This is a genomic window from Microbacterium altimontanum (genome assembly GCF_058349865.2).
The window spans coordinates 113560-170498 of record NZ_JBYRJB020000006.1; the positions used below are offsets into that span (position 1 = coordinate 113560).

Sequence of the window (56939 nt, forward strand, 5' to 3'; positions counted from 1 at the left end):
TCGATCTCGGACTCGTGCTCGGCGTCCTCGATGTACTCGTCGACGATGTCGGTCGGCAGTGTGAACTTCACGGCGAGCCAGTAGATCAGCGCGGTCACTCCCACGTTGATGAGGAATACCCAGAAGAACATCGTCTTGTCGAACTGCTCGCCGAAGATGCCCGAGCTGAACAGGAAGCTCGTCAGGCCGTACAGCACGAACCACGGCAGGATCCAGATCGCGCCGATCTTGAAGAACAGCGGCGGCTGCGTGCCCTTGCGGCCGAACAGCTGGAACAGCCCCATGACGACGTAGCCGATCACGATCGTGACGAGCAGCTTCCAGTTCGTGTCCCACCCGGCCCAGAACATGATCATGTTCGCGCTGTAGAACGCGAGGAACGGGATGATGTCACCGCCGGGCAGCCGGAACGGGCGCTCCCGATCGGGGTACTTCCGCCGCATCACGGCCACCACGAGCGGGCCCGATCCGAACGACATCACCGTGGCGCTCGTGATGAAGCCGACGAGCGACTGCCAGCTCGGGAACGGCAGCAGCAGCACGACGCCGACGCAGAACGTCACGATGAGGCTCCAGTGCGGAACCCCGTGCCGGTTGTTGCTCGCCAGCCACCGCGGGGCGTTCTGGTTGCGGCCCATCGCGTACGAGACGCGCGACGCGATCGCGGTGTAGATGAGCCCGGTGTCGGCTGGCGAGATGATCGCGTCGAAGTAGAGGATGTACGCCAGCCACGCGAGGCCCGCCATCGTTGCGAGCGCGGCGAGCGGCCCGAAGTCGTTCGTGAAGGCGAGCCCCGCCCATCCGCCCGACTTCTGCAGCACCGATTCCGGGACCGCGAGGGTGAACGCGAGCTGCAGCAGGGCGTACAGCACGGCGCAGATCACGACCGAGCCGATGAGCGCCAGCGGGATGTTGCGCTTCGGGTTCGTCGTCTCGCCCGCCAGCTCGATGCCCTGCCGGAAGCCCAGGTACGAGAACGTGATGCCGGCCGTCGCGATGCACACGAACACCGCCGCGAAGCCGCCGGGGGCGAACCCGAACGAGGTGAAGTTGCCGATCGTCCCCATCCGCGCCGTGGCGAACGACGTGATGAGGAACACCGCGATCACGAGCACGATGACCCCGAGCTTCCACCACACCAGCACGTTGTTGATCTGCGCGAACAGCCGCACGCCGTAGTAGTTGAGCACGACGAACAGCGCGAGCAGGATGATCGCCACGACGATGCCGAGCGGGGTCAGCACCTGTGCCGTCGCGCCGGCGTCGGTCGCCTTCACGGTGAACGGCGCGAACTTCGTCGCGTACGTCAGCGCGCCGGTGACCTCGATGGCCGGCACGGCGGCCGAGGCGATCCAGGTGATGAATCCCAGGGAGTAGCTGCCGAACGAGCCCCACACGAGGTGCGGATACCGCACCACGCCGCCCGAGATGGGGAACATCGGGCCGAGCTCGGCGTAGCACAGGCCGATCAGGATGATCATGATGCCGGCGATGAGCCAGGAGAAGATGGCGGCGGGGCCGGCGATGGCCGAGGCGTGGAATGCGCCGAACAGCCACCCCGATCCGATGATCGATCCGACCGCCGCGAACAGCAGTCCCACCGGTCCGATGTGCCGCTTCAGCTTGTGGCCGCCGTGTGCCGCCTGTGTCTTCTCCGTCGTCGACATCGCATCTCCTCCTCGAGCGTCTGGGGTTCGTGGAGGACGTGTACAGCCGCGCGGACCCGTTTTCGCACGTTACGCTCGCGTCGCCGCGCTCGCCACCCCCTTTCCGGCGCGTCAGCGAGACGGATGCGTCGCCGGCCCGGACGCGACGAGCGGCCCTCGTGCGCAGGTGTCAGGACACCCCGCCACCGGGCACCCGGGCCGGCCGTCGCGGGCGTGCTGACGCGTCAGCGGCGCCGACCGGTGCCGAAGATGCCGCGGATGACGCCGTTCAGGATCGTCTGCGTCGCCTTCGAGCCGAGGATCTCTTCGATCGGAGACTTCTCCGCCCGGCGGGAGGTGCGCGTCGTGCCGCCGGTCTTGCGCATGATCCGGTCGTACTCCGCCTGTGCCTTCTTCTCGGCCGCCGCCTGCGCCTTGTCCATCTCGGCCTGCTGCCGGGCGAGCTCGGCGTCGGCTTTCGCCTTCTCGGCGGCGGCTTCCTCGTCGGCCTGCGCCTGTTCGGCGGCGTTGATCTTCGCGGTGAGGATCTCGCGCGCCGATTCCCGATCGATCGCCGTGCCGTACTTCGCGAGCAGCGGCGAGGCCTTCACCGCCGCGACGATCTGGGGGTCCGGTGTCGGCGACATGAGACCCTGCGGTGCGCGCAGCCGCGTCCAGGCGACTGGGGTCGGCGCGCCCTTCTCGCTCATCACCGTGACGACGGCCTCGCCGGTGCCGAGCTCCTGCAGCACGCGCTCGAGGTCGTAGCCCGACCGCGGATAGGTGCCGACGGTCGCCTTCAGCGCCTTCGCGTCGTCCGGCGTGAACGCGCGTAGCGCGTGCTGCACGCGCGAGCCGAGCTGGCCCAGCACGTCGGAGGGCACGTCCTTCGGCGTCTGGGTGACGAAGAACACGCCAACGCCCTTCGAACGGATGAGGCGCACTGTCTGCGTGATCGACGCGAGGAAGTCCTTCGACGCATCCGCGAACAGCAGATGCGCCTCGTCGAAGAAGAACACGAGCTTCGGCTTGTCCGCATCCCCCACCTCCGGGAGCACCTCGAACAGGTCGGCGAGCAGGTACATGAGGAACGTCGAGAACAGTGCCGGCTTGTCGATCACCCCCGGCACCTCGAGCAGGCTGATGATGCCGCGCCCGGAGCCGTCGGTCCGCAGGAAATCGGCGGCGTCGAACTCCGGCTCGCCGAAGAAGACGTCGGCGCCGGCGTCGGCGAACGTGATGAGCTCGCGCAGGATGACGCCGGCCGTCGCCGCCGAGAGGCCGCCGATACCCGTGAGCTCGTCCTTGCCCTCGTCGCTCGTGAGGTAGGTGAGGACGGCCCGCAGGTCGGAGAGGTCGACGAGCGCGAGACCCGCCTGGTCGGCGTAGTGGAAGACCAGCCCGAGGCTCGACTCCTGCGTCTGGTTGAGCCCGAGCACCTTGCTGAGCAGCAGCGGTCCGAAGCCCGACACCGTGGCGCGCACCGGGATGCCTTCGCCGACGCCGCCGAGGGCGAAGTACTCGGTGGGCGACGCCGCGGGCTTCCAGTCCTGCCCGATGCCGCGCGTGCGGGCGAGGAGCTTGTCGCTCGGCACCCCGGGCGTTGCGACGCCGGAGAGGTCGCCCTTGATGTCGGCAGCGAACACCGGCACGCCGTGGGCGGCAAGCTGCTCGGCAAGGCCCTGCAACGTGCGGGTCTTGCCGGTGCCGGTGGCGCCGGCCACGAGACCGTGCCGGTTCAGCATCGCCAGCGGGATGCGGATCTGCGCCGCAGGCACCGGCTCGGTGTTCACGAGCGCACCGAGCTCGAGCGCGGGCGCCTCGAACGTGTATCCCTTGACGATCGCGGCGACCTCGTCGTCGCTGAGCGGGCCGGATGCGTCGGCCGCGGGCGAAGGTCCCGGGCCGGATGCGTCGGCCGGCGCCGGAACTTCAGCTGCCGGCGCCGAGTCCGACACGGGAGCCTCGACGGAAGGGGCGGCGGCAGACGCATCCGTCGGCACGTCGTCCTGACCGGCGCCCTCCGCCGTGCCACCGGCGTGGGCTTTCGCTGCAGCGGCTTCGGCGGCCGCCAGCGCGGCCTTCGCCTGCGCCGCCTTCAGCGCCGCCTCGGCGGCCTCCGCCTCGGCGCGAAGCCGCTCCAGCTCCGCCTGCGCGGCGACGACGGCGGGATCGGTGGGCTCGCTCATGGGCACAGCATAGCCACCGGCTTCTGTGCGCCAGAATGTCGGCATGGGCAGCATCCGCCAGGCGGTGCGCGGGGTCGTCGCACCACTCACCCAGACCGCGCTGTTCCGCCGCGTCGGCCGGCGGGTCATGCCGGTGCTCGAGCGCTGGTTCAGCGTCGTCAGCGGCGGACGGATGCCGATCAGCGGCGTCCTGGTCCCCTCGCTGCGGCTGTTCACGACGGGTGCGAAGAGCGGGCAGACGCGTGTCGTCGAGTTGATGTACACGCCCGACGGCAGCGGGAGCGCGATCGTCGCGGGTACGAACTTCGCCGGTGCGCGGCATCCCGCCTGGACGGCGAACCTCATCGCACATCCCGATGCCGAGATCGTCGTGCGGGGGCGGCGGCTCGCCGTGCACGCCGAGCGGATCACCGGCGGCGCGCGCGACGAGGCGTGGGCGCGCATCGAGGCGCAATGGCCGAACTACCGCTCCTACGAGCGGGAGTCCGGCCGCGCGGTGCGCCTGTTCCGTCTGCGCCCGATCGCCGAGCTCGGGCGCAGCTGACCTATCCCTTCGTCGCGCCGGCCATCAGGCCGCGCACGAAGAACCGCTGCAGCGCGAAGAACACGACCAGCGGCACGATGATCGAGATGAAGGTACCGGCCGACTGCAGATACCACCGATCGCCCCAGGTGCCCGAGAGGGAGTTCAGCGTCTGCGTCAACGGCAGCGAGGAGCCCGGTGCGAAGATCGTCGCGACCAGCAGGTCGTTCCAGACCCAGAGGAACTGGAAGATCGCGAACGACGCGATCGCCGGCATCGCGAGCGGGATGATCATCCGGAAGAAGATCTGGCCGTGCCCGGCGCCGTCCACGCGGGCCGCCTCGATCAGCTCGCCGGGGATCTCGGCGATGAAGTTGTGCAGCAGGAAGATCGCCAGCGGCATCGCGAAGATCGCATGCGCGATCCACACGGTCGCGAAGCTGTGGTCGACGTCGCGCAGCGTGAACCCGGGGAAGACGGTGACGCCCCAGAGGCTGAGCCCGCGGGAGAACAGGCTCAGCAGGGGCACGAGCGCCATCTGGATCGGCACGATCTGCAGCGCGAACACGAAGACGAACAGCGTGCCCCGGCCCTTGAACGGGATCCACGCGAACGCGTACGCCGCCAGGGCCGCGATCGAGATCGGGATGAGCGTGGCCGGGATGGCGATGGCCAGCGAGTTGATGAAGGACTGGCCGAGGGTCAGCGCCGTGCCGCCGGAGTTCAGCGCCTCGAAGTAGTTCTCGAGCGTGAAGGCCGGGTTGACGAACACGGTCCACCATCCGGTGGTGTTCGAGTCGGCGCCAGGTCGGAACGACGTGACGAACAGGCCGAACGTCGGGATCGTCCAGATGATGGCGATGATCGCGGCCGCGATCGTCGCGCCGCGCGAGGTGAGGCGCTTCTGCGCCTGCCGTTCGGCCTTGCGGGAGTCGCGATCGACGGTGCGCGCGGAGCGTGTGTCGGCGGGTTCCTCCACCGTCGCATCGATGGGCACGGTGGCCATCAGCGGACCTCCCTCTGCTTGCGCATCTGGATGACGTTGTACACGATCAGCGGCAGCACGAACAGGAACAGCACGACGGCCAGCGCCGAGGAGTGCCCGTAGCTCTGGAAGCGCTGCTGCTGGTTGACCATCTCGAAGCCGAGCACCGAGCTGTTCGAGCGCCCGCCGGTCATCACCGCGACGATGTCGTACACCTTGAGGGCGGCGATGGTGATCGTGGTGAGGACCACGATGAGGGAACCGCGGATGCCGGGGATCGTGACGTTCAGGAACCGCTGCCAGGCGCTCGCGCCGTCGAGCTGCGCCGCCTCGTGCTGGTCGCTCGGCACGGCCTTGATCGCCGCCGAGAGGATGACCATCGCGAAGCCGGTCTGGCTCCAGATGAACACCGCGAGCAGGCAGAACGTGTTGATCAGCGGCTGCGCGTCGAGCCAGCCGACGGGCTGACCGCCGAACCAGGTGATGATGGCGTTCAGCAGACCCACCTGCTGGCCCTGCCGGTAGTCGTAGACGAACTTCCAGATGATGCCGGCGCCCACGAACGAGATCGCCACGGGCATGAAGACCCAGAGCTTGAGGAACTTCTCGCCCCGGGCGCGGTCGACGAACGCCGCGTACACGAGGCCGATCGCGGTCGCGATGGTCGGGGCGAGCAGCGCCCAGATCACGGTGTTGATGACCGACCAGAACCCGTAGGGGTTCGTGAAGGTCCACACGTAGTTGTCGAACCAGACGAACTCCTTGCCGGTCTTGTCGAAGAACGACTGGACCACGGTCGAGATCGCCGGGTAGACGAGGCCGGTCAGCAGCAGGATCGCCGCCGGGGCCATGAAGATGATGAGCTGGTAGACGTAGCCGGCGCCCTCGCGCGCCCGGTAGTCGGCGAAGAAGAGGATGGCGCCCGCCAGCAGCGCGATCGCGACGACGTAGAGGACCGCGTTCTGATACGGCCGCAGCACCATGAGCGCGAGCACCGGGATGATGAAGCAGGATGCGGCGCGCAGCCAGAAGTATCCGCGGCCGGGGCGCGGCGCGAACTCGATCAGCACGAGGATGATCGCCACCACGACCGCGAACAGCGCGACGACGATCGGAATCTGCACGAGCGGGTTCAGCCCGCCGATCCAGACGAAGAAGCTGTTCAGCGAGAAGCCGAGGCTGGTCGGCGGCGCGTCTTCGACGGGCTGCTGGAACAGGAGTCCGGCGAGCGCCGCGAGCAACAGCAGCGCGGCGACGAGGACGATGACTCCGGTGACCCGGCGCGAGAGCCGTGTGCGTGTTCGCGACACGACCGCGGGATCAGCACTCACCATGGTTCTGCCTTTCTGAGCACGCCGTCGTACTCGCCCTGGGGGTCAGGCTAGCGCGGCCGGGCGGGTCACCGTCGGTGATCCACCCGGCCGCGAGCCGAAACGGACTAGTTCTCGTACCCTGCCTGAATGGCCGAGAGCACCTGGTCGGTCGGCATGCCGTCGATCCAACTGACCATGCCCTTCCAGAACGAGCCCGAGCCGACGGTCGCCGGCATCAGGTCGGAGGCGTCGAAGCGGAAGGTCGTGTTCTTGTCCTGCACGAGCTTCATCGCCTCCTGCAGGAACTGGCTGGACGCGAGCGACGGGTCGGCACCGCTGTTGGCGGAGATGACTCCACCCAGCTTGACCCGCGCGTTGGCGAAGTCCGGCGTCGTCATGAACTCCTGGACCTTCTTGACGGCCGCATCGTCGGAGAACGCGGCGACGAACTCGCCACCGCCCTCGACAGCCGTCTCGCCCTCCTTCAGACCCGGCAGCACGAACGCGTACACATCGCCGTCGGGGGCGACGGTCGGCGTCTTGCCGTCCTTCGTCTTCACGTCGAGGAAGTTCGACGAGAGGAACGATGCCTGGTGGGTCAGGGCGCAGGTGCCGTCGGCGACCTTCGCCGCGACATCCGCGAACGCCGTGGAGTTGATGCTCTTGACGTCGCCGAAGCCGGCGTTGACATAGTTCTTGTCGAGCAGGACCTTGCCGACGGCGTCGAACGCGTCCTTGATCTGCGGGTCGGTGAACTTCACCTTGCCGTCGACCCACTGGTCGTACACGTCGGGGCCCGACTGCCGCAGCACGAGGTCCTCGATCCAGTCGGTGCCCGGCCAGCCCGAGGCGTCACCCGATGCGAAGCCGGCGCACCAGGGGGCCTTTCCGGTCTTCTCCTGGATCGTCTTGGTCAGCGCGAGGAGGTCGTCCCACGTCTTCGGAACCTCGACGCCCCACGACTTGAACTGCGACGGCGAGTACCAGACGTAGCCCTTGACGTTCGCGAGCATCGGCGCCGCGTAGAACGTGCCGTCGGCGCTGCCGTACGACTTCCACGCCTCCGACCAGTACTTGTCGACGTTGCTGCTGACGGTGTCGTCGGCCTTCTTGACCTCACCGGTGGCGATGAGCGACTTGAGCAGACCGGGCTGCGGCACGATCGCGATGTCGGGGGCCGAGCCGCCCTGCACCTTCGTGACGATGTTGCCCTCGAAGCTCTTGTCGCCGGTGTACTCGACCTTGATGCCGGTGTCCTTGGTGAACTGGTCGAACGACTTGTTCAGCAGGTCTGCCTCGGAACCGGTGATGCCGCCGGAGATGTGGACGGTCTTGCCCTTCACATCGTCATTGCCGCCGCCGCCACCGCTGGTCTCGGCACAGCCGGTCAGCACGATTCCCGCAACACCCACAAGGGCCAGCGGGAACATGACGGAACGTCGAATCGACTTGTCCATTTGTCCTCCTCGTCAAGGATGCTGGCAGCACGCCGGAATCTCGGGCGGCGCAAGCGCTTACAGCCGAACGTACAGTCGCACTGACGGCAATTCAACACGACGGCGGTAACGGGTTGATAACTTATGGGAGCGCTCTCACGAGAGTGGGACGAAGCCCCGGCGGACCGTTCGCGTGCCCGGGATCCGGCGGTTCAGGGCGCGAGCTGGGGCACGGTGCGGGGCCGCACGACGAGCCACAGAGAGAGCACTCCGATCACGGCGCATCCGATCATCACGATGGCCATCGTGGTCGGGGTGATGCCGGCCTCGGTCGCGATGAGGCCGACGAGGGGCGAGATGAGTCCCGCGACCGCGTTGTTCGAGAATCCGATGAGGGATGCCGCGGTGCCGGCCGCCTTTCCATGGCGGTCGAGCGAGAGAACCTGCACGCAGGGGAACGTGAACCCGCAGGCCGTCATGAACACGAACAGCGGGATGATCGTGCCCCACAGTCCTGCCCCGAGCAGGTCGCAGACGGCGATGGCCGACGCGGCGACGACCAGCACCGCGGTCGAGAAGGCGAGCACCCACTGGGGGCCGAAGCGCGCAGCGAGCCGTGCCGCGATCTGGTTGCCGATCACGAGGCCGATCGAGTTCGCGGCGAAGAGCAGCCCGTACTGCTGCGCGTTGAAGCCGTACGACTCCTGGAACAGGAACGAGGAGCTGGAGAGGTAGGAGAACAGCCCGCTGAAGGTCATCGCGCCGATGACGAGAACGCCGACGAAGATGCGGTCGCGGAACACGGCGGCGTAGCGCTGGAGCACGGTGGTCGACCCGCGGTCCTGCCGGCGGGCGCGCGGGAGCGTCTCGGGGAGGACGAACAGCGCGCAGGCGAGCATGACGATGCCGTAGCCGGCGAGCACGACGAAGATGCCGCGCCACGGGATCACCGCGAGCAGCGCCGATCCGATGAGGGGTGCGAGCACCGGGGCGGCACCGGTCACGAGGGCGAGGCGGCTCAGCATGACGACGAGCCGCCGGCCGCCGAACAGGTCGCGCACCATCGCCATCGCCACGACCGCACCGGCGGCCGCCCCCATTCCCATGAGGACACGTGCTCCGCCGAGGAGCAGGAGCGTCGGTGCCAGCGCCGCCGCGACGCTCGCGACCACGTGGACGCTGGTCGCGATCAGGAGCGGCACCCGGCGCCCGAGCTTGTCGCTGAGGGGGCCGACGATGAGCTGGCCCAAGCCGAAGCCGATCATGGTGCCGGTGAGGGTGAGCTGCACGGCGGCGGCGGTCGTCTGGAAGTCGGCCTCGAGGATCGGGAACGCCGGAAGGTAGAGATCGACCGTGAACGGACCGAGGGCGGTGAGCGCGCCGAGCAGCACGATGTAAGCCACCCGGCGAGCGGTCGAGATCGCATCGCCCGGGTGCAGCATGATGGGCGCGGTGGCCGGGTCGGATCCCAGCGTGCGGATCGCGGCGGTCGCCGACGGCACGCGGATGGTGCCGGTCGCTGTGCGGATCGAGCCGGTCGTGGTGAGCGACTCGCCGGGGCGGAGCCGGTCGGCCGGCGGCCGGCGGTCGTCGTCAGGGGTGGGGGCAGGCGTGCGGGAGGATGCGGAGGTCACGTGTCGTTTCGGTCGGCGAATGGGACGCAGGGGCTCGGTGACGCGTCGGTCACCGGGAGCGCGGAGGAGGTGGCCGAATCGATTCGGCTCTCGATCAATGCTACTCGTCGGCATCCGTCGCCCCTCATGCGTCCCTCGACGTGACGCCTGGTGGGACGCACGAAGGCCCCGAGCGCAGCGCTCGGGGCCTTCGCGGAACAACGGTGATTACTTGAGCGTAACCGTGGCGCCGGCCTCTTCGAGAGCGGCCTTCGCCTTGTCGGCGGTCTCCTTGTTGGCGCCCTCGAGGACGGCCTTCGGAGCACCGTCGACGACGGCCTTCGCGTCGCCGAGGCCGAGCGAGGTGAGCTCGCGGACGACCTTGATGACCTGGATCTTCTTGTCGCCGACCGACTCGAGGATGACGTCGAACGAGTCCTTCTCCTCGGCCTCCTCGGCGGGGGCACCACCGGCGGGGGCGCCGGCAGCGGCAACCGCGACCGGGGCGGCGGCGGTGACGTCGAAGGTCTCCTCGAAGGCCTTCACGAACTCGCTGAGCTCGATGAGCGTGAGCTCCTTGAAGGCGTCGAGCAGCTCGTCAGTGCTGAGCTTTGCCATGATGATTCTCCTTGATTGGGGTTGTGCTGGCCGGGGCCCGATGTCAGGCCGCGGACTCCTGCTTCTCGCGCAGCGCGTCGACCGTGCGAACGGCCTTCGACGGGAGCGCATTGAAGACGAATGCTGCCTTGGTCATCGAGGCCTTCATCGCGCCGGCGAGCTTCGCCAGCAGGACTTCACGGCTTTCGAGGTCGGCGAGCTTGTTGACCTCTTCGGGGGTCAGGGGGGCACCGTCGAAGTAGCCGCCCTTGATCACCAGAAGAGGGTGTGCCTTGGCGAAGGCGCGCATGCCCTTCGCGACGGCGACCGGGTCACCGTGCACGAAGGCGATGGCCGACGGGCCCTTGAGCTCGTCATCCAGCGCCGAGATCCCGGCCTTGTCGGCCGCGATCTTGGTCAGCGTGTTCTTCACCACGGCGTATTCCGCGTCCTGACGAATGCTGTTGCGGAGCTCCTTGAGCTCGGCAACCGTCAGACCGCGGTACTCGGTGAGCAGAACGGCGGTCGAGTTCTCGAAGTTCTTCGAGAGCTCGGCGACCGCCTGGTCCTTCTGCGCCATGGCCACTCCTTGTCTGTGTTCCACGTCCCGCGGTGGCGGGTCGTGGCCTCGGATCTCCGGCCGCACGGCAAACAAAAACGCTCCGGCGCAAGCGCACGGAGCGGGAGTCCTGGAATCAGGAGAATCGTTCGTGACACCTGCGCGGGCCCCTGCTGTGCAGTGCTTCGGTCTTCGTGTTCGCACACGTCGACGACCGGCGGTCTTCGGCTCCCGTCAGTCTACGCGATGCCGCGGGGTGCTCAAAATCGGCGGCGGACGGTACCGGATGCGTCGCCGCTGCGCCTCCGGAAGCGCCGCCGGGGCACGCGCTCATCGGGTCCTCCCCAACTTCAGTGCGAGACCGGCCATCCCCAGATCGCCGCCCGGAGACCGCGCGCCGGCCGCGGATCGTCCGTCCCCGCTCGTACCGTCAGGGCCATGTTGCGGCGCGTCGATTCTGGAGCGGCCGAGGCCGCGTACCCCGTTCCGTGGCTCGTCGATCGCGACGAGCTCCCGTGGTGCGCGCTGCGCAACATCAGCAGCGAAAGGCTGACGGATGTCTCGACCCAGTTCTTCGGCGACGGGTGGGCGGAGCCGGCAGTCCCCCGAAGGAGCCTGGACCCCGGCGAGGAGCTGCGGTTCGCGTTCTTCGGGGAGCAGGCGATGGCCTCCGGACAGATCACGGTGCACTGGCGTCGCCCGGATGGGCGCGAGTACGCCTGGACGTTCGTATGCTGACCGCACGATGCGAATCCGCCGGTCGGTCGTCGAGGGAGGAGCGCAGCGACCGGGTCGAAACGCCTCCGGTCGTCATTCCCGGGAGGTCGTTGAGCGAGGGAGCGCAGCGACCGAGTCGAAACACGTGGGGAGCAGAGAGCGGGTTCGGCCGGCTTCGCTCGCTCAACGATCGGGGGTCACCCCTTCCCGCGAGTAGCGCGGGCATTGGCAGGGGCTCTGCCCACTCGGCGAACGTGGGAAGTTCAACACTTCCTCCACAAGCGCAACCGTCGGGCGGTTATCCACAGAAATGGCACGTGATCTGGGGATCGCCAAATTCCGATGTCGGAGGTCGGCGACATGATGGGAGTATGAACAAGACACCGGCAGACCTGCTCGAGTCGCTCTCGCGGCTCGACGAACTGCTGGGTGAAGACGTGCGTGACACGCTCACCGATGACATCGCGCAGGCGATGACACAGGAGCAGTTGATCACCTTCGGGCATCTCACTGAATCGGTGGGGCGACGTGCCGATGCTCTGCGGGTCACCGCAGCTGCAGAGATCGACGAACGGTCGCGCCCCGAGCTCGGCGAGGAGCGGCTGTCGGCACGCCACGGCTGCGCGAACGCGGTCGAGATGCTGTGCCGCATCACCCGCGTCTCGTCGGCGACGGCTCGCGCCCGGATGCGGCAGGGCCGCGCGGTCGCCACACGGAGGACACTCACCGGTGAGCCGCTTCCCGCGCTCTTCCCCTCGGTCCGAGAGGCGATGACCGACGGCGCCATCGGCCTCGACAGCATCGCGGCGGTGACCAGCGTGCTCTCGCCCATCGCCGAGCGGTGCGATCCGATGCAATGGGCCGCCGCCGAGTACGAACTGACAGCGGCATCCACTGGTCAGAGCGAAGATGGGGCCACGGCGTGCACCGCCGACGACACCCGCCTGCAGGCGAAAGTCTGGGAACTCGTCCTCGACCCAGACGGGGCGTTGCCTGTGCACGAGCGCGCCGCGCTGAAGCGGGGGATCTCGTTCGGCCCCGAACGCGACGGCATCCGCGCCGTCCGCGGAGGCGTTCTCGCCGAGGTCTATGAACAGTTCCGGCTGATCGCCGACGCGGTGCTCAATCCGCGGGTCGACGACCTTCCCGATGCCTCCGGCAACAGCTTCGCAGATGGCGTCGGCGCCACCAACTCCTCCGCCGGCGACAGCCTCCCAGATGACACCGCCGCCACCGACGCCTCCATCGGCAACGATTCCGCCGGCGACGCGAGCGGCCAAGGCGCCGGCACCGCCGGGGTGCGATTCCGTGAGAGCGCCGAGGGTCCCGACGAACCGGTCGATACCCGCACGCACCCGCAGAAGCTGCATGACGTGCTCGCCATGATCCTCGGTGTGGCCGGCCGCTCCGCTGACATGCCCACCATCGGTGGAGCAGCACCAGCCGTGGTCATCACCATCGACGCCGACGACATCGATCGCGACGACGGTGTCGGATTCATCAACGGCACCGACTGCACCGTCCCCGCCTTCGTCGCCCGGCATGCCGCCTGCAACGCGGGCACCCAGCACATGGTCCTCGCCAGCGACGGCCGCATCATCGAACTCGGTTCCCCGAACCGCACCTTCACGCCGCATCAGCGTCGGGCGATCAACGCGCGCGATGGCGAATGCGTCATCCCCGGCTGCCACGTGCGCGCGCCGTGGTGCGAGGTGCACCATGTCATTCCGCATGCCCAGGGCGGGCCCACCCACGTCGATAACGGAGTCCCGCTCTGCTGGTGGCACCATCGCACGATCGACACCAGCGGGTGGGAGATCCGCATGGTGGACGGGCTCCCCGAGGTCCGCGCGCCCCGCTCGATCGACCCGGATCGGCGATGGAGACCCACCGCAGGATCGCTCCACCGCGCCCGGAACCGACTCCGACGGCGCGTCGGCGGCAGGCGCAGATCACCGAGGGGCGAACCGGTCAGGCGCACGTAGATCGCGGAACGGCGCGGGTCTTCGTTCGGTTCTCCGACTTCCTGTCGCAGATCATCGACGACGGCGTCACCGGACTCGAGAAGCGCTCGCTGTTCCTGCGCCCGCTCCTGCACGAGAATCTGCGGATCGACGATCTGCGGATCGAACGCGAAGAGGCAGCCGTGTCGTGAGCGGGGCGCACCGTTGGAGCCATGCCGGCGCGAGAAGCGGGGTGCGTGTCGCAGACTCAGTCGCCGGCGGCGGGGTCGGCGTCGATGCCGAGCTCGTGCGCCGCGCGCGAGATCGCCGCGGCGAGCTCCGCGTCCTTCTGCGTCACGCCGTTGGCGTCGTGGCTCGTCAGTCGCACCCGCACGGCGGGATACGTGACCTCCACGTCGGGATGGTGATTCGCCGCCTCGGCCAGCTCGGCGATCACCGCGAACAGGCGCGCCCCGGTCGCGAAGTCCCCCGTCCGGAACTGCGTGGTCACGCTGTCGTCGGCCATACGCCACTCGCCGACTCCCTCGGCCGCCCGGAACTGCTCATTCGTCATGACGTCCATGACTCGACCCTGCCACTCTCCGCCGATACCGCAACCCCCGGTTCCCCGCGTCGCGAGCGGGCATCGTCGCATGTGAGGCGTACCCTCGAGGAGTGACCCCGGAACTCGCCGAACGCATCATCGCGGACTCCCGCGATCGCGTCGGCTGGCTCCGCGCCCGATCCCGGGGCATCACGGCCACTGACGTGGCGACACTGACCAGTGAACGGGCGATCGCGCGCGCCGCCGACACCAAGCTCCGCGGCAGCGGATTCACCGGCAACGCCTACACCGACCACGGCCGCCGACGCGAACCCGAGATCGCCGCGTGGGTCGCGGCGACCCACGGCATCCGGCCGTCGTCAGCGCTGTTCCGCGCCGTCGTCGAACCGCGTCACCTCGCGACGCCCGACGGACTGGCGGTGGATGCGGCCGGCCGAGTCATCCTCGCCGAGATCAAGACCACCAACAAGGCGTGGCGTACCATCCCCCGCTCGTACCTGAGGCAGGTGTGGTGGCAGCAGCACGTGATCGGCGCCGAGCGCACCCTCGTCGCCTGGGAGCAGCACGACGGCTTCGTCCCCGTCGACGACGAACCCCGCTGTGCCTGGGTCGAACGCGACGACGCCGAGATCGCGGGGCTCGTCCGGCTCGCCACGGCGCTCATCGACGAATTGCACCGGCGGACGCATCCCGCCCCCGCCCGCCAGGCGTATCGCGCCCTCGCTCTCGCCGACTGACGCGTTGCCCGAAGCGTCGTCGGACGACCGCCCGGGGAATAGTTGACAACGATCAACGATTGATCATATAGTTGACGCTTCTCAACTGTTGACCTGAATCAACTGCTCGCGCCGACGATGTCGCGGTTCACCATTCGATCGCGAAGGGCTCGCATGACAACTCCCTCTTCGGCCGGCATGAAGCCGGCCATGACCCACCGCCAGGTTCTCGAGGCGCTCTCGGGCCTCATCCTCGGCATGTTCGTGTCGATGCTCGCATCGACCGTCGTCTCCAGTTCGCTGCCGGTCATCATCCACGACCTCAAGGGCGACCAGGAAGCCTTCACCTGGGTCATCACCGCGACCCTCCTGACGACAGCGATCTCGACGCCCATCTGGGGCAAGCTCGCCGACCTCGTCAACCGCAAGGTGCTCTACCAGCTCGCGATCGTCATCTTCGTCGTCGCCACCGCCGCCGCAGGCCTCTCGATGAACCCCGAGATGCTCATCGCCTGCCGCGCGGTCCAGGGCATCGGCGCCGGTGGCCTCGCCGCCCTCAGCCAGGTCATCATGGCCGATATCCTGAGCCCCCGCGAGCGCGGCAAGTACATGGGCCTGTTCGGCGCCGTCATGGCCGTCTCCACCGTGGGCGGGCCGCTCCTCGGCGGTGTCATCACCGACGCATGGACCTGGCGCTGGAACTTCTACATCGCCATCCCCGTCGCCGTCCTCGCCCTGATCATCGTCCAGAAGACGCTGCACCTCTCCCCCGTCGCCAAGCGGAAGGTCTCGATCGACTACTTCGGCATCGTGCTGCTCTCGGCCGCCGTCTCGCTGCTGCTCATCTGGGTCAGCAACGCCGGCACCGACACCGCCGGCGACTGGTGGCACGGCAACGACTGGTGGAGCTTCACCACCGTCTGGATGGTCGGCGGCGCGATCCTCGGCACGATCCTGTTCATCATCGTCGAGCTGCGCGCCAAGGAGCCGCTCGTCCCGCTGTCGATGTTCCGCAACCGCACGTTCACGCTCGCCGTGGTCGCGTCGATCTCCACGGGCATCGCGATGTTCGGCGCATCCGTCTTCCTGAGCCAGTACATGCAGCTCGCCCGTGGCGCCACGCCGACCCAGGCCGGCCTCATGACGATCCCGATGATCGCGGGCCTGCTGCTCGCCTCGGTGTTCATCGGCATGCTCATCTCGCGGTACGGCCACTGGAAGCCGTACTTGATCCTCGGCGGCGTGCTGCTGATCGCCGGCTCGTACACGCTGTCGACGATCCACTACGACACGAACTTCGTGCTCGTCTCGCTCTACATGTTCCTGCTCGGCGCGGGCGTCGGCATGACGATGCAGAACCTCGTGCTCGTCGTGCAGAACACCTGCAAACCGAACGAGATCGGCGTCGCGAGCTCGGGCGTCACGTTCTTCCGCAGCCTCGGCGGCACGATCGGCGTCTCGGTCATGGGCGCCGCCCTCGCCGCCAAGGTCGTCGACCTGATGGGCGAGCGCAAGGACGACCTCATCAAGGCCATCATGAGCCTCGGCGACAAGGCGCAGTACTGGCAGACCCAGCTCAGCTCGGGCTCACTGCCGAAGGTGTCAGACATGCCCGACGCGCTGCGTGTCGTGATCGAGGACGTCTACGCCCAGGGCATCTCGCACTCGTTCCTCATCGGCGTGCCGTTCGCGGTGCTGAGCCTGCTCGCGATCATCTTCCTCCCGAACAAGTCGCTGACCCGCATGACGAACAACGAGCGCATGCAGGCCGGCGAGGCGGATCTCGCCACGGTGTCGGTCCCCGAGGGCATGAAGGTGCTCACCGCCACGGGCAGCGTGACCACCGTCGATGGCCCTTCCGAGCGCGCTGAGGGACCGGACAGCCGATGACCAGGACGACGGGTTCCGGGGCGGCAGCCGTGCAGGTCGCCTCCCCGGAGCGCGACGTGCCGGAGCTACGGGATGCTGCGGGGCAGCGCGACGTGCCGGATGCTGCGGGGCAGCGCGAAGTGCCGGATGCTGCGGGGCAGCGCGACGCGTCGGATGCTGCGGTGCAGCGCGAAGTGCCGGATGCTGCGGCGCGAGGCGACGTGTCCGACGAGCGGGACCCCTCCCCGGAGCCGGATGATCGCCGCGAGGCGGTGCGGGGGCTGGAGAGCGCGTTCTCGCTGCTGTTCACCCAGATGCGCCGCGCCTACGCGCAGGCGGCTGCCGGGGTGAGCCCGGGCCTGCTGCCCGGCACGTTCAAGGTCCTCACCGTGATCGACCACATCGGGCCGGTCAGCGCCTCGACGCTCGCCGAGCGCATGGAGCAGGACAAGGGGCTCATCAGCCGCGCGGTCACCGAACTCGAGGCGCTCGATCTCATCGAACGCACCCCCGATCCCGCCGACGGCCGCGTGCGCCTCATCACGCTGTCCGCGCACGGTCGAGAGCGGCTCCAGGCCGTGCGCTTCCCCTTCGTCGACCGCCTGGACGAAGCGCTCGAGGGCTGGCCGAACGATTCCATCACCCGCCTCTCGGGACTGCTGCAGGCCCTCGCCACGAACATCGTGCCGCGCGACTGACGCGCCTCGAGCGGTGACGCCGTCGTTCTCGGCACGAGCAGCCGCATCGTCGACGCCTTACTGCACGAGCACCCGTCGCGCCTCGCCGACGATCTCGTCGGCGATGACGTCGAGCAGAGGCGAGCGCAGATTCCACTGCTGCCAGTACAGCGGCACGTCGACGGCGTCGCCGCCGAGCGGCACGAGGCTGCCTTCGGCGAGTCCTGTGTCGGATTGGAAGCCCGGCAGCAGCCCCCACCCCATCCCCAGCTGCACGGCCCGCGCGAAGTCATGCGAAGCCGGCACATAGTGCCGCGGCGGCGTCTCCGTCGCGCCACGCGAGCGCAGCCAGGCGGTCTGAAGGTCGTCTCGGCGATCGAACTCGACGACCGGGGCCTCGGCGAGCGCCTCCGGCGTCGCTCCGTCGGGCAGCCAGTCGGCGACGAAACCGGGGCTCGCCACCGCCCGGTACCGCATCGTGCCGAGCGCCACGACGCGGCATCCCGCCACCGGCTGCGCTCGCGACGTGACGGCGCCCAGCACCCGGCCCTCCTCGAGCATCGCGGCGGTGAAGTCCTGATCGTCACGGTGAAGGTCGAACACGAGCGGATGCCGCTGCATCAGGCGCGCCAGCGGCGCGAGGAACCAGGTGGCGAGGGAATCGGCATTGACGGCGAGCGGCACGCTCGTGCGGGTGCGATCGGGGTCCACGACATCGAACACGTCGTGCTCCAGCAGCGCGAGCTGTCGCGCGTATCGCACGACGGCGTTGCCCGCATCGGTCGCCCGCGCGGGTTTCGCGCGGACGAGCACGACCTGGCCGATGCGCTCCTCCAGCGCCTTGATCCGCTGGCTGACTGCCGACGGCGTGAGATGCAGCCGTCGAGCGGCGGCGTCGAGCGAGCCCTCGTCGACGACGACGGCGAGGGTTTCGGCGAGTTCGGGCGGGATGCGCATCTGAAGCGATGCTAATGCTTCTTCAGAACCGTGAGCTGTACTTCACGGGGCCGCGCTCGTAGCGTCGAAGAGTGTTCACGTCCCTGCTCGCCGGCCTCGGCCTCGGCCTCTCGCTGATCGTCGCGATCGGCGCTCAGAATCTCTTCGTGCTGCGGCAGGGACTCCGCCGCGAGCACATCCTGGCGGTGGCGCTCATCTGCACGGCGTCGGACGCCATCCTGATCCTGCTCGGCGTCTCGGGCGTCGGCCTCGCTCTGCAGGCGCTGCCGTGGCTCGTCACGCTCGTGCGATGGGTCGGCGCCGTCTTCCTGCTCGGGTACGGACTGCTCGCGCTGCGGCGAGCGATCCGTCCCTCCGTGTCCACGTTGACGGCGGCGACGGCCGGTCCAGCGGAGAACGCGGCACTCGGCGCGCCCGGTTCGGCCGGAGGCGCCCGCGACGCGCCCCTGAACGGCACCACGGGCTCGGTGGCAGTGGCGGCGCCTGCGGGGCTCGCGCCCGTCGTGCTCACCTGCCTCGCGCTCACATGGCTCAATCCGCACGTCTACCTCGACACGGTGTTCCTGCTCGGCTCAGTCGCGAACACACACGGAGACGCGCGGTGGTGGTTCGCACTCGGCGCCGGCGCGGCGAGCGCGGGGTGGTTCTTCGGGCTCGCCTTCGGCGCCCGGCTTCTCGGCCGGTGGCTCGCCACCCCGCGCGCCTGGCGCGTGCTCGACGGCGGCATCGCCGTCGTGATGATCGGCCTCGCGGTGCACTTGGCGTTCTCCCGGTAGGTCCCCGGCGGCCCGGTGCCCGTCACTGCCCCGCCTCACCTCCGACCCTCCATGCACACGCCGGCGTGCGGCGCAAGCCCCACTTCCTCCCGCCCTCGTCACGGAGAAAATGCGCACCGCGGGCGACAGCGCCCGGTCGACTGTCGAGGGGACGGAGGCGAGATGACAAGCGACACGACATCACGACGGAAGGGCGACGGCGCCCCGCCGGCAGACGCCGGCGCCAAGCCCGACACGCCCGCCGAGCTGGACAGGCGCTCATGGAAGTACGTCCTGCGGAAGACGGCGCGGGAGTTCTCCGCCGACCAGTGCATGGACGCCGCCGCCGGACTGACGTACTACGCGGTCCTCGCCATGTTCCCGGCCCTCATCGCGATCTTCTCGCTGCTGGGCGTCGTGGGGCAGGGTCACGCCGCGGCAGACGCCGTGCTCGGGATCATCGACGACGTCGCCCCGGGCGACACCGCGAAGGCGCTGCAGGGGCCGATCCAGCAGCTGGCCCAGGCGCCCGGCGCGGGCTTCGCCCTCATCACCGGCATCGTCGTCGCACTGTGGTCGGCATCCGGATACGTGGGCGCCTTCAGCCGTGTGATGAACCGCGTGTACGAGATCCAGGAGGGGCGGCCGTTCTGGAAACTGCGGCCCATGCAGCTGCTGGTCACCCTGATCGCCGTCGTCTCGCTGGCGATCGTCGCGATCGTGCTCGTCCTGTCGGGCGGCGTCGCCGATGCGGTGGGAGCAGCGCTCGGGCTGGGCCAGGGCGTGCGCACCGCGTGGGACATCGTCAAGTGGCCGCTGCTGCTGTTCGTCGTCATCTTCCTCGTCGCGGTGCTCTACTACGCCACGCCGAACGCGAAGCAGCCGCGGTTCCGCTGGATCAGCCTCGGCGCGGTGCTCGCCATCGTCGTCCTCGCGGTGGGAAGCGTGGGCTTCGCGATCTACGTCAACGCCTTCTCCCACTACGACCGCACCTACGGTTCGCTCGCCGGCGTCATCGTGTTCCTGCTGTGGCTGTGGATCGCGAACCTCGCCCTGCTGTTCGGTGCGGAGTTCGACGCGGAGCTCGAGCGCGGACGCGAGCTGCAGGGCGGGATCCCTGCGGAGAAGGACATCCAGCTCCCCGCGCGTGACACCCGCCAGAGCGACAAGCGCGAGAAGAAGGAGGAGAAGGACATCGCGGCGGGCCGACGCATCCGCGAAGCCCATGAGGACGACGAGGACTCGGACGCGGCGCACTGATCGGCTGCGTTCGTCCCTGCCATCATGGGAGCATGCGGCGTGTGCACGTGATCGTGACCGGGGATGTGCAGGGCGTGGGCTATCGCTACACGCTGCGCCTCGAAGCGCAGCGTGCGGGCGTGAGCGGATGGGTGCGCAACCGCCGCGACGGCAGCGTCGAGGCGGAGGTCGAGGGCACGCCGGAGCGCGTCGACGACATCCTCGCGTGGATGGCCGAGGGTCCGCCGGGATCGCATGTCACCGGCGCACGGGTGAAGGATGTCGCGACCACCGGCGACGGCGGGTTCGAGGTCCGCGCCACGGCGTGAGCGTCGTGAAGCCGGCTGGCACGCGAAAGCGGGGCCCGCCCGTAGGCGGACCCCGCTTGCTGCGGTCAGGCTCAGATGGCGTTGACGTCCAGCGGGATGCCGGGGCCGAACGTGGTCGACACGGCGCCCTTCTGGATGTAACGGCCCTTCGAGCTCGACGGCTTCAGGCGCACGATCTCGTCGAGCGCGGCCTTGATGTTCTCGTCGAGCTGCTCGGCCGTGAACGAGGCCTTGCCGACGATGAAGTGCACGTTGGCGTGCTTGTCGACGCGGAACTCGATCTTGCCGCCCTTGATCTCCTCCACGGCCTTGGCCGGGTTGGGGGTCACGGTGCCGGTCTTCGGGTTCGGCATCAGGCCGCGGGGGCCCAGCACCTTTCCGAGACGACCGACCTGGCCCATGAGCTCGGGCGTGGCGACGGCCGCGTCGAAGTCGGTCCAGCCGCCGGCGACCTTCTCGATGAGCTCGGTGCCGCCGACCTCGTCCGCACCGGCGGCGATGGCGGCTTCAGCGGCCGGGCCGTTGGCGAAGACGATGACGCGGGCGGTCTTGCCCGTGCCGTGCGGCAGCATGACGGTGCCGCGCACCATCTGGTCGGCCTTGCGCGGGTCGACCGAGAGCTTCAGCGCGACCTCGACGGTCGAGTCGAACTTCTTCGACCCGGTCTCCTTCGCGAGCGCGACGGCCTCGGCCGGCGTGTAGAACTTGTCGGCAGCGACCTTCTCGGCGGCGCTGCGGTATGCCTTGGACTTGGTAGCCATGTTCGTTATCCCCCTCAGCCCTCGACCGTGATGCCCATGGAACGGGCGGTGCCGGCGATGATCTTCGAGGCAGCCTCGAGGTCGTTCGCGTTCAGGTCCGGCTGCTTGGTCTCAGCGATCTGACGCACCTGCTCCGCGGTGAGCTTGCCCACCTTGGTCGTGTGCGGGGTCGCGGAGCCCTTGCCGACGCCCGCAGCCTTCTTGATGAGCTCAGCGGCCGGCGGGGTCTTCAGGATGAACGTGAAGCTGCGGTCCTCGTAGACGGTGATCTCCACGGGGATGACGTTGCCGCGCTGCGACTCGGTCGCCGCGTTGTACGCCTTGCAGAACTCCATGATGTTGACGCCGTGCTGACCGAGCGCGGGCCCGATCGGCGGCGCCGGGTTGGCGGCACCGGCGTTGATCTGGAGCTTGATCAGGCCGGTCACCTTCTTCTTCGGTGCCATTGTGTTTCCTTTCAGCGAATCGGATGCCATGCGGCATCCGCTCTCCCGCGATCTCCGGCGGTTCCGGAGTGCGGTGTCTGTGGGACGCGTCGAGCGCGTCAGATCATCTTGGTGACCTGGTCGAAGCTCAGCTCGACGGGGGTCTCGCGCTCGAAGAGCGAGACGAGAACGGTGAGCTTGCCGCTCTCCGGCTTGATCTCGCTGATCGAACCGGGAAGGCCGGCGAACGAGCCCTCCTTGATCGTGATGGTCTCGCCGATCTCGAAGTCGACCTCGGCGGGGATGACGCGCGCCGCAGGCTGACCCGCCTTGGCGGCGCCGCCCTTGCTCGGCACGGTCTCCTTGACCTCGACGAGCGACTTCAGCATGTTGAACGCCTCTTCGGAGCGCAGCGGGGTCGGGTTGTGGGCGTTGCCCACGAAGCCCGTCACGCCCGGCGTGTGACGCACGACCGACCAGGTGTCCTCGTTCAGCTCCATGCGCACGAGCACGTAGCCGGGGATCCGGACGCGCGTGACCATCTTGCGCTGCCCGTTCTTGATCTCGACGACGTCCTCCATGGGGACCTCGACCTGGTAGATGTCCTCTTCGACCTCGAGCGTCGACTTGCGCTGCTCGATGTTCGCCTTGACCTTGCGCTCGAAACCGGCGTACGAGTGGATGACGTACCACTTGCCGGGGAGCGACCGCAGCTCGGCGCGGAACGCCTCGTACGGGTCCTCCTCGGCGTCGGCCGGGTCGACGTCGGTCGGCTCGCTCGCCGCGTCGGCGGCGTCCAGGGACGCCTCGACGTCGTCGACCACGTCGGCCGCGGCATCCACCTCGGCGACGAAGTCCTCGTCGAGCACGGGACGGTCTTCCTCGCCGTTCACGTCGGGGCCGTCGTACGGCGTGACCTCGTCGGCCGCGTCGGCTTCGCGCTCGGCGGCTTCTTCGGCGGCGTCGTCGTTCAGCACCTCTGCCGCTGCCTCGGCCTCAGCCGTCTCGTCGATGTGCAGTGCGTCGTTCACGATCGCGTCCGCCTCCGGGTCCTCGATGTCATACGTCTCGTCGTCGGCGTCCGCATCCGGATCCGCCTCTTCTTCCTCGACGTGCAGTGCGGAGTGCTCCGCCGGCTCCGACGAGCGCTGCTGCGACGCGAGCACGCTGCCCTCCTGGGCCTCGTCGTCCTCGCTCGACTGCTCTGCAGCCGTCGCCCAGTCGGCGTCCTCGTGGAATCTCTCCGCCACTTGTGTCTCTTCCGTTCGTGTGAGCCGGTGTGCGCGCGTCAGCGGCGCATCACGACATCGGCCTGCCGAACACCACGTTCGTCATCCAGGAGAACAGCACGTCGAGTCCGTAGACGACGGCCATCATCACTGCGACGAAGCCCAGCACCACAAGGGTGTACTTGATGAGCTCCTGCCGCGTCGGGGTGACGACTTTGCGCAGCTCGGCGAAGACCTGGCGGATGAAGATGGCGATGCGCTGGAAGAAGTTGGGCTTCTTCTCACGCGGCCGGTCGCTCGCGGCGACGATGTCGCCGTTCGGCTCGTCCTGGACCATCGACCCCACCTGAATCGTCTTCTGTGTGTCAGCATGCGCTGACGCGCAGGGCGGACAGGAATCGAACCTGCAACCTGCGGTTTTGGAGACCGCTGCTCTGCCAATTGAGCTACCGCCCTAGAGGTCCTGCCGGACCTCGCGTCGACCAGACTCCCCCACCGTGCTCGAGTATCAGACACTGCCCGAGAGCCCGGGCACGGCGAAAGAATGCAGTAATCGACTGCTCCTCCAGTGTAGAGCATGCCCACCGAGGGCGCGAACCGAGCGGCCGGCCGCGCCCCGGCCACCAGAACCGCTACGGCGTCTCGTAGACGACCTCGCCACCGACGACTGTGCGCCGCACCCCCGCCTCCAGCAGATCGTCGACCGGAACGCGGAAGATGTCCCGGTCGAGCACGACGAAGTCGGCGAACAGCCCCGCCGCCAGACGGCCGTATCGATCCTCCGCTCCGCTCGCCCACGCCGCATCGCGCGTCGCGTGGGCGACGGCATCCTGCAGCGGCAGCGCGTAGCGCGCGAGGTTCGGCTCGAGCGCCGGATTCAGCGCCGACCGTCGAGTGGCGGCCACGAACATGTTCGGGAGCGGCGCGAACGGCGATGTCGGCGAGTCGGTGCCGAACGCCAGCCGGGCGCCCTGCTCGGTCATCTCCGGCCACGGATAGCCGCGCTCGACCCGTTCGTCGCCGAGCATCGCGCGCCAGTTGTCCTGGATCGCGGGGTCGGAGTGCACCGGCTGCATGCTCGCGGTGATCCCGAGCGCCGCGAGCCGCGCGATCTCCGCGGGGTCGACGACTTCGAGGTGCTCGATGCGATGACGACGCGATCGCGGCCCGTTCGCCGCGACCGCACGCTCGATCGCGGCGATCGCGATGCGGGCCGCCTCGTCGCCGATCGCGTGGATCGCCACCTGCAGCCCGGCCGCGTCGGCGGCGACGACGACGGGCGTGATCTCGTCGAGCGACCACACCGGATCGGGGAGGGCGCCGTTCGCGTAGGGCGTGCGCACCGCAGCCGTGCATCCGTCGACGGTCCCGTCGGCGATGAGCTTGATGCCGACGACGCGAAGCCGGTCGCCGTTCACCTGCTGGGCCAGCTCGGCCGCGCGCTCCACCTGCGCGAGGTGCTCGGTGTCGTCGCCGGAGCGGTGCACGAGCCAGTGGGCCGCGACCCGGGCGGTGAGCTCGCCCGCATCCTCCGCCCGTTGCAGGGCCGCCAGCTGCGCCTCGCCCAGCGCCATGTCGGTCGACGCCGTGATGCCGGTCGCGGCGTAGCCGCGGAGCGCCGCACGCACCGCATCGTCGTCGTCCGCGTCGGTCGCGAAGCCGTCGAGGGCCGGCCACACGAGCTGCTGCATCGCGGTCTCGTCGACGAGTCCGGTCGCGTGACCGTCGGCGTCGCGGTGGATGCTGCCGCCCGCCGGCGACGCGGTGTCGTCCTCGATCCCGACCTCGGCGAGGGCCGCGGTGTTCAGCCACATCGAGTGCAGATCATGCGCCTGCACGTACACCGGGCGGTCGGACACGATCTCGTCCAGCATCCGTCGATGCGGGGTGCCGGTCGCGGCGTGCTGCCAGCCCTGCGCCCGCACCCGCGCCGCCCCGGGGCGCGCGGCCGCGCCCTCCGCCAGGCGGCGCTGGATCTCTGCGAGGTCGCCGGCGCTCCACAGGTCGATCTGGTCGGCGACCGCTCCGGTCTCGACGATGTGCGCGTGCCCGTCGACGAATCCGGGCACCACGAGGGCGCCGTCGAGGTCGGTCTCCTGCGCGTCTCGCGCGATCCTGCGGGCGGTCTCGTCGTCGCCGACGTACAGCAGCCGGTCGCCCTGCACGACCATCGCCGTCGCCCACGGCCGGGTATCGGCGGTGAAGATCCGGCCGGCGGTGTACAGCTGCGTCATCTCGTTCTCCTCGTGTTGCCGGGTCTCGCCGCCGAAGGACGTCCGCTTCCACCGAGCGCGGTGCGCTGCAGACCGACGTAGACCAGCGCGGCCACCAGCATCCCGACCGGCACCGACAGGTCGATGTATCCGAGTGCGGCCGCGATCGGACCGGTCCACACCGTCGTCGACAGACACAGGGCGCTCGCGACCGTGCCGAGCGCGAAGGCGAGCACGCCGGGGAGGCCCCAGCCGCCTGTGTACCAGAATCGGCCGCCGCGTCGCTCGTCGAACAGCTCCATGCCGTCGTAGCGCCCACGGCGCAGCAGCACGTCGACGACGAAGATCGCCATCACGGGAGCCGCCACCACGATGAGGAACTGCAGCATGAGGTTGACCGCGTCGAGGAACGTCGTCGACATCACGAGGTAGATCGTGAGGGCGGTGCCGATCACTCCCACGACGATCGCGGCGGGGATGCGGCGCAGCGGCACGCCGATCGCCTGGAGCGCCATGCTCGAGGTGTAGGTCGTCATCCCGTTGAGCGCCACCGTGTTGATGATGACCCCGATGGCGAACAGCGGCGCGAGCCACACCGGCATCATGCCGAGGATCACTCCTTCGACACCGGCGCTCAGGGCGTCGCCGCTGACCGCCGTCGCCATGAGCGCACCGACCGTCGTGAAGAACACGCTCGGCAGGAACCCGCCGATCGCGGTGGAGGCCGCGATGTGGCTCGGCCTGGTGGAACGGGGCAGATAGCGGGCCATGTCGGGGCTGTTGATGTACGACAGCGGCGCCGAGGCGAGGATCGCGAAGCCGATCGTCGCCGCCGACCACAGCGGCACGCCGTGCAGCGGCTCCGCGGGAGCGTACGCCCAGTCGACGCGGGGCAGGATGAACCCGGTGACGAGCAGGAAGATCGCCACGAGCACGATCGCGATCCACGAGTAGACCCGCAGGATGAGCGCGTGCCCGTAGACGGCGACCGTCACGGTGACCGCCGCGACCACGACGGCGACCGCGATCGGCGCGACGCTCGGCGCATCCCATCCCAGCTTCGCCAGCAGGTCGCCGCCGAGGAACGCCGCGGCGAGCCAGTTCAGCGCGAGGTAGACGGCCGACACGAGCCAGCCCATGAACGCCACGACGATCTTGTTGCCGATGATGCCGTACATCGCGCGCATCACGACCGAGCCAGACGTGCCGGCGGCGGGTCCCGAGATCGCGATGATGCCGGTGAGGATCCACGGCAGCGAGCCGAGCACGATGACGAGGATGGCCTGCCAGAGCTGCAGGCCCAGCACGATCATCGACGCGCCGACGGTGAAGTTCAGGATGCTGACGCTCGGCGCCGCCCAGACGGCGAACAGGTCCCCAGCGCGGCCGTGGCGCTCGGCGTCGCCGATGAGCTCGATGCCGCGCGTCTCGGGCTGCGTCGGCACGTCGACGAACTCGTCGTGCGGGGTCGGAGCCGCATCGTCCCGCAGCGGGACGGGCGGAGCGGGAAGGTCTGACATAGGAGATGTGCCTCTCAGTGTGACGTCGTCGTCGCGGTCGCGATCTTTATTGATCGCTTAGCCAATAAGACGGTCCATTCAATAACGGGATGCGGATGCTGTCAACGGGCTCTCGGACTGCGATCGCGTGTCGTCGGCCTCGTCGAAGGCGACCTCCGGCGCCGGCCGGCGGAAGCCGCGGGTCAGCCACACGAGATACGCCGCGCCGATCGCCGCCCAGACGAGCCCGACGGTCATCGCGAGCCGGTCGAGGCTGAGCCACAGCCACACGTTGATGAGGATGCCGATCCCGGGCAGCACAGTCCACGCGAGCACGGAGCCGGGGAGCGCGGCGCCGCGGCGGTGCCGCAGCCAGTAGGCGATCACCGACAGGTTGACGAAGGCGAACGCCGTGAACGCGCCGAAGTTGATGAGCGAGGTCGCCGCGTTCAGGTCGAGCTGGAGGGCGGTCAGCGCGATGGCACCCACGATGAGCACGTTCAGGACCGGGGTGCCCAAGCGGGGGTGGACGTATCCGAACACGCGGCGCGGGATGATCCCGTCGCGCCCCATCGCGTAGAGCAGCCGCGACGCGCTCAGCTGGGAGGCCAGCCCCGACGAGAGCACCGACACCGTGGCGCCCACGAGGAACAGGGTCTGGAAGACGATGCCGCCGATGAAGAGGGCGATGTACGGCGAGGCCCCTTCGATGTCAGGAGTGATCCTCTCCAGGGCGGCCTGGTCGGGCACGAGGGTCTGGATGACGTAGGTCACGCTGATGAAGAACGCCGCGCCCGTTGCCGCGACCCACATGATGGCCCGCGGGACCGTGCGGCGCGGCTCGACGGTCTCCTCGGACAGCGTCGTGACGGCGTCGAAGCCGAGGAACGCCAGGGCGAGGACGGAGGCGCCGCCGACGAGGCTCGCCGTGTCGGCGGTGAGCGAGTAGAACGGTGCGAACGAGAAGGCGAGCGCGTGGTCCGACAGGATCGCGCGCACCGTGAGCCCGACGAAGACGAGGGCGAGCAGCGCCTGGAACACGACCATGATCATGTTCGAGACGGCGCTGATGCGCACGCCGACGATGTTCAGCACCGAGATGACAGCGATCAGTCCGACGATCCACACCCAGCCGGGGACGCCCGGGAACTCGGCGGACAGGTAGATGTTCGCCAGCAGGGCGTTGATCATCGGCAGGAAGAGGTAGTCGAGCAGCGCCGCCCACCCCACCAGGAAGCCGACCGGGGCGCCGATCGTGCGACGCGTGTACGTGTACGCCGAGCCGGCGGAGGGATAGACGCGCACCATCTTCGCGTAGCTGAACGCGGTGAACAGCACGGCGATCGTGACGATGATGTACGACATCGGAACGTGCCCGCGCGTCGCCTCCGAGACGATGCCGAACGTGTCGAAGACCGCGAACGGCGACATGTAGGCGAGGCCGATGAAGACGACGTGGCGCTGTCGCAGCCGTCGGTGCAGTGTGGCGGGTGGTGTGCTCATGGAAATACCTCCTCGTATTCCGTGTCGATGAGTCCGATCGGGAAGATCGGCTCAGATCCGTGGTGTGCGCGGCGGCTCGGTGCGCCGGCGGCCGGTCGCCTCGAACGCGGCGCCGAGCGCCAGCAGGGCGGTGTCGTCGTACGCGCGGCCGGCGAACGTGAGGCCGACGGGCATTCCGGTATCGGGCATCGTGCCCATCGGCACGGTGACCGTCGGGATGCCGAGGTGCCGCGGCACGAGGTTGCCGTTGGCGACCCAGACGCCGTTGCGCCAGCCGAGGTCGGCCGAGGCCGGGTTCACGTCCATGTCGGCGGGAGCGACATCCGCCATCGCGGGGAACACGACCGCGTCGAGGCCGTGCGCGTCCATCCACTCCTCGAGGTCGACGCGCCGGGTCTGCTCCAGGCCGCGCACTCCCTGTTCGAGGTGCGGGATGTCGGTGAACCGCTCGTACGGATGCGTCCGCACCTGCTGGGGGTACCCGGCGATGTCGTCGTCGAATCCGTCGTAGCGGTCGGGCAGCGCCCCCGCCGGATGCGGGAAGATCTGCGTGCCGTCGACGTCGTCGAGCCGCGAGAGCGACGGGTCGCCATTCGCCTTCAGGAAGTCGTCCCACGCCCACGCCGACAGGTCGACGATCTCCGAGTGCAGGAACTCCGGCGACACGAAGCCGCGGTCGGCGATCGTCGGGGCACCGGCACGGTCGCCCTCGTAGTTCGTGACGGCGGGGAAGTCGACCTCCACCACCTCGACGCCGGCGGCCTCCAGGTCGCGGCGAGTCGCCTCCCACAGCGCGATCACGGAATCGCGGGTGCGGATGGGCTGCCCGGTCGCGCCGCCGATCGTCGTGCCGGTGCCCGCGTCCGGGTCGGCGTTGATGTACATCCGCGGAACGCCGAGGCGCGTGCCGCGCAGGTCGGCCGGCGCGAGCGCGCGATAGGACGAGGGGCGCAGCGCCGAGGCGGCGGGAATCGGCACCCACGGCTGAGCACGCCAGAAGTCGCCGCGCGCTTCGGGGTCGTCGGCGACGATCACATCCAGCACCTCGAGCAGGTCGTCCATCGTGCGGGTGTGCGGCACGACGACGTCCATCGTGGGCACGAGCGGCCAGTTCCCGCGGACCGAGATGACGCCGCGCGAGGGCGTGTAGGCGCAGAGGGCGTTGCAGGAGGCGGGCGCCCGGCCGCTCGACCACGTCTCCTCGCCGAGCCCGAAGGCGGAGAAGCTCGCGGCCGTGGCGGTGCCGGAGCCGTTCGACGACCCCGAGCCGAAGGCGCTCGTCAGCCAGTCAGCGCTGTAGGGCGACTCGGCGCGCCCGTAGACGCCCCGCTGCATGCCGCCGTTCGCCATCGGCGGCATGTTCGTGAGGCCGAGGCAGATCGCCCCGCCGGCGCGCAGGCGCTCGATCGTGAAGGCGTCGCGCTGCGCGACGAGACCGGCGAAGGCCGGGGAGCCGGCGGCCGCCGTCAGACCCCGCACGAGGTAGCTGTCCTTCGCGGTGTACGGGATGCCGTCGAGCGGCCCGAGCGTCTCGTCGGCGGCGCGCCGCGCGTCCGACGCGGCGGCTTCGGCGAGCGCGTCGGGGTTCCGCACGACGACGGCGTTCAGAGCCGTCGGGGTGCCGGGCGCGTCGTAGGCGTCGATGCGGGCGAGGTACGCCTCCACCAGCTCGACGCTCGTCGTCCGTCCGGTCTCGAGCGCCGCGCGCAGATCGGCGATGGACGCCTCGACCACGTCGTACATCTCAGGCCTCCCCCTTCGCCACGGCGGGCTGCTGCTGGGTGATGCAGTGGATGCCGCCGCCGCGCGCGAAGATCGGGCGGGCGTCGACGGTCACGACGCGCCGGCCCGGGTACGCCGCGGCGAGGACCTCGCGGGCGTGCGCGTCGGCGTGCTCCTCGCCGAAGCCGCAGGCGATGACGCCCCCGTTGACGACGAGGTGGTTGATGTAACTCCAGTCCACGAACCCCTCGTCGTCGCGGAGCGTGGCCGGCGCGGGCACGTCGATGATCTCGAAGTGCCGGCCCGACGCATCCGTCTGCTCGGAGAGGAGGTGCTTGAGGTCGCGGGTCACGGCGAAGTCGGGGTGGTCGGGGTTGCGCTGCTCGTGGAGCAGGATGCGGCCCGGCGCGGCGAAGGTCGCCACGATGTCGACATGTCCGCGGGTGCCGAAGTCGTCGTAGTCGCGGGTCAGGCCGCGCGGCAGCCAGACGGCGCGGGTCGCGCCGATCGTTCGGGCCATCTCGGCCTCGACGCGCTCCCGGTCGGCGTACGGGTTGCGGTGCGGGTCGAGCTGCACCGTCTCGGTGAGCAGCACTGTGCCCTCGCCGTCGACGTGGATGCCGCCGCCCTCGTTCACGAGCACCGACGGGATCCGCTCGCAGCCGACATGTGCGGCGACCTGGCGGGCGATGTCCGCCGAGAGCTCCCATTCCGCCCATTCCGGCGCACCCCAGCCGTTGAAGATCCAGTCGACGGCGCCCAGGCGCCCGCCGTCCTCGTCGTCGACGACGAACGTCGGGCCGAAGTCGCGCATCCAGAACTCGTCGAGGGGCGCCTCCACGATCTCGACGGCCGAGCCGAGCATGCGGTGAGCACGGTCGGCCTCGCTCGGGTCGACGACCATCGTGACCGGCTCGAACGCCGCGACGGCGAGTGCGACCTCACTCCAGGCGCGGTAGCCGCTCTCCTGCCAGGCGTCTCCGTCGCCGAGCGTGATGCCGGCCCGCGGGAACGCCATCCAGGTGCGCTCGTGCGCCGTCGCCTCGTGCGGCATCGTCCAGGCCACGTCGCCTCCTCCATCGAGTATTGATCGCTTGATCAATACTCGATGTTCCTACACTGGACTCACGATGTCAACATCACCGCCCCGCGTGCGCACTCGGAAGAGTCCCCAGCAGCGCTCCGCCGAGATCCACGACGCCGCGCTCGCGCTCGCGCGGGAGGACGGACTGGCAGCGCTCACCCTGCGCGCGATCGCGCAGCGGGCGGGCGTCGCGCCGGGCCTCGTCGCGCACTACGCCGGCGGCATGGACGAGCTCGTGGCGCGGACGTTCGGACGGCTCGTCCTCGGCGAGCTCGACGATGTGCGCGCCGAGGTCGAGCGGGCGTCCACCCCCGCGGCGCAGCTCGCCGTGCTGTTCGCCACCGTGCTGGGGCGTGACCACGACGACATCACGCTCGTCTGGGTCGACGCCTGGTCGCTCGGGCGGGCGAACCCCGCCCTTGCGGCGGCGATCGACGAGCATATGGCGGGATGGCAGTCGTTCATCGCCGGGATCGTGCGCGACGGCCGCGGCGAGGGCGGCTTCCAGACGGACGATCCGGATGCGGTGGCCTGGCAGCTGCTCGCGATGATCGACGGGCTCTCGGCGCACGCGCTGACCCGCGGGACGGATGCCGCGGAGTTCGTGCACCGCCTGGCCCAGGCGAGCGAGACGCTCGTCGGAGCCCAGCCGGGCGCGGTCAGCGGCCGACTCCCGTAGAGCAAGCCGGGCGCGTGGGACGGCCACCGAGACCGCCGCCGCATGCCGTGAGGGTACAGCTGGTGGACGAGGGTGTGGGAACGAACCGTACCCTCGTCCACCAGCTGTACCTTCGCCGGCTCGGCCCGGGCGGCGTGCGGAGCGCGGGCGGAGACGACGGAGGCTTACGCGGAGCGGATGAGCTTCTTGTTCACGAACTCGTCGGCGGCCAGCAGACCCAGCTCGCGCGAGGTGCCGCTGCGCTTGACGCCGCCGAAGGGCAGCTCGGGGCTGTCGGCGAGCACGAGGTTCACGTACACCATGCCGGCCTCGATGCCGTCGGCCACCCGCTCGGCCTGCTCGGGGTCGGTCGTGAAGACGTACGAGCCGAGGCCGAACGACGTGTCGTTCGCGAGGGCCACGGCATCCTCCTCCCCCGTCACGCGGTACACGACCGCAGCAGGGCCGAACAGCTCCTCCCGGTAGACGTCCATCTCAGGCGTCACATCGGCGAGCACCGTCGGCGCGAAGAATGTGCCCTCGCGCGTGCCGCCGGTGAGCACCGTCGCGCCCTGTGCGACGGCGGTGTCGATCTGCTCCTGCAGCCGCTGTGCGGCCGCCTCCGACGACAGCGGTCCGAGCACGGTGTCCTCGGCCATCGGGTCGGATGCCGTCACCTCGGCCATCTTCGCGGTGAACTTGCCGACGAACTCGTCGTACAGGTCGTCGGCGACGATGAAGCGCTTGGCACCGTTGCACGACTGTCCGTTGTTGTCGAGCCGCGCCTCGACGGCGGCCGACACGACGCTGTCGATGTCGTCGGTCGAGAGCAGGATGAACGGGTCGGACCCGCCGAGCTCCAGCGCGACCTTCTTGAGGTTGCGCCCGGCGACCTCGGCGACCGCGGCGCCCGCGCGCTCCGAGCCGGTCACCGACACGCCCTGCACGCGCGGGTCGGCGATGATCGTCGCCGCCTGCTCGTTCGTGACGTAGAGGTTGACGTAGCCGCCCTGGGGCAGGCCGGCGTCCTCGTAGATGCGCTCGAGGGCGGCAGCCGACTCGGGGCACTGCGGCGCATGCTTGAGCAGGATCGTGTTGCCGAGCACGAGGTTCGGCGCCGCGAACCGCGCCACCTGGTACGCCGGGAAGTTCCACGGCATGATACCCAGGAGCACGCCCAGCGGGGCGCGGCGCACGAGCGCCGAGCCGTCGCCGACGATGTCGATCGGCCGGTCGGCCGTGATCTGCTCCGCGTTGTCGGCGTAGAACTCGATGATGTCGGCGGCGAAGTCGACCTCGCCGAGCGCGGCCGAGAGCGGCTTGCCCATCTCGCGGACGATGATCTCGCCCAGCAGCTCACGGCGCTCGCGGTGCAGCTCGGCGATGCGGCGCACGACCGCCGCGCGCTCCGCGACGGGAGTGCGCGACCACGTGCGGTACGCCGACTCGGCGGTCGCGACCGCGTCCTCGACCTGCGCATCGGTGAACGTGTCGTACGTGGCCAGCTGCTGGCCGGTTGCGGGATTGACGACGGCGTAGTCGGTCATCCGGGGTCCTTTCCGTCTGGGGCGCGGGGCGCCCGGGTCACTCGGCGGGGATCAGGGTGTACTTCGTCGACAGGTACTCGTGGATGCCCTCCGGACCGCCTTCGCGGCCCATGCCGGACTGCTTCACGCCGCCGAACGGCGCCGCGGCGTTGGAGACGACGCCCACGTTCAGGCCCATCATGCCGGTCTCGATGCGGTCGATCATGCGCTGACCGCGGGCGAGGTTCTCGGTGAACACGTACGAGACGAGGCCGTACTCGGTGTCGTTCGCGAGCCGCACCGCTTCGTCCTCGTCCCGGAACGGGGCGATCGCGAGCACCGGGCCGAAGATCTCCTCACGGAGGATGTCGGCGTTCCCCGGCACGTCGGTGATGACGGTCGGCTCGAAGAACGTGCCGTCCGACTCGATCGCCGACCCGCCGGCGCGAACGGTCGCGCCCTTGGCCACCGCGTCCTGCACGAGCGACCCCGCCTTGCCGACAGCGTCCGCGTCGATGAGGGGGCCGATCGCGACGCCGTCCTCGGTGCCGCGCCCGACCTTCATCGCCTTCACGCGCTCGGTGACCCGGTCGGCGAACTCCGCGGCGACCGACTCGTGCACGATGAAGCGGTTCGCCGCCGTGCACGCCTGGCCGATGTTGCGGAACTTCGCGATCATCGCGCCTTCCACCGCCTTGTCGAGGTCGGCATCCTCGAAGACCACGAACGGCGCGTTGCCGCCGAGCTCCATCGAGGTGCGCAGCACCCCCTCACCGGCCTGCGCGATGAGCTTGCGTCCCACCTCGGTCGACCCGGTGAACGACAGCTTGCGCAGCCGCGTGTCGGCGATGATCGGGCCGGACACCTTGCTCGAGGTGGTCGTCGAGACGATGTTCACGACGCCGGCGGGAAGGCCCGCCTCCTCGAGCAGCTTCGCGAAGAACAGCGTCGACAGCGGCGTAAGGGCCGCCGGCTTGACGACGACGGTGCAGCCCGCGGCGAGCGCGGGAGCGATCTTGCGGGTCGCCATCGCGAACGGGAAGTTCCACGGCGTGATGAAGAACGACGGGCCGACGGGGCGCTGTGAGACCACCATGTGGCCGGTGCCCTCGGGGTTCAGCCCGTAGCGGCCGTTGATGCGCACGGCCTCCTCGCTGAACCAGCGCAGGAACTCGCCGCCGTACGTCACCTCGCCGCGGGACTCCGCGAGCGGCTTGCCCATCTCGAGCGTCATCAGCAGCGCGAGGTCCTCCTTGTGCTCCTGCACGAGCTCCCACGCCCGGCGCAGGATGTCGCTGCGCGTGCGCGGAGCGGTGGCGGCCCACGCATCCTGTGCCGCGACGGCGGCGTCGAGGGCCCGGATGCCGTCGGCCGGCGATCCGTCGGCGATCGTGCGCACGACCTTCCCGGTCGCGGGGTCGTTGACATCGAAGGTCTTGCCGTCCTCGGCGTCGACCCATTCGCCGGCGATGAACAGGCCGGTCGGGACCCGGTCGAGAAGCTCTGTCTCCTGTGCGGCGCTCATGCGCTCTCCTCTCACTGTCTGAGTGTCACTGTTCGAGTGTTCGACCGCGTTGTCGCGGTGTCGTCACTGTGCGGCGGCGCGGGACCGCCGAAGGCTGGGTGGGGCGTCCATGGCAAGTGTCTCACCACGGAAGAAGGCGGGGCGGCGCACGGCCTGCCAGATCATCACGACGACGCCCACGAGGATCACGGTGATCCCGAGGACGAACACGAGGCCGACGCCGAACAGGCTCGATCCGCTGCCGTAGTCGGGGTCCATGCTGTCGATGAGCGTCGACACGAACAGGATCGCGAGGATGATGCCGCCCGCGAGCGGGAACACGAGCGTGAAGAACACGTTCCGCACCGAGTCGAACCACTGCTTGCGGAAATACCACACGCAGGCGAACGCGGTGAGGCCGTAGTAGAAGCAGATCATCATGCCGAGCGCCGTGATGGTGTCCCACAGCACGTTCTCGCTCACGACGCGCATCACGGCGTAGAACACGGACGCCACCACCGACGAGACGATCGTGGCGAAGCCCGGGGTGAAGAACCGCGGGCTGACGCGCGAGAAGCGCTCCGGCAGGGCGCCGTAGTGTCCCATCGACAGCAGGGTCCGCGCCGGCGACACGAACGTGGACTGCAGCGACGAGGCCGAGCTCGTGAGCACGGCGAGCGACACGAGGAACGCGAGCGGCCCGAGGATCGGCCCGGAGAGGTAGAAGAACACGTTCTCCTGGATGCCCTCGTTGCCGAGGCCCAGATCTCCGGTGCCCACGCCGGCGAACATGATCATCGCGACCGACAGCAGCAGGTACAGGAACACGATGATCAGCACGGTTCCCGTCGCCGCGCGGCCGGGCGTCTTCTCCGGGTCGCGGGTCTCCTCGTTCATCGTGAGGGTGACATCCCACCCCCAGAAGATGAAGATCGACAGCGAGAGTCCCGCGGCGAACGCGCTGAAGCTCGGCACCGTGAACGGGTTGAACCACCCGAGGTCGAACGGCTCGTAGTCGAACGCGTTGCCGCTGACCGCCTGCACGATCGCGGCGATCGCGAAGAACAGCAGCACGACGATCTGGAACGTGACGAGCACGTACTGCAGCTTCTGCGTCGTCTGCATGTCGCGGTACGACACGAACGTCGCGGCGAGCATGAACAGCAGGCACACGGCGATGTTGATCCAGGTGACCTGCGCGAGGTCGGCGATCGCCGGGTCGCCGGTGATCTGCGCGATCAGCAGGAAGAGGAACTCGACGGCGATCCCGGCGAGGTTCGACAGCACGAGGATCGTGGCCGCGACGAGTCCCCAGCCGCTCATCCAGCCGATCCACGGACCGAACGCCCGGGTCGCCCAGGTGAAGCTCGTGCCGGCATCGGGCATGCGGTTGTTCAGCTCGCGATACCCGAAGGCCACGAGGAGCATCGGGATGAAGCCGACGAGGATGATCGCGGGGATGTGCGGGCCGACCACCGACGCCACCGGCCCCACGGCGGCGGTGAACGTGTAGGCGGGGGCGATGCAGGAGATGCCGATGACGATCGCGCCGATGAGGCCGACCGCGCCCGCCGAAAGTCCCTTCTTGGAGAGGGCTCCGGTGTGCGTTCCGGTCTCGGGCTCCAGCGGCGCTGCGGAGCTCTGGGTCGTGGTCATCGGTGGTCCTTCGTGCTGTCGGATGCGTCGCCGACACGGGGGATGGATCTCTTCAGGCTGCGCGGCACGACGATCATCGGCACCGGCACGGCGCGCAGCAGCTTGGCCGCCGTCGAGCCGAAGAACAGGCGGTGCTTTCGCGCGAGCCTGCTGGAGCCGACGAGCACGAGCTCTCCGGGCAGCCATTCCAGCGCGGCTGCGGCATCGGCGATGCTCTCGCCGCCGGCCGTGACGACATCGGCCGCGACCGTCTCGGGCAGCGCCGCACGGGTCTGGGCGAGCACCTCGTCGGCATGTGCCGAGCCGACGAGACGGATGACGCCGGTGTCGACGCCGTCGGGAAGGTCGGCGGTGACGAGCGACAGCAGGCGCACCGGGGCGCCGATCGCACGCGCCAGGTCGACGGCTGTCGTGAGCAGCGCCTTCGCGCCGGGACGGGTGCCGATCGCGACGGTGATGCGCGGGATGCCGGCATCCGCGTTCTTGCGCTCCCCGCGCGGGGCGAGCACGACGGGGACGACCGAGGAGTGCAGCAGGTCGGTCGCGGTCGAGCCCAGCTGGTGCCGGCCGCGCGCGGCGCCGTCGCCGGCGCCCACGACGATCATCGTCGCGTTCATCTCGGCCGCCGCCGCTTCGAGCCCCGCCGCGAACGAGTCGCCGTAGCGCACGTGCTCGTGGTGGACCACGCCGTCGGGCAGGGCGGCCGCTCCCTCGGCGAGCCAGTCGCGGGCGCGGCCCCGCAGCAGCTGCCCGTATCCGGGGTTGGCGGGAGTGATCACCGTGCGCTCGTCGGCCGGGAGGACGAGCACGAGCTCGAGCACCGCCCCGGTCGCCGCGGCGAGGCGCGCGCCCAGGGCTGCGGCGTCGGCCCCGGCCGAGGTGGCCGTGTAGCCGACGAGGATGCGGGTCGTCATCCGCGCGCCCGCTCCACGATGGCCGCCGCGGCGGCGCGGCCCATCCTGATCGCGCCGTCGACGTGCTGGTATCCGGCGCCGGCCATGTCGCTGCACGCGAAGTGGATCGGGCCGACGGGCTGGCGCAGGTCGGCGCCGTAGCGGGCGAGTCCGCCCATGTCGAAGCTCGCCGCGTACGCGCCGCGGGTCCACTCCTCGCTTCCCCAGTCGCTCTCGTAGTACACGACGGGGTTCTTCGCCTCCGGGCCGTAGTAGTGCGAGAGCGACTCGAGGATCCGTTCGCGGCGCTCGTCGGCCGACAGCGCGAACAGGTCGTCGGCGTTGCGGTCGGAGACGAATCCGACGAGCGTTCCCCGCTCGTCCTCGTGGTTCGTGTTGTCGTAGGCCTCGTGGCACAGCTCGTACGGGCTGAAGGCGGTGCCCGAGAGACCCTGTTCGCGCCAGAACGGCCGGTCGTAGACCGCGTGCACCTTGATGACAAAGCCCATCGACAGGTGCTGGTGCAGCTGCTGCTGGCGGCGCGGCAGCGGCGGGACGAACGAGATCCGCTCGTACAGCACCGGGGCGTGCGCGAGGATCGCGTACCGGGCGCGGACCGTCATCGAGTCGGCGCGGGCGATGACGCCGTCGGCGGTCCACTCCAGGAAGCGCACCGGCTCGTTCAGGAAGACGTCGTCGCCGAGCCGCTCCGCGAGCAGCACCGGCACCTGCTGCAGTCCGCCGACGACGCGCTTGTCGAGGATGAAGTCGGCGTCCACGAGGTGCGAGTACGAGCCGGCGGAGGCGGCCATGAGCAGCGACTGCAGCAGCGAGAACGCGTGCGTCGGCTTGGTGAGCATCGCCGAGCCGGTCGCGAACGCGAGGTTGCGCACCGCTTCGTCGTCGTCGGTCTGGGCGCGCAGCCACGCGTCCCAGGTGATCCTGTCCCACTCCTCTGCCTGGGGGTGGGCCCACGGACGGTCGGGGTCGATCTCGGCGACAATCGCGTCGAGACGCTCGGTGATCTCGGCGATCACCCGCTCGGTGTCGGGCGCGACGGGGAACATCTCGCCGGTGAACCGGGAGGTCGTGCCGTCGGGGCCGACGTAGACGCTGTCGCCGTCGCGGTACCGGCTGAACGTCTCGAGCCCCAGCTCGTCGATCGTCTCGATCAGCGCGTGCTGGTCGGGCGAGACCCACTGGCCGCCGATCTCGAGCATCGCGCCGTCGATCGTGTCGGTCCAGACCCGGCCACCGACCCGGTCGCGGGCCTCGAGCACCGCGACGGACAGTCCGGCCTTGCGCAGTTCGTTGGCGGCCGTCGTTCCGGCGGCGCCGGCGCCGATGACGACGACGTCTCGGGTGATCTCGGTCATGGGGTCATTCCTTCTGTGCGAACGGATGCTGTGCGGACGGATGTTCTGCGGGCGGATGCGTGCGGTGAGGTGGCCGCGATCGGGCCACCGGTGCCCGGTCGCACGGCACTGCCCGGCGGTGGATCAGTGCGCGGCAAGCGCCTCCGCGACGATGTCGAGGCCCTCGGCGAGGAGCTCGTCGCCGATCGACAGCGGCGGCAGGAACCGGATGACGTTGCCGTACGTGCCACACGTGAGCACGACGACGCCAGCGGAGATGCACTGAGCGGCGATCGCCGCGGTGAGCGCAGGATCCGGTTCGCCGGTCGTCGGGTCGACGAACTCCGCCGCGACCATCGCGCCGCGTCCGCGGACGTCGCCGATGCGCGGGTCGGCGGCCTGCAGTTCGCGCAGGCGGCCGATCAGGATCTCGCCGATCTGCTGAGCCCGCTCGATGAGGCCGTCGTTCTCGAACACGTCGATCGCGGCGAGCGCGGCGGCGCAGGCGACGGGGTTGCCGCCGTAGGTGCCGCCGAGGCCGCCGGCGTGCGAGGCGTCCATGATCTCGGCGCGACCGGTCACTGCGGCCAGGGGCAGACCCCCCGCGATGCCCTTGGCGGTCGTGATGAGGTCGGGCACGATCCCCGACGCCTCGCATGCGAACATCGCACCCGTGCGCGCGAAGCCGGTCTGCACCTCGTCGGCGATGAACACCACGCCGTTGTCGCGGCACCAGTCGACGAGCGCCTCGAGGAACCCATCGGCCGGGACGATGAATCCGCCCTCTCCCTGGATGGGCTCGATGATGACCGCGGCGACGTTCTCGGCGCCGATCTGCTTCTGGATCATCGCGATGGCGCGCTTCGCGGCCTCGGGTCCGCTGAGGTGGTCGTGGAAGGGATACGACATCGGCGCGCGGTAGACCTCGGAGGCGAACGGGCCGAAGCCGCTCTTGTACGGCATGGCCTTCGCGGTGAGCGCCATCGTGAGGTTCGTGCGGCCGTGGTAGGCGTGGTCGAAGGCGACCACCGCCTGGCGGCCGGTGTGCTTGCGGGCGATCTTCACCGCGTTCTCCACGGCCTCGGCGCCCGAGTTGAACAGCGCGCTCTTCTTCGCGTGGTCGCCGGGGGTGATGCGGTTCAGCGCCTCGGCGACGGCGACGTACGACTCGTACGGCGAGACCATGAAGCACGTGTGCGTGAACTGGGCGACCTGCGCCTGCACCGCCTCGACGATCTTCGGGTGCGCGTTGCCGACGGTCGTCACGGCGATGCCGGAGCCGAGGTCGATGAGCGAGTTGTCGTCGGCGTCGACGATCACTCCGCCTCCGGCGGCGACCGCCGCGATCGGGGCGGTGTGTCCGACACCGGCGGCGACGGCGCTGGCCTTGCGGGCGAGCAGCTCCTGGGAACGGGGACCGGGGATGGCGGTGACGAGGCGGCGCTCCTGGGGGAGCGCGGGTCCGCCGACGGTGGTGGTGACAGCCGCAGTGCTCATACCGGCGATGGTAGGCAGCCGGACGCCGGCGGTGCACTCGCCGTCGGGTACATTCTGTATGTTCGGTTCGACACCGCGTACAAGCATCTCGGGGAGGAAGCGTGGACCAGACCACCGCCACGACGGTGCGGGCGCTCCTCGCGCGCGCGGACCTGCACCTGCGGCTGGCGCTCGACGAGGCCGAGCTCGAGCCGGGCGCCCTGGACGCGCCGGTGCGGTGGGTGCACAACTCCGACCTCGCCGATCCCACGCCGTTCCTCTCCGACGCGCTCGCGCTCATGACCACCGGCTCGCAGTTCGCCGGCGTCGACGACCCCGCGGTGTACGACGCGTATGTGCGGCGGCTGCGCGAACGTGTGGTGTGCGCACTGGGATTCGGCACGCAGGTCGTGGCGGAGGGCATCCCCCCTCTCCTGGTCGACGCATGCCGCGTGCAGCGGATGCCGCTGTTCGAGGTGCCGTACCGCACCCCGTTCATCGCCGTGGCGCGTGCGCACGCCGATGCGATTGCCGCGCAGGCGTACGCCCGGCGCAGCTGGGCGCTCGCCGCGCAGCGCGCGATCGCGCTGGCTGCGCTGCGGCCCGACGGCCTCGCGGCGACGCTCGCCGAGCTCGCCCGCCAGCTCGACGCCTGGGTGGGGCTGTTCGATGCCGCGGGAGTGCTGACGCGCGAACATCCCGCCGGGGCGCTGGACGCCGAGACCGCGGCGACGCTCGCCGACGAGGTGGCAGCGGTGCTGCGGCGCGGAGCCCGGGCCGGGTCGGCGCTGCGCATGGGGACGACGCCGTTCACGCTGCAGACGCTGGGGCGCGGCGGGCATCTGCGCGGCGTCATCGCGATCGCCGTCGGCGAGCTCGACCAGGAGGGGCGGGGCCTCGTGACCTCCGTGATCGCGATGGCGGGGCTCGCGCTCGAGCAGAACGAGGGCCTGGCACGCGCGCGGGCGCTGCTGCGGGCAGGCATGGTGCAGTCGCTGCGGTCCGACGACCCGACCCTCGCCCGTCGCGTCGCGCGCGACATGTGGGGCGGTCTGCCGGCGGCGCCGGTGCTCGTGGCGACGACGGACGCGTCGGGCCGACGCGACCCCGTGACCGAATGGCTCGAGCTTCACGCGCACGAGCGCGGCGGGCGCCTGTTCTTCGGTCGCGACGAGGTGGGACTGGTCCTCGTCGTCCCTGCCCGCGGGGACACCGGGCTGGAGGACCTCGAGTCGTTCGCCGCGCGATTCGACGTCCGCGTCGGGGTGAGCGAGCCGGTCGACTACGCGGCGTTCTCGCGCGGGATGCACGAGGCGGAGCTCGCGCTGCGACGCGGGTCGTCGCGCATCTCGCGGTTCGCCGACGTCGCCGCGTCGGGGGTGCTCTCGGCGCTCGAGACCGACGCCGGACGGGCGCTGGCCCGGGCGGCGATCGCGCCGCTGGCGGCGCACGACGAGGCGGAGGGCACAACGCTCGTCGCCACCGTGCGGGCGTGGCTCGAGCACGACGCGCGCTTCGATGCGGCGGCCTTCAGCCTCGGCATCCATCGCCATACGATGCGCGCCCGGGTGGCGCACGCCCAGCAGCTGCTGGGCGTCGACCTCGGCTCGTTCGCGGCGCGCGCCGAGCTGTGGGCGGCGCTGCGCGCCCTCGCCGACTGACCGCAGTCCGGCTACCGGGGTGCGTGCGCCTCGAGGAACTCGTACACGTCGGTCGTGTCCACCCCTGGGAACGCGCCGGTCGGCAGTGTCGCCAGAAGCGTGCGCGGCGTCTTGACGTTCGGCCAGGCGTTGTCGCGCCATGCCTCCTCGAGCGCTGCGGGCGCGCGGCGACAGCACACCTCCGTCGCGTGCGGGGAGACTCCGCGGTTCGCCGTGTCGCGGCCGAGGAACCACTTCGTGTCGTCGAACCGCACGCCGACGCTCACGGAATGAGCGCCCTCGCTCGAGGTCTCCACGCGCGCCGTGCACCAGTACGTGCCGTTTCCGGTGTCGGTGTACTGGTAGTACGGGTTGAACTTGTCGGGGATCTCGAACACCGCACGGCTCGTCCACCGGCGGCAGCACAGCTGCCCCTCGATCGAGCCGAGCCGGTCGGTCGGGAAGTTCACGTCGTCGTTCTCGTACGCCTTCGTGATGGTGCCCGACTCGTGCACCTTGAGGAAGTGCACCCGGATGCCGAGGTGCCGCGTCGCGAGGTTCGTGAACCGGTGCGCGGCCGTCTCGTACGACACCGAGTACGCGTCGCGGAGGTCCTCGATGGAGATCGCCCGGTCCTTCTTCGCGTCCTGCAGGAACGGCACCGCGTGGCCTTCCGGGATCAGGAGCGCCCCGGTGAGGTAGTTCGTCTCCACCCGCTGCCGCAGGAACTCGGCGTAGCTCGTCGGTTCGCCGTGGCCGAGGATGCGGCTCGACAGCGCCTGCAGCACGGCGGTGCGGGGATCGCCCTTCGCCGTCAGCCGACTCGACAGGTACAGCCGGCCGTTCCGCAGATCGGCGACACTGCGCGCCGTCTGCGGCAGATCGGGCACGTAGTGCAGAGTGAAGCCGAGGTGGGCGGCGATGTCCGACGCCGTGCGCTGCGTCAGCGGGCCGCCGGGGTGGTCGACGGCCTTGAGGATGCCGCGCGCCTGCTCCTCGAGCTCGGCGAAGTAATTGTCCTGCGTGCGCATCAGGCGGCGCAGCGCCACGTTCGCGCGGCGCGCCTCCTCGGGTGTCGCGGCGCGCTCATCCTTCAGCCGTTCGATCTCGCCCTGCAAGGCGAGCAGGGCCGTGAGCACGTCGTCGGGGATCGATCGGCCGATGCGGAACGGCTCGATGCCGAGCGCGCGGAACGTCGGGCCCTTCATCGCCCGCTCGAGCGCCACCTCGAGCTGCGAGCGCTCGTCGAGCGGATCCGACTCCAGCAGCGCGTCGAGCGTGACCCCGAGCGCACGGGCGATCTGCTGCAGCAGGGTGAGCTTCGCCTCGCGCCGACCGTTCTCGATCATCGACAGCTGGCTGGGCGCGCGCGAGACCGCGGTGGCGAGCTCCTCCAGGCGCATTCCGCGCGCGGTGCGCAGCTGCCGGATGCGGCGACCGATCGTGAGAGCGTCCACCTCTTCATCGTCGAGCGCGGCGGCGATTGTTTCACCCTCGAGAACGTCTTCCATCGCGGCATGATCTCACAAACACAGAAATTTCAAGAAACTTCACACCGAGATCCGACGGGACGCGGCCGGAAATTCACCCACAGTGGAGTCACCACCCGCCGCGACGGCCCCGCCGCAGCACCCCGAAGGAGAACGCCATGACACTCAACGCGACAGAAGGTCCCCTCCGCGCCGGCGACCAGGTGCAGACCGCCGCCGAGCTGCAGGAGATCTGGGACACGGACCCCCGCTGGGACGGCATCGAGCGCACGTACACCGCTGACGACGTCATCCGCCTGCGCGGCACCGTCCGCGAGGAGAACACGCTCGCGCGCCGCGGCGCCGAGACGCTGTGGAACCTCCTCCACACCGAAGACTACGTCCGCGCGCTCGGCGCCTACACCGGCGGCCAGGCCGTGCAGCAGGTTCGCGCAGGGCTGAAGGCGATCTACCTCAGCGGCTGGCAGGTGGCCGCCGACGCGAACCTCGCCGGCCAGACCTACCCTGACCAGTCGCTGTACCCCGCGAACTCGGTGCCGGCGGTCGTCCGCCGGATCAACAACGCGCTCCTGCGTCAGGACCAGCTCGAGCACGCCGAAGGCGACGTCACCCGCGACTGGCTCGCCCCGATCGTCGCCGACGCCGAAGCCGGCTTCGGCGGACCGCTGAACGCCTACGAGCTCGCACAGTCGCTGATCCAGTCCGGCGCCGCCGGCATCCACTGGGAGGACCAGCTGGCGAGCGAGAAGAAGTGCGGGCACCTCGGCGGCAAGGTGCTGGTGCCCACGCAGCAGCACATCCGCACGATGAACGCCGCGCGGCTCGCCGCGGATGTCGCGGGAGTGCCGACGGTGATGATCGCCCGCACCGACGCGCTCGCAGCCGACCTGCTCACGAGTGATGTCGACGAGCGCGACCGGGAGTTCCTCACCGGCGAGCGCACGGCCGAGGGCTTCCACCGGGTGCGAAACGGCATCGAGCCCGTCATCGCCCGCGGCCTCGCGTTCGCGCCGTACGCCGATCTGCTGTGGGTCGAGACCGGCGAGCCCGACATCGCGCTCGCCCGCGACTTCGCCGCCGCCATCCACGAGCGCTTCCCCGGCAAGCTGCTCGCCTACAACTGCTCGCCGAGCTTCAACTGGAAGCGCCACCTGGGCGACGAGCAGATCGCGACGTTCCAGGCCGATCTGGCCGAGCTGGGCTACGCGTTCCAGTTCATCACGCTGGCCGGCTTCCACGCCCTGAACCACTCGATGTTCGACCTCGCACGCGGGTACGCGCAGCGCGCCATGAGCGCCTACGTCGACCTGCAGGAGGCGGAGTTCGCCGCCGAGGCCGACGGCTACACCGCCACCAAGCACCAGCGTGAGGCCGGCACCGGGTACTTCGACGCGCTCTCGACGGCTCTGAACCCGTCGAGCGCCACGCTGGCGCTGGCCGGCTCGACCGAAGCCGCGCAGTTCCACTGACCCACAGGCCAGTCCCCCTGACCCAGACCCGGATGTCGCAGCCCACCGAATCCCTCGGGCTGCGGCATCCGTCCCCCTTCCCTCCTCCGACAGGAGCACATCATGACCACCACGACGGGCACCAAGCCCACGACCACTCCCATTCCGACGATGACCGGGGAACCGGCGATCGAGGTCACCGGGCCGCTCCGCGAGCGGTACGCCGAGATCCTCACGCCGGATGGCATCGCGTTCGTCTCGGCGCTGCACGACCGGTTCGCCGGGCGTCGGCACGACCGGCTCGCCGACCGGATGCGGCGCCGGTTCGAGATCGGCAACGGCCACGATCCGCATTTCCGCGCCGACACCGCGCACATTCGTGAAGACCCGACCTGGCGCGTGGCGGGCGCGGCGCCCGGACTCGAGGACCGTCGTGTCGAGATCACCGGTCCGACGGACCCGAAGATGACGATCAACGCGCTGAACTCCGGGGCGCGGGTATGGCTCGCCGACCAGGAGGACGCCACGAGCCCGACCTGGCGCAACGTCGTCGAGGGGCAGCTGTCGCTGTTCGACGCGATCCGCGGGCGGCTGAGGTTCACGAGCCCGGAGGGCAAGGAGTACCGCGTCACCGCCGAGCGCACCCCGACGATCGTGATGCGCCCGCGCGGCTGGCACCTCGTCGAGGAGCACATCAGCTTCACCGACCGGGCGGGGCGCCGCATGGCGGCATCCGGTTCTCTCGTCGACTTCGGGCTGTACTTCCTCCACAACGCTCAGGCGCTCATCGACGCCGGCACCGGTCCCTACTTCTATCTGCCGAAGATCGAGTCGGCGGAGGAGGCGAAGCTGTGGGACGACGTGTTCACGTTCAGCGAGCAGTACGTCGGCATCCCCCACGGCACGATCCGGGCGACGGTGCTCATCGAGACGCTGCCGGCGGCGTTCGAGATGGAGGAGATCCTGTTCGCGCTGCGCGACCACTGCGCGGGCCTGAACGCCGGGCGGTGGGACTACATCTTCTCGATCATCAAGAACTATCGCGGGCGCGGGGCGCGGTTCGTGCTGCCCGATCGCAGCGAGGTCACGATGACCGTGCCCTTCATGCGCGCGTACACCGAGCTGCTCGTGAAGACCTGCCACAAGCGCGGGGCGTTCGCGATCGGCGGGATGAGCGCGTTCATCCCGAACCGCCGCGACCCGGAGGTCACCGCGCGGGCGATCGAGAAGGTCTCGGCGGACAAGAAGCGCGAGGCCGGCGACGGCTTCGACGGCACGTGGGTCGCCCATCCCGACCTCATCCCCACGGCGCAGGCCGAGTTCGACGCCGTGCTCGGCGAGCAACCCAACCAGATCGAGCGGCAGCGCGACGACGTCGAGGTGACGGCGGCGCAGCTGCTCGACCTGCACATCGGCCGGCCGATCACCGAGGCCGGGGTGCAGGGGAACGTCTCGGTCGCGATCCGGTACATCGAGGCGTGGCTGCGTGGGCTCGGCGCGGTCGCGATCGACAACCTCATGGAGGATGCGGCGACCGCCGAGATCTCACGCTCGCAGATCTGGCAGTGGATCCAGCAGGACCGCGAGACGGCCGAGGGCACCGCGATCACGCGCGAGTACGTCGAGGAGCTGATCGGCGAGGTGCTCGACGCAGCGCCGCGATTCGACGGCGACCGGTTCGACGACGCCGCCGACGTGTTCCGCGAGGTCGCGCTGCGGGAGGACTTCCCGGCGTTCCTGACGCAGGGCGCCTACTCGAGGTTCCTCGTCGAGGAGGAGTGAGCTGCCGGGCCCTGAGCGGCGCGTTCGACTCGTCGCCGCGCTCGTCGCTCTGGGCCCGGGAAGGAGATCGGAGGGCCGGTCGTCGGCGCAGGTCGGCGACCGGCCTCCGGGCTCCTCCGGCCCTCCGGGGCTCCGGCCTTCCGGGCTCCTTCGGGGCTCTCCGGTCCTCCGGCCTTCCGGGCTCTTCCGGCCCTCCGGCCTTCCGGGCTCTTCCGGCTCTCCGGGGCTCCTCCGGCCCTCCGGCCCCGATGCCTCCGATCCCCTTCGAACCCTCCTGGTCCGTCGAATGCTGCAGCATCGGCGACGCGCGGCAGATCTCCGCTGTTGCGCCAGTCTTTTCCTGGCGCATGAGCGGAAACCTGCAGCCCCGACGGGCGGCGCTCCGCGGTGCTTGTTCGTCATGCGGGATTCCGTCCGGACGGGCGCCGCTTCCCGCGCGAGGTCAGGCGATCTCGCCGGCCTCGACCGTCTCGGCGAGCATGTGCACGCGCGGCAGATGGTGGGCGCCGTAGAAGTCGGCCGACGTCAGGCGCGCCGCATCCGTCGTCGACAGCTCCTCGTGCTCCAGCACGGCGGCGACGGCGAGCGCGTGCATCCACCCGCCGGCGAGCGTCCCGAGCAGCATCAGGTAGGGCACGCTCACGCCGTACGCGTCGCGCGGCCGGTGGAAGCCGAGGAGCGACTGCGTCACGCGGCGGGATGCGTCGACCGCCCGCTCGAGCCGGTCGGCGGTGCGCGCCGCGACGGGATGATCGAGCCCGCGCAGGTGCGCGACGGTCGCCTCGATGCGGCCGAACAGCTCCGCGGCGGTGGCACCCCGATCCCGGATCAGCTTGCGGCCGACGAGGTCGTTCGACTGGATCGCGGTCGTGCCCTCGTAGATCGGCATGATGCGCGCATCGCGGTAGTGCTGCGCCGCACCGGTCTCCTCGATGAAGCCCATGCCGCCGTGCACCTGGATGGCGTCACTCGTGATCTGGACCGCGTCTTCAGTCGCCCATCCCTTGAGGATCGGCACGAAGAACTCGGCCAGGGCCACGTCGTCGCCGTCGAACAGGTCGGCGGTGTACACGCCGAGCGCGCGCATCGCGAAGATCCGGCTCGACATCGACAGCAGCAGGCGGCGCACGTCGGGGTGCTCCGCGATCGGGGCGCCGTCCGCACGGTCGAGCACCCGCCCCTGCAGGCGCCCGGAGGCGTAGGCCGCCGCCTGCTGATATGCGCGATCGGCGATCCCGGTCGCCTGGAAGCCCATCCCGGTGCGCGCGGAGTTCATCATCACGAACATGCCGGCAAGTCCCCCGCCGACCTCGCCGACGAGGTATCCAGTCGCGTCCTCGTACGACAGGACACACGTCGGCGAGCCATGGATGCCGAGCTTGTGCTCGATGGCGACCGTCTCCACCCCGTTGCGCCCGCCGAGCGTGCCGTCGCCGTTCACGAGGATGCGGGGCACGACGAACAGCGAGAGGCCCTTCGCGCCGGCCGGCGCATCCGGCGTGCGTGCGAGCACGAGATGCACGATGTTCTCGGCGACGTCGTGATCGCCCCACGTGATGAAGATCTTCTGGCCGCTGATCGACCAGCTGCCGTCGCCGCGCGGGGTGGCGATGGTCCGGATCGCTCCGAGGTCGGTGCCCGCGTCGGGCTCCGTGAGGTTCATCGTGCCGGTCCACTCACCCGAGACGAGCTTGCTCAGATAGGTCTCGCGGATCTCGTCGGATGCCCCGGCGTCGAGTGCGTGGATCTGGCCGGCGGTGAGCAGCCAGCACAGTGCGAACGCGGCGTTCGACCCGTTCCAGATCTCGCCGAGACCCGCGCGCACGGCGCCCGGGAGCCCGTCGCCGCCCGCGGAGACCGGGGCCTCGGCGGTGATCCAGCCGGCCTCGACGAACTGCCGATAGGCGTCGGCGAACCCGTCGGGCAGGCGCACCTCGCCGTCCTCCAGCCGCGCGCCGACGGTGTCTCCCGCGGTCTGCAGCGGCGCGAGGACGGAGGAGGCGAACTCCCCCGCGGCCGCGACGATCTCGGTCGCGTCGGCGGCCGTCAGCTCTCCGCCGGTCGCGCGTGCGGGAAGGTCGACGCCGAACGCCTCCCCGTAGAGGAACGCATAGTCATCGACGGGCGCGACGTAACCGGATGCAGCGGCCATGGGATCTCCTCGATCTGGGACTGAGGCTCAGTATACGCGGCACCCAGTCTCACGATCAGGTTAGCGCCCGACTTCGTCGCCCGCGAAACCACATCACATTCCCCGCTGCACACCAATCTGCACGAAAACTCATGTGGTCTGGTCGAAATCGTACGATCTCGACGAGAGGGGGGCCGATACGCTGGGAGGGTGACCGAACGTGCTCCGTTGTCCCGCAAGCTGTCCGCCATCGCCGAGTCCGCGACTCTCAAGGTCGACGCCAAGGCGAAGGCCCTCAAGGCCGAGGGCAAGCCCGTCATCTCGTACGCCGCGGGCGAGCCCGACTTCGCGACGCCGCAGTTCATCGTGGACGCTGCGGCACAGGCCCTGCGCGATCCGAAGAACTTCCGCTACACGCCGGCGGCGGGTCTGCCCGACCTGCGTGAGGCGATCGCCGCGAAGACGAGGCGCGACTCCGGCCTCGAGGTCGACCCGGCGCAGATCATCGTGACCAACGGCGGCAAGCAGTCGGTGTACCAGGCGTTCCAGGCCGTGGTGAACCCGGGCGACGAGGTGCTGCTTCCCGCCCCGTACTGGACGACCTACCCCGAGGCCGTCCGCCTCGCCGACGGCGTTCCCGTCGAGGTGTTCGCCGGTGCCGACCAGGACTACAAGGTCACCGTCGAGCAGCTCGAGGCGGCCCGCACCGACAGGACCACGGCGCTCGTGTTCGTCTCGCCGTCGAACCCGACCGGCTCGGTCTACACGTCCGACGAGACCGCGGCGATCGGCCGCTGGGCGCTCGAGCACGGCATCTGGGTGATCTCCGACGAGATCTACCAGAACCTCGTCTACGACGGGGTCAAGGCGGTCTCGATCGTCGAGGCGGTGCCCGAGGTCGCGGGGCAGACGATCCTCGTGAACGGCGTCGCGAAGACGTATGCGATGACCGGATGGCGCGTGGGCTGGATGGTCGGGCCGCGCGACGCGATCAAGGTCGCGGGCAACCTTCAGTCGCACCTGTGCAGCAACGTGAACAACATCGCGCAGCGCGCGGCGATCGCGGCGCTGAACGGCCCGCAGGACGAAGCCGAGGGCTTCCGTCAGGCGTTCGACCGGCGACGCCGGCTCATCGTCGAGGAGCTGTCGAAGATCGACGGCGTCACGGTGCCGACGCCGCACGGCGCGTTCTACGTGTACCCCGACGTGCGGGGACTGCTGAACCGGGAGTGGGCGGGAAAGACGCCGACCACCTCGCTCGAGCTCGCCGACCTCATCCTCGACGAGGTGGAGGTCGCCGTCGTGCCCGGCGAGGCGTTCGGCCCCAGCGGCTACGTGCGCCTCTCGTACGCCCTGGGCGACGACCAACTGCTCGAGGGCGTGAAGCGCCTGCAGAGCCTCTTCGCCTGACACCGCGAGCCGCCGCGGCCGCTTCCTCGCGGTCAGGCATCGCGCAACCCCCTTTCCTTCGTTCGCCGCGCCGCGTTGACTGCCTCGCGAACCCGAGAACGAAGGAGGAGGCATCATGCTGCTCGAGGGGAAGACCGTCATCGTGACAGGTGGCAACAGTGGCATCGGCGAGGCGATCGTGCTCGCCGCCGCGAAGGAGGGTGCGAAGGTCGTCGTCGACTACGTGACGCATCCCGATGAGGCCAAATCCCTGATCGACCGCATCCACTCCGACGGCGGCGACGCCATCAGCGTCAAGGCCGACGTGAGCAAGGTCGACGACGTGCAGCACATGGTCGATGCCGCCGTCGATGCGTTCGGGCGCCTCGACGTCATGGTCAACAACGCCGGCATCGAGACCCGCACGTCGGTGCTCGACACCACCGAGGCCGACTACGACAAGGTGCTCGCCGTGAACCTGAAGAGCGCGTTCTTCGGCACCCAGGCAGCCGCGAAGCAGTTCATCAGCCAGGGTGGCGGCGGCGTCGTGGTCAACATCTCGTCGGTGCATGAGGACTGGCCGATGCCCGGCAACACCCCGTACTGCCTCTCGAAGGGCGGGCAGCGGATGCTCGCCCGCACCGCGGGCGTAGAGCTCGGCCCGCACGGCATCCGGGTGGTCAACGTCTGCCCGGGAGCGGTGGACACGCCGATCAACACGCGGACGCTCGACGACCCCGACAAGTCGGCCAAGCTGAAGGCCGCCATCCCGCTCGGGCGCGTCGCCGAGCCGTCGGACATCGCCGACACGGTGGTCTTCGTCGCATCCGACCGTGGCGGTTACATCACGGCGACGAGCGTCACGGTGGACGGCGGGATCATGCAGGGCAGCGTGGGTCTCTGACCCGGCCGCGCTGAGGCCCTGCTGAGGCCATCCGGCCGTGCCGAGGCGACCCGCCCGTGCTGAGGCCGCCCGGCCGTGCTGGGGCCGTGGCGCCTCCCCGCACGTCGGCGCAGCGGCGGCGGATGCGGCTCAGGCCGTCGGGATCGCGACGATCGGCTGCGTCGTGGGCCGACCCGTCGGCGAGCCCCCGTTCTGCTCGACGGTGACCGCGACCACATCCCCCGGCCGCATGCCCGCATCGAGCAGCGCCGACGTCGACGCACCGGTCGCCTCGAACGTCCCTGCCGCGATAGGGGTCTGCCCGCGCACGTACCAGAGCTCGAAGGTCTTGTCGTCGGCGAGCTCCGGGAGGTCGCCGGCGACGAGCACCGCCTTCCCGAGCGACGGCGACCAGTGCAGCGTCGCCTGCCCGCCGCCCTCCACGTCGGCTGTCGCCTGCTGCGCGTCGGGTGCCGCCTCGATGTCGTCGAGGGCCACCACGGCGGCGGGTCTGCTCGCGTGCTGCGCCGCGATGATCGCGCCTGCGCCGATGCCGACGAGGAGCACGACCGACGCCGCGAGCGCGAACCACGCCCGGCGACCCCAGCTGCGCCCTGCCCGTGGCGGGACGGATGCGTCGCGCTGCGGATGCTGCCGGGGAGCGGATGCGTCACCCCGGCGCTCCGACGCGACCGACGCGTCAGCCAACGGCCCCGGCCGCACGGTTGCGTCGCCCCGGCGCTCCGACCCCACGGATCCGCCCTGCGGCAATCCGTCGATGCGGGCGAGGGTGTCACCGCGCAGGGCCGCCGGCGGCGGCACGTCGTCCGCCAGTTCCGCGAGCGAGGCCGCGGTCGCCGCATCCTCTTCCACCCGCCCGGCCCACTCGGGGTGCTCCGCGAGTGCTGCGCGGTACGCACGCATGTCATCCGCGCCGAGCGCGCCGAGCGCGGCGCCGGCCGAGAGCTCGGCGAACTCCTCCTCGGTCACCGTGTCACCCCCATCTCCACCCGCAGTCGTGTCAATCCGTCCCGCATCCGCGTCTTCACCGTGCCGAGAGGAGACCCGGTGAGCGCCGCGATCTCGCTCTGCGAATACCCGCCGTAGTACGCCAGCGTGATCGCCTCGCGCTGCGGCTCGGGGAGCCGGTGCAACGCATCCGCCACCCGCGCGGATTCGATCCGCAGCTCGACCTGCTCGGCGACTCCCGCGGGCGCCGTCGCGAGGTCGCGGAACCCCGCGCGCACGTCGCGGTCGCTGCTCGCCTGCGACGAGCGCACGCGGTCGATGGCCCGGCGATGAGCGATGGTCAGGAGCCACGCCCTCCCTTGCCCCTTGTTCGGAGCGAACCGTCCCGCGGATTGCCAGACCTCCAGGAACACCTCCTGGAGGACCTCCTCGCTCTGCGCGCGGTCGACGAGCACGCGCAGGATGAGACCGAACGCCCGAGCCGAGAGCATGTCGTAGAGCTGGGCGAACGCCGCACGATCTCCGAGAGCGGTGCGCCGGATCAGCTCCCCGGCGGCGTCGACGGGATCGGAGCCGTCCTCGGGCACGTCGATTCCGTCGATCACCATATCCACCAGCATGCCGCACACCTCCCTCGAAACCCGCACGGGCTCGACCGCGGCCGGGCTACCCGAACGTGAACGAGTAGACCTTCACTCCCGCCGTCACCGTCGCGTCGAGGACGGCATCCGATCCATCCGCCCCCGTGACGACGGCGTACGATCGGGGCACTCCGGCGACGTCGACGTCACGCCACGACCCGCCGTCCTGACGCACGCGCACTGTGCCGCTGCCGCCCAGCACCATGCGGACGGTGGCGGCGTGGAATCGCAACCGCAACCGCGCCACGTCGCCGGACGGCGTCGCGAACTGCGAGGCGATCGTCCAGTCGCCGCCGAGCGCGAACGTGTCGGCGGGCTGGTCGCCCGGCAGCGTGAAGCTCGAGTCGCCGTCGGGGTACGCCGATCCGGCGAAGTTGCGCTGCTTCGCGAAGCCGAGGAACGTCTCGGGCGTCGTCGAGCCCGCCGTCGGCGTGAGATCGGCGACGTCGGTCGGCGGCGGCAGCTGCACGTCGGGGTTCGCGTCGGTCAGCAGCTGGCGGATCATCTGCTCGGTCTGCGCGTAGTCACCCTCGCCGAAGCCGATGTGCCGCACCGTGCCGCTCGCGTCGATGAGGTAGTCGGCCGGCCAGTACCGGTTGCGGTAGTTGGTCCACGTGGCGAGGTTGTCATCGAGGGCGACGGGATACGTGATGCCGAACCCCTTCGCGCCGGCCGCGACGTTGCCGGCATCCTTCTCGAACGCGTACTCGGGAGAGTGGACGCCGATGACCTCGAGGCCCAGGTCGCGATACGCCTTGTCCCAGGCGACGACGTGGGGAAGGCTGCGCTGGCAGTTGATGCACGAGTACGCCCAGAAGTCGACGAGCACGACCTTCCCCCGCTCGTCGGCGAGGTCGACGGGTTCCCCGCCCGGGGTGTTCAGCCACGCGGTGATGCCCTTCAGCCGCGGCGCCGGTCCGCACGACTGCAGGTGGTCGGCGTTCGCGGTGCACCGGGAGAGCTGCCGGTTCTCGTCGTTCACGAGACCGCCGAGCTGCAGCGCGCGCTGCGCGTCGGGGTTGTCGGTGAGCGACCGCTGCAGCTGCGCGGTGTAGTCGGGCACGAGCCGCTGCAGCGCCTGCGGCACATCGAAGGCCAGCCCGGCGGCGAGCGCGATCATGGCGACTCCGGCCGCGATCCGGAGCCCGCGCTCATGGGCGCGGAACGCCCGGATGCGTTCGACGAGACCGCGCCCCGCGAGGGCGAAGACGAGCAGCGGCACCGAGACGCCGATGGCGAAGGATGTCGTCAGCAGCACGGTGTCCCACCCGATGCGACCGGTGGACCCGGCGACGATGATCGCCGCGAGGACGGGGCCCGCGCACGGCACGAACACCGTGCCGAGTGCGAGCCCGACGCCGTAGCCGCGGCCCCTGTTGGCGACATCCGTTCGCCGCGCGAGCCGCTGGAACGGCCGCTCGAGGAGCTGCTCGACGCGCGGGACGATGAGGCCGACGCCGATCAGCACGAGGACGCCGATTCCGACCCAGCGGATCACGTCCTGCGGCAGGTGCAGCAGGCCGAGCACGAGCGAGCCGGCCAGTGTGACGAGTGTGAAGCTCGTGACGAGGCCGAGGATCACGAAGTAGGGGCGCGAGCGCGGCGCCGGCGCGGGGGCGTCGTCGAAGCGCGCCGACTGCGCGCCGCCGGTGAGGAAGATGACCGGCAGCACCGGCAGGATGCACGGTGAGATCCCGGTGATGAGACCGCCGAGCAGTCCGATGACGATGAGTTCCATCTGCGCTCCTTGGGCCTTGCGTCGTCCGACGCGGCGTGGTTCGGCGTCGTCTGGCTGTTGTTCGGCGCCGAGCCCCGAGCGGTTTGCGCGAAAACCGATCCAATCCGTTCGGCGGACCGCCGCGAACAGGTGATGGATGCCGGGAGCACGACGCTCTCGGACGACTCGAGGAGGACGAGATGTTCCGCAAGAAGATGTATCTGGCCGTTCCGCTGGTGATCGGCGCCGCCGTCGCCCTCAGCGGCTGCTCGATGGGCTCCGGCAACGACGCGGCGGCGACTACGCCTGCCGCGGAGCAGCCGTCGGCGTCACAGCCGGAGGCATCGACCCCGGCCGCAATGGACCCGGCTGCCGACCTCGTGGGTCCCGGCTGTGCCGGCTATGCCGAGAAGGTGCCCGACGGCGCGGGGTCGATCCAGGGGATGTCGCAGGACCCGGTGGCGGTCGCCGCGTCCAACAACCCGCTCCTCACCACGCTCGTGTCGGCGGTCAGCGGCAAGCTCAACCCGAAGGTGAACCTCGTCGACACGCTCAACGGGTCGGAGTTCACGGTGTTCGCGCCGGTCGACGACGCGTTCTCGAAGATCCCGTCGTCGACGATCGACAGCCTCAAGACCGACGACGCCACGCTGACGAAGATCCTCACGTATCACGTGGTGCCGGGTCAGATCCCGCCGTCGAGCATCGACGGGACGCACAAGACCGTCGAAGGTCAGGACGTGACGGTGACCGGCAGCGGCGACGCCATGATGGTGAACGACGCGAAGGTCATCTGCGGCGGCGTGCACACAGCGAACGCCACCGTCTACCTGATCGACTCGGTGCTCATGCCTCCCGCGAAGTAGTGCCCGTGCGCGGAAGGGTCCGCCGCCGGCGTCTCAGCCGGCGGCCGTCGCCCCGTCCGCTCATCCCATCGACCTCCGCTTCGCTCAGCCCACTCCGCCCCGCCTAACCCCGCGAGATCGTACGATTTCGCCGGCTGAACATCATCCCGCGCGAGAACTGATGTGCATTCGGCGAGATCGTACGACTTCGCCGCACCGGCGGAGGTCAGATCTCGACGCCGATGAGCACGGGCTCGGGCTGGAGCAGGAGGCCGAACTCCGCGTGCACGCGGCTGCGGATGAAGCGGGCGAGCTCGGCGAGCTCGTCCGCGGTCGCGTCGCCGCGGTTCGTCAGCGCGAGGGCGTGCTTCGTGGAGAGGCCGGCCCGCGACCGCGGCAGCCGGAACCCCTTGCCGAACCCCGAGTGCTCGATGAGCCACGCGGAGCTGACCTTCACGTCGGGCGCGGGCGACGGATCGGTCGGCACGAGCCCGGCGTACTCGTCGAGCGGGATGATCCGCTCCGGAGCCGGGTCGGGGGCCACCGGCCATCGCGGGCACGCGTCGGGCAGCGTGCGGGCGAAGGCATCCGACACGACGGCGTTCTGGAAGAACGACCCGGCGCTGTACGTGTCGGGGTCGGCATCGTCGAGCACCATGCCCTTGCTCCCGCGGATCTGCAGGATGCGTTCGCGGATGCCCCGCAGCGTGATCGTCTCGTCGGCATCCAGGCCGAGGGCCGTGCGCAGCTGCACACCGGGAACCGCGACGGCCCCTTCTCCGCGGTCCTCGAGCTCCAGGGTGAGCGACACGATGACAGCAGGCCGCAGCGGCTCCGAGCCGTAGTGATGCTTGAGCACGGAGGTGCGGAAGCCGAGGCCGAGCTCCGACGCCGGCACGGTGCTCAGCTCGCCCGTGGACTCGTCGAGCAGCTCGACCTCGACGAGGGTCTGGATGATCTCCTGTCCGTAGGCTCCCACGTTCTGCACGGGCGCCGCCCCCGCGGTGCCCGGGATGCCCGACAGCGCCGCGATCCCCGCGAGTCCGCGGTCGACGGCGCGGGCGACGACGTCGTCCCAGGGGTGGCCGGCCTGGATGCGCAGGCGCGCGAAGCCTGGGCGGGGCGCGGGGAGGTCTTCGATGCCGCGGGTGAGGATGCGCACCACGGTCCCGTCGAACGGCTCATCTCCGACGAAGAGGTTGGATCCTCCGCCCAGCACGAACCACTCGTCGCCCGAGCTCCACACCTCGCGCAGAGCGCCGACGAGCTCGTCGGAGGCGCGCGCATCGATCATGCGCGCCGGGGCGGCCCCCGTGCGCAGCGTCGTCAGCCGCGCGAGCGGGACCGGATCGACCTCGGGCATGTCAGGGCAGCCGGACCCGCACCTGGGCCTTGCCCAGGACCGTCGTGTCGGCGTGCGTGACGGTCAGGTCGATGCGGGCGGCGTCCTCCTCGACGACGGCTGCCTTCGCGAGAACCGTGACGTCGGCGCCGGTGTCGGGGTCGACGACGACGGGGCGGGTGAAGCGCACGCCGTACTCGAGGATGCGCCCGGAGTCGCCCAGCCACGGCACGATCGTCTCGACCGCCAGGCCCATCGTGAGCATGCCGTGTGCGAGCACGCCGGGCAGGCCGACGCGGGCGGCGACATCGTCGCGGTAGTGGATGGGGTTGAAGTCGCCGGACGCGCCGGCGTAACGCACGAGCGAATCGCGCGTGAGATGGACGGTGCACTCCGCAACGACGTCGCCGACGGCGAGGGCCGCGCCTGGGTGCTCGGCGGTCATTCGTCTCCCCCGATCAGCAGCACCGACGTCGCCGTGACGACGTGGGCGCCCGACGCATCCGTGATCTCTGCCTCGCTCGTGACCA

At 69.9% G+C, this 56939-nt stretch carries 49 protein-coding genes and 1 tRNA gene (2 of these 50 only partly in view); 16 read left to right on the forward strand and 34 right to left on the reverse strand.

The window, feature by feature from the left end; translation table 11 throughout:
- Both AC3RX1_RS12090 and AC3RX1_RS12095 read right to left on the reverse strand, forming a co-directional pair.
- Positions 1-1667, reverse strand: the 5' portion of a protein-coding gene (locus AC3RX1_RS12090; RefSeq protein WP_491501491.1) for an APC family permease. It extends 34 nt beyond the left edge of the window; 1667 of the gene's 1701 nt are visible here — the first part of the coding sequence; the start codon lies at positions 1665-1667; its stop codon lies beyond the left edge, outside the window.
- Positions 1668-1891: 224 nt separating this feature from the next.
- On the reverse strand, positions 1892-3835 hold the full coding sequence (locus tag AC3RX1_RS12095; protein WP_491501492.1) for a helicase HerA-like domain-containing protein: 1944 nt from the start codon (positions 3833-3835) through the stop codon (positions 1892-1894).
- A 43-nt stretch (positions 3836-3878) separates the two neighbouring features.
- Between AC3RX1_RS12095 and AC3RX1_RS12100 the strand changes: the two genes are divergently transcribed.
- Positions 3879-4379, forward strand: coding sequence for a nitroreductase family deazaflavin-dependent oxidoreductase (locus AC3RX1_RS12100; protein ID WP_491501493.1), 501 nt, complete (start codon positions 3879-3881; stop codon positions 4377-4379).
- A gap of 1 nt (position 4380) precedes the next feature.
- On the opposite strand, the gene AC3RX1_RS12105 is transcribed toward AC3RX1_RS12100, so the two are convergent.
- The 6 genes from AC3RX1_RS12105 to rplJ form a co-directional block, all read right to left on the reverse strand.
- Entirely contained in the window at positions 4381-5364 is a 984-nt protein-coding gene (locus tag AC3RX1_RS12105; RefSeq protein ID WP_491501494.1) for a carbohydrate ABC transporter permease, read from the reverse strand.
- Positions 5364-6677 carry a carbohydrate ABC transporter permease gene (locus tag AC3RX1_RS12110; protein WP_491501495.1) on the reverse strand — a complete coding sequence of 438 codons (1314 nt, stop codon included), beginning with the start codon at positions 6675-6677 and terminating at the stop codon, positions 5364-5366. Before AC3RX1_RS12110 ends, AC3RX1_RS12105 begins: the two co-directional genes overlap by 1 nt.
- Before the next feature lie 104 nt (positions 6678-6781).
- The gene (locus tag AC3RX1_RS12115; RefSeq protein WP_491501496.1) at positions 6782-8113 is read right to left on the reverse strand and encodes an ABC transporter substrate-binding protein; all 1332 of its coding nucleotides are present in this window, start codon (positions 8111-8113) and stop codon (positions 6782-6784) included.
- 191 nt (positions 8114-8304) lie between these two features.
- Positions 8305-9534: a multidrug effflux MFS transporter gene (locus tag AC3RX1_RS12120; RefSeq protein ID WP_491501710.1), complete on the reverse strand. Its 1230-nt coding sequence runs from the start codon at positions 9532-9534 to the stop codon at positions 8305-8307.
- A 399-nt stretch (positions 9535-9933) separates the two neighbouring features.
- Complete coding sequence (rplL, locus tag AC3RX1_RS12125; protein ID WP_491501497.1) at positions 9934-10323, reverse strand: 50S ribosomal protein L7/L12; 390 nt, start codon at positions 10321-10323, stop codon at positions 9934-9936.
- Positions 10324-10366: 43 nt separating this feature from the next.
- Entirely contained in the window at positions 10367-10882 is a 516-nt protein-coding gene (gene rplJ / locus AC3RX1_RS12130; protein ID WP_491501498.1) for a 50S ribosomal protein L10, read from the reverse strand.
- A gap of 417 nt (positions 10883-11299) precedes the next feature.
- On the opposite strand from rplJ, the gene AC3RX1_RS12135 reads away from it, so the two are divergent.
- Together AC3RX1_RS12135 and AC3RX1_RS12140 are read left to right on the forward strand one after the other, a co-directional pair.
- Positions 11300-11599 carry a hypothetical protein gene (locus AC3RX1_RS12135; protein ID WP_491501499.1) on the forward strand — a complete coding sequence of 100 codons (300 nt, stop codon included), beginning with the start codon at positions 11300-11302 and terminating at the stop codon, positions 11597-11599.
- Positions 11600-11949: 350 nt separating this feature from the next.
- A complete protein-coding gene (locus AC3RX1_RS12140) occupies positions 11950-13563 on the forward strand; it encodes an HNH endonuclease signature motif containing protein (protein ID WP_491501500.1) in 1614 nt (537 codons plus the stop codon).
- Between the two features lie 226 nt (positions 13564-13789).
- Here the strand turns inward: AC3RX1_RS12140 and AC3RX1_RS12145 are convergent, their stop codons facing one another.
- Complete coding sequence (locus tag AC3RX1_RS12145; protein ID WP_491501501.1) at positions 13790-14104, reverse strand: 4a-hydroxytetrahydrobiopterin dehydratase; 315 nt, start codon at positions 14102-14104, stop codon at positions 13790-13792.
- Between the two features lie 92 nt (positions 14105-14196).
- Between AC3RX1_RS12145 and AC3RX1_RS12150 the strand changes: the two genes are divergently transcribed.
- The 3 genes from AC3RX1_RS12150 to AC3RX1_RS12160 all read left to right on the forward strand — a co-directional run bounded on the left by AC3RX1_RS12150 (position 14197) and on the right by AC3RX1_RS12160 (position 17369).
- Positions 14197-14823, forward strand: a complete 627-nt coding sequence (locus AC3RX1_RS12150) for a YqaJ viral recombinase family protein (protein ID WP_491501502.1) — start codon at positions 14197-14199, stop codon at positions 14821-14823.
- Positions 14824-14976: 153 nt separating this feature from the next.
- Positions 14977-16692, forward strand: a complete 1716-nt coding sequence (locus tag AC3RX1_RS12155; protein ID WP_491501503.1) for an MDR family MFS transporter — start codon at positions 14977-14979, stop codon at positions 16690-16692.
- Entirely contained in the window at positions 16689-17369 is a 681-nt protein-coding gene (locus AC3RX1_RS12160; protein WP_491501504.1) for a MarR family winged helix-turn-helix transcriptional regulator, read from the forward strand. Before AC3RX1_RS12155 ends, AC3RX1_RS12160 begins: the two co-directional genes overlap by 4 nt.
- 57 nt (positions 17370-17426) lie before the next feature.
- Here AC3RX1_RS12160 and AC3RX1_RS12165 read toward each other — a convergent pair whose 3' ends face one another.
- Positions 17427-18305: a LysR family transcriptional regulator ArgP gene (locus AC3RX1_RS12165; protein WP_491501505.1), complete on the reverse strand. Its 879-nt coding sequence runs from the start codon at positions 18303-18305 to the stop codon at positions 17427-17429.
- A gap of 71 nt (positions 18306-18376) precedes the next feature.
- On the opposite strand from AC3RX1_RS12165, the gene AC3RX1_RS12170 reads away from it, so the two are divergent.
- From AC3RX1_RS12170 to AC3RX1_RS12180, 3 genes are all read left to right on the forward strand, one after another.
- On the forward strand, positions 18377-19081 hold the full coding sequence (locus AC3RX1_RS12170) for a LysE/ArgO family amino acid transporter (RefSeq protein WP_491501506.1): 705 nt from the start codon (positions 18377-18379) through the stop codon (positions 19079-19081).
- Between the two features lie 162 nt (positions 19082-19243).
- Complete coding sequence (locus AC3RX1_RS12175) at positions 19244-20320, forward strand: YihY/virulence factor BrkB family protein (RefSeq protein WP_491501507.1); 1077 nt, start codon at positions 19244-19246, stop codon at positions 20318-20320.
- 32 nt (positions 20321-20352) lie between these two features.
- Positions 20353-20628 carry an acylphosphatase gene (locus tag AC3RX1_RS12180; RefSeq protein WP_491501508.1) on the forward strand — a complete coding sequence of 92 codons (276 nt, stop codon included), beginning with the start codon at positions 20353-20355 and terminating at the stop codon, positions 20626-20628.
- 71 nt (positions 20629-20699) lie between these two features.
- Here AC3RX1_RS12180 and rplA read toward each other — a convergent pair whose 3' ends face one another.
- The 10 genes from rplA to AC3RX1_RS12230 all read right to left on the reverse strand — a co-directional run bounded on the left by rplA (position 20700) and on the right by AC3RX1_RS12230 (position 31046).
- Positions 20700-21389: a 50S ribosomal protein L1 gene (rplA, locus tag AC3RX1_RS12185; protein ID WP_491501509.1), complete on the reverse strand. Its 690-nt coding sequence runs from the start codon at positions 21387-21389 to the stop codon at positions 20700-20702.
- Positions 21390-21403: 14 nt separating this feature from the next.
- Complete coding sequence (rplK, locus tag AC3RX1_RS12190) at positions 21404-21835, reverse strand: 50S ribosomal protein L11 (RefSeq protein WP_491501510.1); 432 nt, start codon at positions 21833-21835, stop codon at positions 21404-21406.
- Positions 21836-21933: 98 nt separating this feature from the next.
- The gene (gene nusG, locus AC3RX1_RS12195) at positions 21934-23064 is read right to left on the reverse strand and encodes a transcription termination/antitermination protein NusG (RefSeq protein ID WP_491501511.1); all 1131 of its coding nucleotides are present in this window, start codon (positions 23062-23064) and stop codon (positions 21934-21936) included.
- Between the two features lie 49 nt (positions 23065-23113).
- A complete protein-coding gene (secE, locus tag AC3RX1_RS12200) occupies positions 23114-23380 on the reverse strand; it encodes a preprotein translocase subunit SecE (protein WP_491501512.1) in 267 nt (88 codons plus the stop codon).
- A gap of 46 nt (positions 23381-23426) precedes the next feature.
- Positions 23427-23499, reverse strand: a tRNA-Trp gene (locus tag AC3RX1_RS12205).
- A gap of 176 nt (positions 23500-23675) precedes the next feature.
- Positions 23676-25277, reverse strand: a complete 1602-nt coding sequence (locus tag AC3RX1_RS12210) for an amidohydrolase (RefSeq protein WP_491501513.1) — start codon at positions 25275-25277, stop codon at positions 23676-23678.
- Positions 25274-26776 carry a purine-cytosine permease family protein gene (locus AC3RX1_RS12215; RefSeq protein ID WP_491501514.1) on the reverse strand — a complete coding sequence of 501 codons (1503 nt, stop codon included), beginning with the start codon at positions 26774-26776 and terminating at the stop codon, positions 25274-25276. Before AC3RX1_RS12215 ends, AC3RX1_RS12210 begins: the two co-directional genes overlap by 4 nt.
- Before the next feature lie 78 nt (positions 26777-26854).
- Positions 26855-28258, reverse strand: a complete 1404-nt coding sequence (locus AC3RX1_RS12220; protein WP_491501515.1) for an APC family permease — start codon at positions 28256-28258, stop codon at positions 26855-26857.
- A gap of 51 nt (positions 28259-28309) precedes the next feature.
- A complete protein-coding gene (locus AC3RX1_RS12225; protein ID WP_491501516.1) occupies positions 28310-30001 on the reverse strand; it encodes an amidase in 1692 nt (563 codons plus the stop codon).
- Between the two features lies 1 nt (position 30002).
- Positions 30003-31046 carry an agmatine deiminase family protein gene (locus AC3RX1_RS12230; RefSeq protein WP_491501517.1) on the reverse strand — a complete coding sequence of 348 codons (1044 nt, stop codon included), beginning with the start codon at positions 31044-31046 and terminating at the stop codon, positions 30003-30005.
- A 64-nt stretch (positions 31047-31110) separates the two neighbouring features.
- Between AC3RX1_RS12230 and AC3RX1_RS12235 the strand changes: the two genes are divergently transcribed.
- Complete coding sequence (locus AC3RX1_RS12235) at positions 31111-31743, forward strand: TetR/AcrR family transcriptional regulator (RefSeq protein ID WP_491501518.1); 633 nt, start codon at positions 31111-31113, stop codon at positions 31741-31743.
- Between the two features lie 164 nt (positions 31744-31907).
- Here AC3RX1_RS12235 and AC3RX1_RS12240 read toward each other — a convergent pair whose 3' ends face one another.
- From AC3RX1_RS12240 to gabT, 6 genes are all read right to left on the reverse strand, one after another.
- Complete coding sequence (locus AC3RX1_RS12240; protein ID WP_491501519.1) at positions 31908-33269, reverse strand: NAD-dependent succinate-semialdehyde dehydrogenase; 1362 nt, start codon at positions 33267-33269, stop codon at positions 31908-31910.
- Between the two features lie 37 nt (positions 33270-33306).
- On the reverse strand, positions 33307-34773 hold the full coding sequence (locus AC3RX1_RS12245) for an NAD-dependent succinate-semialdehyde dehydrogenase (protein WP_491501520.1): 1467 nt from the start codon (positions 34771-34773) through the stop codon (positions 33307-33309).
- A gap of 63 nt (positions 34774-34836) precedes the next feature.
- The gene (locus AC3RX1_RS12250) at positions 34837-36408 is read right to left on the reverse strand and encodes an APC family permease (protein ID WP_491501521.1); all 1572 of its coding nucleotides are present in this window, start codon (positions 36406-36408) and stop codon (positions 34837-34839) included.
- Entirely contained in the window at positions 36405-37322 is a 918-nt protein-coding gene (locus tag AC3RX1_RS12255; protein ID WP_491501522.1) for a universal stress protein, read from the reverse strand. Before AC3RX1_RS12255 ends, AC3RX1_RS12250 begins: the two co-directional genes overlap by 4 nt.
- On the reverse strand, positions 37319-38677 hold the full coding sequence (locus tag AC3RX1_RS12260) for a flavin monoamine oxidase family protein (RefSeq protein ID WP_491501523.1): 1359 nt from the start codon (positions 38675-38677) through the stop codon (positions 37319-37321). Before AC3RX1_RS12260 ends, AC3RX1_RS12255 begins: the two co-directional genes overlap by 4 nt.
- 123 nt (positions 38678-38800) lie before the next feature.
- The gene (gene gabT / locus AC3RX1_RS12265; protein ID WP_491501524.1) at positions 38801-40153 is read right to left on the reverse strand and encodes a 4-aminobutyrate--2-oxoglutarate transaminase; all 1353 of its coding nucleotides are present in this window, start codon (positions 40151-40153) and stop codon (positions 38801-38803) included.
- 101 nt (positions 40154-40254) lie between these two features.
- Here gabT and AC3RX1_RS12270 point away from each other — a divergent pair, with 101 nt between their 5' ends.
- Entirely contained in the window at positions 40255-41793 is a 1539-nt protein-coding gene (locus AC3RX1_RS12270) for a PucR family transcriptional regulator (RefSeq protein ID WP_491501525.1), read from the forward strand.
- Positions 41794-41804: 11 nt separating this feature from the next.
- Here the strand turns inward: AC3RX1_RS12270 and AC3RX1_RS12275 are convergent, their stop codons facing one another.
- Positions 41805-43283, reverse strand: coding sequence for a helix-turn-helix domain-containing protein (locus tag AC3RX1_RS12275; RefSeq protein ID WP_491501526.1), 1479 nt, complete (start codon positions 43281-43283; stop codon positions 41805-41807).
- A gap of 137 nt (positions 43284-43420) precedes the next feature.
- Here AC3RX1_RS12275 and aceA point away from each other — a divergent pair, with 137 nt between their 5' ends.
- Together aceA and aceB are read left to right on the forward strand one after the other, a co-directional pair.
- Positions 43421-44731, forward strand: coding sequence for an isocitrate lyase (aceA, locus tag AC3RX1_RS12280; protein ID WP_491501527.1), 1311 nt, complete (start codon positions 43421-43423; stop codon positions 44729-44731).
- Between the two features lie 102 nt (positions 44732-44833).
- On the forward strand, positions 44834-46492 hold the full coding sequence (aceB, locus tag AC3RX1_RS12285; RefSeq protein WP_491501528.1) for a malate synthase A: 1659 nt from the start codon (positions 44834-44836) through the stop codon (positions 46490-46492).
- Positions 46493-46934: 442 nt separating this feature from the next.
- On the opposite strand, the gene AC3RX1_RS12290 is transcribed toward aceB, so the two are convergent.
- On the reverse strand, positions 46935-48644 hold the full coding sequence (locus AC3RX1_RS12290; protein ID WP_491501529.1) for an acyl-CoA dehydrogenase family protein: 1710 nt from the start codon (positions 48642-48644) through the stop codon (positions 46935-46937).
- Positions 48645-48833: 189 nt separating this feature from the next.
- Here AC3RX1_RS12290 and AC3RX1_RS12295 point away from each other — a divergent pair, with 189 nt between their 5' ends.
- Entirely contained in the window at positions 48834-50033 is a 1200-nt protein-coding gene (locus AC3RX1_RS12295; RefSeq protein ID WP_491501530.1) for a pyridoxal phosphate-dependent aminotransferase, read from the forward strand.
- 115 nt (positions 50034-50148) lie between these two features.
- Positions 50149-50916, forward strand: a complete 768-nt coding sequence (locus AC3RX1_RS12300) for an SDR family NAD(P)-dependent oxidoreductase (RefSeq protein ID WP_491501531.1) — start codon at positions 50149-50151, stop codon at positions 50914-50916.
- A gap of 129 nt (positions 50917-51045) precedes the next feature.
- Here the strand turns inward: AC3RX1_RS12300 and AC3RX1_RS12305 are convergent, their stop codons facing one another.
- Genes AC3RX1_RS12305 through AC3RX1_RS12315 form a run of 3 tightly spaced genes read right to left on the reverse strand, consistent with a single transcriptional unit; the run spans position 51046 to position 54243 of the window.
- A complete protein-coding gene (locus AC3RX1_RS12305) occupies positions 51046-51885 on the reverse strand; it encodes an anti-sigma factor (protein WP_491501532.1) in 840 nt (279 codons plus the stop codon).
- A complete protein-coding gene (gene sigK, locus AC3RX1_RS12310) occupies positions 51882-52484 on the reverse strand; it encodes an ECF RNA polymerase sigma factor SigK (protein ID WP_491501533.1) in 603 nt (200 codons plus the stop codon). The genes AC3RX1_RS12305 and sigK overlap by 4 nt, the downstream gene beginning before the upstream one ends.
- Positions 52485-52530: 46 nt before the next feature.
- Positions 52531-54243: a cytochrome c biogenesis protein DipZ gene (locus tag AC3RX1_RS12315; protein WP_491501534.1), complete on the reverse strand. Its 1713-nt coding sequence runs from the start codon at positions 54241-54243 to the stop codon at positions 52531-52533.
- A gap of 179 nt (positions 54244-54422) precedes the next feature.
- Here AC3RX1_RS12315 and AC3RX1_RS12320 point away from each other — a divergent pair, with 179 nt between their 5' ends.
- Positions 54423-55088 carry a fasciclin domain-containing protein gene (locus AC3RX1_RS12320; protein WP_491501535.1) on the forward strand — a complete coding sequence of 222 codons (666 nt, stop codon included), beginning with the start codon at positions 54423-54425 and terminating at the stop codon, positions 55086-55088.
- Between the two features lie 205 nt (positions 55089-55293).
- Here the strand turns inward: AC3RX1_RS12320 and AC3RX1_RS12325 are convergent, their stop codons facing one another.
- The 3 genes in view from AC3RX1_RS12325 to AC3RX1_RS12335 are tightly spaced (at most 1 nt apart) and all read right to left on the reverse strand, a layout consistent with a single transcriptional unit that may run on beyond the window.
- A complete protein-coding gene (locus tag AC3RX1_RS12325) occupies positions 55294-56430 on the reverse strand; it encodes a UDP-N-acetylmuramate dehydrogenase (RefSeq protein ID WP_491501536.1) in 1137 nt (378 codons plus the stop codon).
- A 1-nt stretch (position 56431) separates the two neighbouring features.
- The gene (locus AC3RX1_RS12330) at positions 56432-56854 is read right to left on the reverse strand and encodes a MaoC/PaaZ C-terminal domain-containing protein (RefSeq protein WP_491501537.1); all 423 of its coding nucleotides are present in this window, start codon (positions 56852-56854) and stop codon (positions 56432-56434) included.
- Positions 56851-56939, reverse strand: the 3' end of a protein-coding gene (locus AC3RX1_RS12335) for an FAS1-like dehydratase domain-containing protein (protein WP_491501538.1). The gene runs 358 nt beyond the window's last position; only the last 89 of its 447 coding nucleotides appear in the window; the start codon falls outside the window, past its right edge — the gene reads right to left on this strand; the stop codon is at positions 56851-56853. Before AC3RX1_RS12335 ends, AC3RX1_RS12330 begins: the two co-directional genes overlap by 4 nt.

Coding starts and splice junctions, on each gene's coding strand:
- AC3RX1_RS12095 (WP_491501492.1), bottom strand. CDS start 3,835: ATGAGCGAGCCCACCGATCCCGCCGTCGTCGCCGCGCAGGCGGAGCTG.
- AC3RX1_RS12100 (WP_491501493.1), top strand. CDS start 3,879: ATGGGCAGCATCCGCCAGGCGGTGCGCGGGGTCGTCGCACCACTCACC.
- AC3RX1_RS12105 (WP_491501494.1), bottom strand. CDS start 5,364: ATGGCCACCGTGCCCATCGATGCGACGGTGGAGGAACCCGCCGACACA.
- AC3RX1_RS12110 (WP_491501495.1), bottom strand. CDS start 6,677: ATGGTGAGTGCTGATCCCGCGGTCGTGTCGCGAACACGCACACGGCTC.
- AC3RX1_RS12115 (WP_491501496.1), bottom strand. CDS start 8,113: ATGGACAAGTCGATTCGACGTTCCGTCATGTTCCCGCTGGCCCTTGTG.
- AC3RX1_RS12120 (WP_491501710.1), bottom strand. CDS start 9,534: ATGCTGCACCCGGGCGATGCGATCTCGACCGCTCGCCGGGTGGCTTAC.
- rplL (WP_491501497.1), bottom strand. CDS start 10,323: ATGGCAAAGCTCAGCACTGACGAGCTGCTCGACGCCTTCAAGGAGCTC.
- rplJ (WP_491501498.1), bottom strand. CDS start 10,882: ATGGCGCAGAAGGACCAGGCGGTCGCCGAGCTCTCGAAGAACTTCGAG.
- AC3RX1_RS12135 (WP_491501499.1), top strand. CDS start 11,300: ATGTTGCGGCGCGTCGATTCTGGAGCGGCCGAGGCCGCGTACCCCGTT.
- AC3RX1_RS12140 (WP_491501500.1), top strand. CDS start 11,950: ATGAACAAGACACCGGCAGACCTGCTCGAGTCGCTCTCGCGGCTCGAC.
- AC3RX1_RS12145 (WP_491501501.1), bottom strand. CDS start 14,104: ATGGACGTCATGACGAATGAGCAGTTCCGGGCGGCCGAGGGAGTCGGC.
- AC3RX1_RS12155 (WP_491501503.1), top strand. CDS start 14,977: ATGACAACTCCCTCTTCGGCCGGCATGAAGCCGGCCATGACCCACCGC.
- AC3RX1_RS12160 (WP_491501504.1), top strand. CDS start 16,689: ATGACCAGGACGACGGGTTCCGGGGCGGCAGCCGTGCAGGTCGCCTCC.
- AC3RX1_RS12165 (WP_491501505.1), bottom strand. CDS start 18,305: ATGCGCATCCCGCCCGAACTCGCCGAAACCCTCGCCGTCGTCGTCGAC.
- AC3RX1_RS12175 (WP_491501507.1), top strand. CDS start 19,244: ATGACAAGCGACACGACATCACGACGGAAGGGCGACGGCGCCCCGCCG.
- AC3RX1_RS12180 (WP_491501508.1), top strand. CDS start 20,353: ATGCGGCGTGTGCACGTGATCGTGACCGGGGATGTGCAGGGCGTGGGC.
- rplA (WP_491501509.1), bottom strand. CDS start 21,389: ATGGCTACCAAGTCCAAGGCATACCGCAGCGCCGCCGAGAAGGTCGCT.
- rplK (WP_491501510.1), bottom strand. CDS start 21,835: ATGGCACCGAAGAAGAAGGTGACCGGCCTGATCAAGCTCCAGATCAAC.
- secE (WP_491501512.1), bottom strand. CDS start 23,380: ATGGTCCAGGACGAGCCGAACGGCGACATCGTCGCCGCGAGCGACCGG.
- AC3RX1_RS12210 (WP_491501513.1), bottom strand. CDS start 25,277: ATGACGCAGCTGTACACCGCCGGCCGGATCTTCACCGCCGATACCCGG.
- AC3RX1_RS12215 (WP_491501514.1), bottom strand. CDS start 26,776: ATGTCAGACCTTCCCGCTCCGCCCGTCCCGCTGCGGGACGATGCGGCT.
- AC3RX1_RS12220 (WP_491501515.1), bottom strand. CDS start 28,258: ATGAGCACACCACCCGCCACACTGCACCGACGGCTGCGACAGCGCCAC.
- AC3RX1_RS12225 (WP_491501516.1), bottom strand. CDS start 30,001: ATGTACGACGTGGTCGAGGCGTCCATCGCCGATCTGCGCGCGGCGCTC.
- AC3RX1_RS12235 (WP_491501518.1), top strand. CDS start 31,111: ATGTCAACATCACCGCCCCGCGTGCGCACTCGGAAGAGTCCCCAGCAG.
- AC3RX1_RS12240 (WP_491501519.1), bottom strand. CDS start 33,269: ATGACCGACTACGCCGTCGTCAATCCCGCAACCGGCCAGCAGCTGGCC.
- AC3RX1_RS12245 (WP_491501520.1), bottom strand. CDS start 34,773: ATGAGCGCCGCACAGGAGACAGAGCTTCTCGACCGGGTCCCGACCGGC.
- AC3RX1_RS12250 (WP_491501521.1), bottom strand. CDS start 36,408: ATGACCACGACCCAGAGCTCCGCAGCGCCGCTGGAGCCCGAGACCGGA.
- AC3RX1_RS12255 (WP_491501522.1), bottom strand. CDS start 37,322: ATGACGACCCGCATCCTCGTCGGCTACACGGCCACCTCGGCCGGGGCC.
- AC3RX1_RS12260 (WP_491501523.1), bottom strand. CDS start 38,677: ATGACCGAGATCACCCGAGACGTCGTCGTCATCGGCGCCGGCGCCGCC.
- gabT (WP_491501524.1), bottom strand. CDS start 40,153: ATGAGCACTGCGGCTGTCACCACCACCGTCGGCGGACCCGCGCTCCCC.
- AC3RX1_RS12275 (WP_491501526.1), bottom strand. CDS start 43,283: ATGGAAGACGTTCTCGAGGGTGAAACAATCGCCGCCGCGCTCGACGAT.
- aceA (WP_491501527.1), top strand. CDS start 43,421: ATGACACTCAACGCGACAGAAGGTCCCCTCCGCGCCGGCGACCAGGTG.
- aceB (WP_491501528.1), top strand. CDS start 44,834: ATGACCACCACGACGGGCACCAAGCCCACGACCACTCCCATTCCGACG.
- AC3RX1_RS12290 (WP_491501529.1), bottom strand. CDS start 48,644: ATGGCCGCTGCATCCGGTTACGTCGCGCCCGTCGATGACTATGCGTTC.
- AC3RX1_RS12300 (WP_491501531.1), top strand. CDS start 50,149: ATGCTGCTCGAGGGGAAGACCGTCATCGTGACAGGTGGCAACAGTGGC.
- sigK (WP_491501533.1), bottom strand. CDS start 52,484: ATGCTGGTGGATATGGTGATCGACGGAATCGACGTGCCCGAGGACGGC.
- AC3RX1_RS12315 (WP_491501534.1), bottom strand. CDS start 54,243: ATGGAACTCATCGTCATCGGACTGCTCGGCGGTCTCATCACCGGGATC.
- AC3RX1_RS12320 (WP_491501535.1), top strand. CDS start 54,423: ATGTTCCGCAAGAAGATGTATCTGGCCGTTCCGCTGGTGATCGGCGCC.
- AC3RX1_RS12325 (WP_491501536.1), bottom strand. CDS start 56,430: ATGCCCGAGGTCGATCCGGTCCCGCTCGCGCGGCTGACGACGCTGCGC.
- AC3RX1_RS12330 (WP_491501537.1), bottom strand. CDS start 56,854: ATGACCGCCGAGCACCCAGGCGCGGCCCTCGCCGTCGGCGACGTCGTT.